This is a genomic window from Nostoc flagelliforme FACHB-838 (assembly GCF_014698065.1).
Lineage (GTDB): Bacteria > Cyanobacteriota > Cyanobacteriia > Cyanobacteriales > Nostocaceae > Nostoc > Nostoc flagelliforme_B.
The window spans coordinates 57,672-100,195 of the sequence record NZ_JACJSI010000019.1 but is presented as its reverse complement, the minus strand read 5'-3'; the positions used below and the strand labels follow the sequence as shown (position 1 = coordinate 100,195).

The window sequence follows — 42,524 nt, the reverse complement described above, 5'->3', positions numbered from 1 at the left end:
TTGTAAATTCTCTTTCTGTAATTTACTTAAGTATCCTTTGGCTGGCATAGCAGTAAGTCCACGAGTTTATTTAATTTACATTTTATGCAAATTAGATGTGGAACAGCTTATTTCCGTCCCAGAAGTTTATCTCCTTGAGAGAGAAACCGGCATTAATGCCTTTGCTGCCGGATTTACGCCCAATGATGCTGTAATTGGAGTTACCCGTGGAACATTGCAACACCTGAACAGAGATGAACTACAAGGAGTCATCGGCCACGAATTCAGTCATATTCTCAATGGAGATATGCGGCTGAATCTACGTTTGGTGGGACTACTCCACGGCATTTTGTTCATTTACTTAACCGGGGAATTGCTCTGGCGGATTCGTGGTAGCTTCCGTTTAGGAAAGGAAGACAAGGGTTTACCTATTTGGGCTTTTGGTTTGGCACTGATGGCAATTGGCGGTATCGGATTACTTTGCGGACGCCTGATTAAAGCCGCCGTCTCTCGCCAACGGGAATTTCTCGCCGATGCTTCAGCTGTACAGTTCACTCGCAACCCCAACGGGCTTACCGGAGTCTTCCAAAAACTCCAACAGATGGATTCACGTTTGATTGCGCCGGGTGCAGAAGCCGCTAGCCACATGTTTTTTGGCAATGCTCTCAACCCCTCTTTCTGGGAAAATATGTTTTCTACCCACCCACCCTTAGCAGAACGTATCCGCCGTGTTGGAGGTTTAAACGTCAGCAATTTAGCAGCAATGCCATCTCGCAATCAAGTGCGTTCCCCCTCCCAAGAATTTCTAAGAATGAGCTTTGCTGGTGGTTCCAGCCCCACGCCAGAACAGGTTGTAAACCAGGTGGGAAGCGTCACGCCAGAGCATTTTGCCCATGCTGAAGCGCTGTTATCGCAATTACCAGAATCCCTGCGTTTGGGTGCGCGGGAGCAGGAAAGTGCAATGGCGATCGCTTTTGCGCTAACGTTAGATACAGAAAATCTCCAGATCCAAGAACGTCAAATTGCTTGGTTACGCGAGGTGCAGCCTGCTGATTTGGTAGACAAAACCCTGGAATTGAGCAGCGAAATTAGCCAGTTAGATCCCAAAATTCGCTTGCCACTTGTGGATTTAGCAGTACCCGTATTGCGTCAAAATTCTGCCAAGGAATGCCAAAGGCTGTGCAAATGCGTCCACGGTTTAGTTGTAGCTACCGGAAGTTTATCACTATGGCATTTTGTGTTGCAGTTAATACTGTGGCATCGCCTCCAACCTAGTATAAATCCCACCTCGGTTACAACGGTAGAATTCACCTCTATCGAAGAGATTTGGCCAGATAGTCTATTAGTACTGTCCGTCATTGCCCGCGTCGGACACTACCAACCAGATGCGTCCACCGAAGACATCGCCTATGCTTTTCGTTCTGGAGTTTTTCGACTTCCCAAAGCCGGAGAGCAAGAAAAACCAGACACGCCACTTACTTGTAATTTCACTGAGCTTAAGAAGAGTATTGATCGCCTCCGTCTTGCCAGTCCCAAACTCAAGCAGGCTATTGTTGATGCTTGCGCCCACACGGTACTATTAGATAACAAAGTTACTGCATCAGAAGCAGATTTACTCAGAGCGATCGCTATGACGCTAGACTGTCCCATTCCTCCATTTCTAAATTCTCAGTGTGGTGTTTCAAAACAGAAACAATCTTCTCCCAAGCGAAGTTAATTTAACGAGTGAGGCGCAATTATTTATAACTAAACAAATCAAGTCCGTTTTAGCGGACTTTTCCATTATTCTTCCTTATATTTACAAATGGCTGTTTGCCAGGACTATAATCCGTTGAATTTTTATTACATTTACAGGCAACAAATATTTTTTTAGAAAGGTATCATATTGTACAAAAAATATTTATACTGCCTAGAAGTATTAACTTGCTTAAAAAAGTTTAGACAAAATCCCAACATTTCAGAAATTTGATTGCTATATTAGATTAAATAACTATTCTGGCAAGGGTTGAAAAGTTGTGCGGAATGATTTACAGGGCTTGGAAATTAGTCATGATGAGCTGCAAAAGCTGACTAATTTGCCTGTCAATGAGGAACTTTTAATCATTACAAATCCTCTGAATAGATTAGCAAAAACATATATACAAAAACTTAAAAGCTCTGAAGGAGCAACTGTTGTATTTATGGGTTTATCTACATTTGTTTTTGTTTACATCTTCTTTGAGATAACTATTAAGTTTTTTATGACATGGATAACAATCCCATCTTGGATATTATTAATTTTATTAAGTCTTTGGGTTGGTGGACTTACGCAAACTATCTTATATTTTATTTGGAAAAGTAGAAGTAAACTTGTCAAAAAAAATATGACAAAATCTCTGCAAATTTTGTTAAATGAGGTAAATAGATATAATACTGTTATTAAAGTAATAAATATTAATGATCAAATAGAAGAAGCTGGTAATCCAGAAGTAGTTATAAAGAAAAGAGAGGGTGTTATCAAAGCCCTGAAACTTACCAAATCTGATTTAGTTCGCGCTTTAAAAACAGAAAGGATTTTGAGGGAAAATAAGAACTTTATTCTTAGTAATACAGAATTATTTGTCAATAATTTAGCAACTTTAACAGCCATGCAAGTAAATGAACAGGCTACTGAGCATGGAAGGTTACTCAATGAAGCATTACAAATTGCATTAGACGTACAACACGAAATGAAAAAATTGCAGACTCAGCGTTAAGATAGTTCGTAATTCGTAATTCGTAATTTGTAATTAAGTTTTGTAATGTAAATTTAGAAAGCACTCCTGAATTTACTCAGCACTCAGTAAGAGTTGGGGAAGGCGTAAATGCTCCTGATAAATGCATAGGCGGTTCTGGGTGGATTGGTTTCTAGCCTACTCGTTAGATATTAATGGCTTTTTCCATAATCTTTCCCACGGTTGCAATCCCCGGTCTAACATAAAGAATATTCGTAAAGCGATCGCTTATCCACATGGACTGGAAAGAAATTAGAGGGAACTGGGTAATCATTCCCCGAAATCCCATAGGTATCGTTCATTTTTTAGGAGGTGCATTTGTCGCCACTGCACCGCACATTACCTATCGCTGGTTACTTGAACAACTGGCAAGTAAAGGTTATGTTGTAATTGCTACGCCTTTTGTCAATACACTGGATCATACTGCGATCGCAAAATCTGTGCTGTTAAACTTTGACCGCACCCTCGAACGCCTACATGACTCTGGAGCATTACGCAAGCTTTACTTCCCCATCTACGGCATTGGTCACAGTATGGGCTGTAAACTTCACTTGTTGATTGGTAGCCTATTTGAAGTAGAACGCGCAGGTAATATTCTAATATCCTTTAACAACTATGCCGCTAAAGAAGCTATCCCTTTAGTAGAGCAGTTCAATTCTACTTTTGCCATCGAGTTTACTCCCTCACCGTTGGAAACTAACAAGCTTGTCCAAGAGCGTTACAATATCCGGCGCAATTTATTAATAAAATTCAGTAATGACACCATAGATCAATCGGCAGCTTTAACCAAAATCTTACAGGAACGTTTTGATGAGATGGTGACAACACAAACATTACCAGGAACTCATACAACACCTTTAGGTCAAGATATTAAATGGCAAACTGGAACATCTTTCACTCCCTTTGACGCTTTAGGGCAATGGTTCAAACAAGAAGCATACCGCGACTTGAATCAGCTAAAAAGCAATATCCTCTTGTGGCTAAATCCTCTGGCAGCACCATAATGTTTTATGACTATCAAACAGTTGTAAATTCGATAGGTAAATAGAAATGAGTTATAGCGCTTTTTAGTTGAGTCTAATAGACACCTAACGTCCAACCCCTTCCCGACAAAGGAAGGGGAGTAAGATTCCAAGCCTCTCTTCTAAAAGAAGAAAGGTTTGGAAAGAGGTTAAATTCTATTGCATACAAACAATAAGTGCTAAGTAGGTAGGCGAAAAAAGTTATAACTATGCCATTGCGAACGGAGCGAAGTAATCGCAAAGGTTTTGAGCGTTTTAGATTTGGTTACATAGTTAAGTTTATTTGTGCTTATCTACTTATAGTAGCATCCCTATATTGATACTACTAACTAATTAGCCCATATCTTATTTTTATTTTGTATTTTGACAGCAAATTATTAATGAGTCTTTGCAAAAACGTCCTATGTTTCAAATACTAATAATTGATGACGACTATTCAATAAAAATACTCCTCAAGAGGATGTTAGAAAAACAGGGTTATGAGGTAGTTACTGCCAGTAGCGGGGAGGAAGGAATAGAAAAAGCACTGGCTTACCATCCAGCACTAATTATTTGTGATTGGATCATGCCTGGTTTAACTGGCTTGGAAGTTTGCCACCGTATTAAGACAGATCCCCAATTTTTTACTACATTCTTTATTTTATTAACATCCTTAGATTCCGTTGCCGATTGCGTCAAAGGTCTAGATGCTGGTGCTGATGACTTTATTTCCAAACCTATTGAACACAATGAATTACAAGCACGGGTAAGAGCAGGATTACGTTTGCATCAGTTGAGTAGAGATTTGCAGGCTCAAAAGTTGCTTTTAGAAGCAGAAATGTCAGAAGCAGCAGAATATGTGCGATCGCTACTGCCTGTTTCTATGACTGAACCCTTCAATATAAATTTTCGATTTATTCCCTCACGACAACTCGGTGGTGACTGTTTCGATTATTATTGGCTCGATGATGATTATCTGGCAATTTACTTACTCGATACTGCCGGGCATGGACTCAAAGCAACCCTTCCCTCTGTTTCGGTGCTAAATTTGCTGCGTTCTCGTGCGCTAAAAAGTCTGAATTACTATCAACCTAGTGAAGTATTGAAGGCTTTGAATGATACCTTTCAAATGAATTATCAAAATGACAAATACTTTACAATTTGGTACGGAGTTTACAACCGAATTAACCGCCAGCTAATTTATGCCAGCGCCGGCCATCCACCAGCAGTTTTAATAACTGGCATATCTCCAAGGAAGTCTAAAGTTAAACTCTTAAAAACCCCCGGCATGCCAGTTGGGATGTTTACAGAGGCAAAATATGTTGATGAATTTTGCGATATTGAAAAATTCAGTACCCTTTATATTTTTAGTGATGGCGCTTATGAAATCACTAAATCAGATGGCACGCTTTGGAGTTTGGATGCTTTTATTCAGCTACTAGTTAGCTTACAAAATCCGCTTGATTGCCAACTGGATCATGTACTGAGTTATTTAATTGCCCTGAACTCCAAAGATGCTTTTGATGATGATTTATCTATTTTGCAAATGAAGTTTGATTAATTACGTTTTGGAGACTAAAACTTGATTAAATGCATCTTGACTGGGGAATATTTCAAATACTTTATCCATATTAGTCAATTCAAATAATATCCTGACCTGCTCATTAATTGAGCAGAGAACAAGCTTAGTGTCCGCAGCCCTCAAGGTTTTGAAAGCTAACACCAAAGCTCCCAAACCGGAACTATCCATAAAGGTTACATCTTTAAAATCAACTAACACAATTTTCGCACCATTTTCTAAAATATCAGTGATCTTTTGTCGAAAATCTTGTGAAGTTGTGGCATTTAAATTACCACTTAGCTTAATAACTTTTACTTGTTCTCTCATAATTATGTCACGCTGGTTTCTGTAAATGAGGCTCTGATTTCGCCATTATAGAACATTTAAAAATGCTTGTAAAATAAAATCTCTGATTAAATATTGAGTAATTATTGATAATTAAGATGATTATAAAGATGAATTATCAATATTTTAATCTGATTTTATAAAGTTAAAACCCCTTAACTTCATAAGTATTGTTTTACTATAAAGAACAAACCAGTTCAAGAGAAACAAGGTAAATCTCATTAATTAAACATATACTCTTATACAAGCTAAAGTTAGTGTTTTTCAGATTATTTACCAAATATTTTTGCCAAATTAAGATTCTCCAATAAATCTGATCGTGGTAGCCGTCATTAAACCATACAAAATTCCGAGGATCTCAGTGATGCCTAGGTTGGGCTACGCCTACGCGCAGCTAAACCGAGTATAGTAGGGGCGTTCCTCTGCCTCATTACTGAGTACTAAGTGGGTATAAATTGATTTTATATTTTAGCGGCAGGTCTGCATCACCCAGCAAATTTTCCCAATATCCAGCCCCCAATTCAGCACTACAAGCAAAAATACTATGAAAATTACTCAGCTATCAGGATTTAAGATCAAAATAATTATTTAGATATAATCATTTCTTAACTACTGAGTATTTATGATAGTAACTAGGAGCTACGTTTATTTATGTCCAATTACTTACATTATTGAAATAATTTACCTCTGAACTACCCCTCTAGAGCCAAAGATTTCGCTTTCAACAGCCCGAAGAAAGGCTGAACCTACACCAACGCTCTAAGAGAATTTCTCAGAAGCGATCTCGCCTCTGTCATTTTAGTATTCTCAACATCTGTCATTTCTCAGCAAACAACACAAAAAGTAAAGAGTTATGAATTTGTAACTCCTAATTCTCTCAAACAGGACTCACTTTAGCTCTGTAAAGCAGCTTCTCACCTTGAAAGTAGCCAATGTAGCGTACCTTAACTGTTTCTCCAGGTTGTGCTGCTCCCTCTATCAATTGGTGCAGTTGGGGATCATAAGGTAATTCTGCTCCCACGGGTGCGATCGCTTCCACTCCCCACGCCTGCAAAAGCTTTTCTAGGGGTTTCTGCACCAACGGTACTATTTTGACTGCTGCTAGCTGGGGATTCTCTTGCGCTTTCTGTGCTGCTGTTGGCCATTGCAATAATAAAGACTCCAGCAGTTGCAAACTCGACTGCTGGAGTTCTTGTAGTAATATCTCTCGCTGCTGTTCTAATTGAAGTTGCGAGCGATCGTACTCTTTTCTTAAATCTATAATTTCTTGTAACAGTTCCTGGGTAGGCGCTGTTTTCTCTTGAAACAACTCTACGCTTGAAAAAGTTGTGATTAATTCACTCAATGGCATCTGTAGCACTGGCGACAGCTTGAGCAGCACATCTACGCGCATCTGCTCTAGCTTTCCTTGGCGTAACCGCAAAAGTTGACGCTCTGAGACACCAGCCGCGCGACTCAGCGCTTTAAAACTAGAAATACCTACTTGTTGCATTAAGTTTTGCAACTTTTGGGTGAAATCAATATTGGGCATGGGACTTGGGGCATTGGGCATTGGGAATTAGGCATTGGCGATTAAGTTTTTTCTCTGTTCCCTATTCCCTATGCCCTATTCCCTATTCTTTATTCTTCCAGTAAACTTCTCAACATCCAAGCTGTCTTTTCGTGTACTTGCATCCGTTGAGTTAATAAATCGGCGGTAGGTTCGTCGTTAACTTCCTCTAGCAGAGGGAAAATAGATCGTGCAGTTCTGACTACAGCTTCTTGTCCTTCCACTAGCAAGCCGATCATCTCTACAGCTTTAGGAACTCCGGGAGTTTCTGGAATCGAACTTAGTTTGGCATATTCGCTGTAGGTTCCTGGTGCAGGATAACCAAGCGCTCTAATTCTCTCGGCTATTAAATCAACTGCTAAGGCTAACTCTGTATACTGGGTTTCAAACATCAGATGTAACGTTTGGAACATCGGCCCGGTAACATTCCAATGGAAGTTATGAGTTTTCAGATACAGTGTATAAGTGTCAGCCAACAGGTGAGATAAACCATCGGCAATTTTAGCCCTACTCGCGTCGTCAATGCCGATATTTAAATTTTTGACTGTTACTTTCGATGACATAATTTTCTCCTAATTAGGTTATATGTAATTGGGGATTGGGCATTGGCAAGAAAATCAAGTCCCCACTTCCCAGTCCTCAGCCTCTATTCCCATTCTCTATGCCAAGTGCATCTTTAAAACGCTGCGGGGTGCTTTACGGACTCTGGCTAAAACGGTTTCTTTGCCTAAACGCTGGCAAGCTTCATACCGATGGCAACCAGAAAAGCCATAATATTGTCCATCTACTTCTAGGACATCAATAGGTTCTTGTTGCCCAATTTCCGCAATCGATTCCATTAAAGCTTGCACTTTATTTGGATCGTTTACACGGGGCAATGGCCGTTTTATCTGATTTAATGGAATTTCTTGGACTCTAACCATAAAGAGTTTATCCAACTAGTTCTGTTTCGTACCTCTAAACAAATCATAGTCATTATGACTTCGTTTTGCAAGTAATATTTGGGGCAAAATTGGTAATGGTATCATTGGAGCACTCATGCGACAAAAAAACCGCGCTATAAAGCAGTTGGAAAATCAGCTCCAACGATGCATTAAGGGGCAGAAGACGCTCTCTACGTTCGCGGAGCGTGTCGTAGACAGACGCTGCGCGAACGATTATTCGCTATCGCTTCACTATCAGGTAGCCATGAAATTTTCTTTTTGGCGTTTTTCCCACACTGTGCTGACAACATTTTGTCTATTGGGACTGACTGCTGCATCAGGGCCCGAGAGCAATATCCAGGATATCGAACTGAAAATTGGGATTGTGCAGCGATTTGGCGCCGAGGCCGCAGCCAAGCTGCAACTGGAACCTCTAAAGGGCGATCGCTTAAGGTTAAAATTTCAAGCAGGTAACAAGCAGCAAATCCTGTTTACCAAGAACCCTGTAAAGCTGGAAACAGTCATGCAAGCTTTACCTCAGTCAGCAGTTGAAGAAGTGGTAGTTTTGGGCACATACCGCACTTTTGAAACTGCGGAAGACAGTGCTAATAAATGGCGTTCTCAGGGAATGGAAGTGGAAATAGCCCAGCCAGAACGCTGGCAGGTTTGGGCAAAACGAGATGTTTACAGCACTCCTTTACTGCGACGCTTATTATTACAGAACATCCAAGCTTCTATCAAAGAAAAGGTATATATTGATACTAAAATTTTAAAACAAGTACCGCGAGTTAGTTGGGTGGTGGATGGTAATCGCTATAGCCCAAATGATTTGGAAATTAGCACGGATAAAAATTTGATTCGGGTGAATAAAAGCGACAAACCAGATAATGCTCGTCTTTATGCGGGTCGATTGAATTTGCAGCCAAATGCTTATGGTACATACACTCTAGTTAACCAAGTACCCTTAGAAACTTATTTGCGTGGCGTTGTGCCTTATGAAATCGGCACGGATGCACCAAAAGCGGCGCTAGAAGCCCAGGCGATTCTTGCCCGGACTTATGCTTTAAGAAATTTACGTAGGTTTGCCGCCGATAACTATCAGTTATGTGCTGATACTCATTGCCAAGTCTATTATGGGCTGAAGGGAGCATCTGCCAAAACAGACCAAGCGATCGCCTCAACCAGAGGTAAAGTAGTAACTTATAAAAATGAACTGGTAGACGCTCTATATTCTTCTACCACTGGTGGCGTTACTGCCTCCTTTAGTGATGTCTGGAATGGCAGCGATCGTCCCTATCTGCGCCCTGTACTGGATGCTGCAACTAATTTTTGGGACTTGTCTAAGCAGAATTTAGCAGAGGAAAAGAACTTCCAAAAATTTATTAATACGAAACAAGGATTTAATGAAAGCAAGTGGGATATGTTTCGTTGGCATAAGGAAACCCCTTTAAAGGATATTATCAAAGACTTGCAGAAATTTTTGCAGGTGAAAAACAGTCCCCATGCCAAATTTAAGACAATTCAAGCTATGGCAGTAGTAAAGCGAAGCCAGAGTGGACGCATCCTTGAACTAGCAGTTAAAACTGATCTCAGCACCTTTATTCTGCACAAAGACGAAGTTCGCAGTGCTTTTGCAGCTCCCACAAGTACGCTTTTTTACATAGAACCTTTGAACAAAGGTGAACCGGATCTCTGGGGATACGCTTTTATTGGTGGTGGATTAGGACATGGAGTCGGCTTGAGTCAAACTGGCGCTCAAAATTTAGCTAAATTAGGTTGGTCAAGTCCCAAAATTCTCCAATTTTACTATCCTGGTACTCAGATTCAAATTCTTACTAAAGAGATTAAACTTTAAGCTAATTGGAAACTCCATACTTAAAGCAAGTCTGTCCTAGGAGCGCAAAGCCTTGCGCCCCTACCAGGTGGTCTATTTACCTGAAAATTGCTATAAAAAATTAAGCAGGAACACAATATCTACTGTGTTCCTGCTCTACACAAAATTAAGCTTTTTGTCAAAGTCTCTTTTAGAGGCACACAGGACACTAAAAGGGTATTGACCCTAGATGCCCTGCTTGTATTTTGTCAACATCAGTAACTCTTGCAAGAGGTTTATGGTTGAGTCGCTTAACTTTTAGTAAAGGTCTTCTTCTTTGTGAGTTTCGATTGTTACATCAGAGGTTGGGTAAGCAACACAAGTCAGTACATATCCCTTTTCTATTTGTTCATCATCTAAGAATGACTGATCGCCCTGATCGACAGTACCCTTGACAATTTTACCTGCACAGGTCGAGCAAGCACCAGCGCGGCAAGAGTAGGGCAGGTCAATACCAGCTTCTTCGGCAGCGTCTAGAATATAGGTATCATCATCAACGTCAAGTGTTGTGTTAAGTCCTTCGGCCTCGTTGAGTAGTGTCACTTTATAACTTGGCATTGAGTAATCCTCTCTTTTGCAAACGGCAGTATTAAGTTATCTTAAGGCAAAGGTAACGGCTGTTCTCTGGGATTAGCCGCTGGTTTAAATTTGCTTCAATTCTGATACTACGAGAAAAATTAAACGATGCAACTGGAAATTGAACCCGATTAGTAATGAAATTTAGTTGCTTAATCCCGATAAGTTTTCTTTATATTATTTCCTACCCTTTTGGGGTTGCAATTAGAAAAAATTATATTTAATTTAAAAAAACATGAGTGAAATTAATGTTACTTGGATTTTGTAGAACTTACGCAGAAGAGATCCCCCAACTCCTTTAAAAAGCAGGACTATTTCATTTCCTATAAGGCGCTGATTTGCAAGGGTTATTTAGTACGCAAAAAATCAGGTGATTAAAAAATTTGATTAGAAAATTATTACGGCGATCGCGCACTCCTACTCTTGAAGCAAGCTGTGGCGATCGCACTTAAATTTTCTGGTTGAAGGAAGCGGTAATTTTTCTCTTTCCAAAATTTTTTGCTCATAATCTTGACAAAGGTTTTATTTTATAAGGTTAGAAGCCCAGCTTTAAAAAAGAGGGCTTTTTTTTGAAGTTTGCCATTTTGAGCATACGTACTTCTGCCTACCTTCAAATGAAGTCTTGTTCGTCCTTGAGGAGGTAAGACGAATGTTGTAGAGTCTAGACTGGTGAATCCTATGAAGAGAGAATCTCACCATTAGAAGCGTGAGAAGATCAAAAATAGAACCAGTGAGGATCATGTATAATTTAGGAGCAGCTTTGGAAAAAGCAAGAGTGCGTGTAGGTTTGGTAGGTACTGGGTATGCGGCAAAATTTCGGGTTGAGGCATTGCTCCGTGATGAGCAATCGCGATCGCATTTAGTTGCAGTTGTTGGTCATAGCCCAGAAAAAACCGAATCCTTTGCCAAAGAGTATCAGATTGAAGTGTTGAGTTCTTGGCAACAGTTAGTAGAGCGTGAAGATATCGACCTAGTGGTGATATGTACTATTAATCGAGATCATGGTGCGATCGCTCGTGCAGCACTTACCAACGGCAAACATGTGATTGTAGAGTATCCTCTTTCGTTGGATGTAATCGAAGCAGAAGAACTGATTGCCTTAGCTAAAGCCCAACAAAAACTCCTGCACGTCGAACACCTGGAACTTTTGGGTGGTTTGCATCAAGCCTTGAAGAAAAACTTAGCCAAAATTGGTGAGGTGTTTTATGTTCGCTACAGCACCATCAATCCCCAGAATCCTGCACCCCGCAAATGGACTTATAACCACGAGTTGTTCGGTTTTCCCTTAATGGGGGCGCTGTCTCGCCTACATCGTCTCACCGATTTATTTGGTAAAGTATTTACAGTTAACTGTCACCAGCGATATTGGGAAATAGAACCGGAATATTACCAAACCTGTTTCTGCACTAGTGAGCTGTCATTTGACAGTGGACTTTTAGCCCAAGTAGTCTATGGCAAAGGCGAAAGTATTTGGCGATCAGAACGCAAGTTTGAAGTTCACGGTGAAAAAGGTGGTTTAATTTTTGATGGCGACACAGGAACTTTTATCCAGCCAGGGGAAACAACATCTATAGAGGTTGGCCCTCGTCGAGGTTTGTTCGCCAAAGACACAAGTATGGTGTTAGATCATCTTTTTGATGGTACTCCTTTGTATGTTACCCCAGAGGAGAGCTTGTATACCCTAAAGGTTGCTGATGCTGCACAAAGAGCTGCACAAACAGGGTTAACTATGTTTATGAAAGATATCTAGATAAAAGTTAATGAAAACTGAACTAATTGTTATTTTATCGCAACGAGAATTAGACAAAATGCGTCAAGCTGGGCGTTTAGCAGCTAAACTTCTCCAACATTTGGAACCGTTTGTGAAGCCAGGGGTGAGTACTCTTGAACTAAATGATGAAGCCGAACGTTGGACGCAAGCTCATGGAGCAAAAAGCGCACCTCTTGGCTATAAAGGTTATCCTAAATCGATTTGCACCAGTGTAAATGAGGTAATCTGTCATGGCATTCCCAACGCTAAACAAATCCTCAAGGATGGTGACATCATTAATATTGATGTAACGCCGATTGTTGAGGGTTATCATGGCGACACATCCAAAACATTCTTTGTCGGTACTCCTTCCCCAAAAACGAGGAAACTGGTAGAGGTGACAGAGGAGTGTTTGCGCCTGGGTATTGCTGAAGTTAAACCTGGGGCACGCATTGGCGACATTGGTGCAGCCATTCAAGAGTATGCTGAAGGACAAGGCTTTTCTGTGGTGCGAGATTTCGTGGGACATGGCATCAGTAACATTTTCCATACTGCACCGGATGTTCCCCACTATGGCACACGCGGTAAGGGCAAGCGCCTCAGACCAGGGATGGTTTTTACTATTGAGCCAATGATTAACGAAGGCACTTACGAAGTTGAGGTTCTGGGCGATAAGTGGACTGCGGTAACGCGCGATCGCAAGCTTTCTGCTCAATGTGAGCATACTTTAGCTGTAACTGAAGATGGTGTTGAAATTCTCACCCTCCCTGAAGGCGAGAATTACTGTGCATAAAAAGATACTAATCATTTTCAGCTAAAAAAATATCTTATCCCTGCGGTACGCTCCGCAAACGTAGGGGCGCAAATCCTTGCGCCCCTACAAATATAGAAATAATTTGGGATAATTTATTTTTTGCAAGTCCCTTACTTCTACAAATCTACTTTTTATCCTCAAACAGCAAAATTACTGCGACGGTAGTTTTGGGTGTGTAGTCGAATACTTTGCTACAATGCCAGAAATCTCAGGGTTGTAAAGCCTCAGATAATTCCAGTAGTTGCCAAATACTTGCCGCACATAATTTTTGGTTTCATCAAAAGGAATTTGTTCAACAAACTCATCTGGATCTTTTGTAGTGAGAGTTTGTAGCCATTTAGAGACATTGCCTGGGCCAGCATTGTAACTAGCGATCGCCAGCAAGGAGTTATTGTTATATTGCTCATGGGTATGATCCAAATACCATGTACCCAGCATGATATTCTCATTGGGGTTTTCTAGGTTTATTGTTTTGCTATCCACTTTGATTTGTGGGGCGATCCATTTAGCTGTACTCGGCAAAACCTGCATTAAGCCAGTAGCATCAGCGACGGATTTGATTTTTGGTTCAAACCGTGACTCTTGTCGCATCAAAGCAGTGACTAGCAAGGGATTGAGTTGACGCTCGGTAGACCACTTTTGAATTTCCCGGAAATAGGGAAATGGATAACGGGCTTGCCAGTAGGTGATTTGTTTGCTTAGAGCCTCATATTGGGCAAGTTCAGCTGGTGTTTCCCGGTCTTCCAATTTAGAAATTTTGTCAATTCCTATGAGATTTTCTCCCCTTGCCAAGTGCATCAACCCTTCAGTAAATTGCTCTGCTACCGTTGGCTGAAGTTTGTTCTGAAATTCTGTTTGCCATTGTAACCAAGCATCGCGGTCTTGACCCAGCAGATACAGTTCTTTGAAAGTTTCAGAACCAGCAGGAGGTACTGGACGCTGGGGTGTGATTATTTCCGGGTTCATGACGCGCACATTATCGAAGTTGCCCACATTCAGCCCCAACATTGTCGCGGCTCGCCATGCATAGTAAGAGTAAGGAAACTGAGTAATCACATACTCATAAGCAGTTTGAGATTCCTGTTGTTTCCCTAGTGAAGCTGCCCATTTTCCTACCCAAAAGCCTGCTCTCGGAGCCAAAATATGATTTGGGTTATTGGTGACAATTGGTTCTGCCCATTGCCAAGCACCGACGTAATCTTTGGCTTTGGCTTTATCTTGGGCGATTTTCCAGCGATACTCTGCGGCTTCATCAGAATTGCCGTATTTGGCTATGAGTAATTGCCACGCCGCGCTAGCTAAATTTTGATCCTTGAGAGTTTGGAGAGTTTTGGCTTTTTGTGCCAGTGCAGTACTAGCTTGTTTTGGAAATTTACTAATTACCTGCTCAAGATAGGGTAAGCCGTCTTTAGCTGTTTTTGCAGTTTCTGCTAACCGCAGTAGTGCAGTCCCAGTTTCTTCAGTATTTGGAAACTGCTGCACTAGTTGTTTATAGGTAGCGATCGCTTTTTCTCTATCTTTGCCTCCTACCTGTAATCCCCGTGCAGTACGGTAGAGGTTGCGCGACGTTTTGGGTGCTTTGGCATAAGCATTTGCCGCTTTGAGAAATTGACTATTTTCCCAATAGCTTGTACCAATCAGTTCCCAGTCTTCGGGTGTCAGGGTAGGCTGTTTTACTAGCTGATCCAAAACGCCCACTATACCTGGTTGATCGTAGGCATATTTAGCCAGTATCAACTGTAATTGTGGCTGATTGGGATTTTCTTGTAAGCGTTTGCGAATAATTTCCCAAGTCAGAGGATTGGCAGGAAATTGAGCGATCGCTATTTCTTGTTGCTTCGGTTGAGCAATCAGATATAGCGCTTTTACCGTAGCCGCTTCTTTGGGATACAGCTTCACCACGCTTTGCCTGAGATCCGAGGCTTTGCCGTCCTCACCCAGCATACCCTCTGCCTGGGCTTGTTTGAGCAAAATGTAGGGTGCGAGGACGGGATAGTCTTTCTCTAGTCCTTGGAGTAAAGCTAGGGCTTTTTGCGCTTGGGTTCTTTCAATATAATCACTCGCCAAAAGATAACGAGCGCGATTTCGGTCTGGCGATCGCGATTGCCCTGCGATCGCTGCTAGTTTTGCCGCCCGTTCTGGCAACGATTGCGAGATCAGGGGAAAGACGGCTGATTGGGCAATGCTACCCTGTGATGTTTGCTCTGCTTGATTCTGACTCAGTTTGAGCCATTTTCCCAGAGACTTGCCGATCTCAGGTGCTGATACCATTGCCCCAGCTAGAAAGGCAAACAGTGCCGCACCCGCCATTATCGAAATTTGCTTTTTCTGTAGTTTCTTCAGCATGAATACTCGCTGAAAAGTTCCGGTGAATTTCTTGAAACTTTAACACTCCTAACCATCAGTGTTACCAATTTTTTATTTTAGATTTTTAATTTTATGTAGAAAAATACTAATTTTCAATCCTACAGTTGGCAGTATTGAGTTCGTAGCACACATTAAATACTATTACATCTATCTTAGGTAGATTATAAATGCAATTAGTTGCCACACTGTGGTAGAAAAGTAGTGCCCAAGATTAGAGATAATATTTATATCATCAGTAATTCTCAAAAGCCATGACTCAAGCAATACCCAAGCTAGTAACCTTTGAGGAATTTGTCGATTGGCTACCCGAAAACTCAGGGGTGCGCTACGAACTACATAACGGAGACATTGTTGAGATGGCGCAACCAGTGGGGGAACATGAAGAAGTTAAAGGTTTTTTAGCAAGAAAAGTAACAGTTGAGTTTGACCGATTAGACCTCTCGTACTTCATGTCCAACCAAGTTATAGTTAGACCTCCTGAAAAAGATTCTGGTTACATTCCAGATGTGTTGGTGCTAAATCGTACATATCTAGAAAACGAAAAATTATGGAAAAAACAATCTATCGTTAGTTTAGGTGCATCAATACCTTTGGCAATTGAGGTTGTATCAACCAACTGGCGAGACGATTACTATTTAAAATATGCTGATTACGAAGAAATGGGTATCCCGGAATACTGGATTGTCGATTATGCTGCCTTGGGTGGACGTAATTTTATCGGTAATCCCAAAGAACCGACAATCTCTGTGTGTAACTTAGTTGATGGCGAATATCAGATAAGTAAGTTTCGATATAGCGATGCCATTATTTCCCAAACTTTCCCCGAATTAAATCTTACCCCAAACCAGATTTTTCAAGCTGGTATGATTTAGCGTTTTAATTCGTAATTCCCTCATGCGGATAGATATCTAGTTAATTCCCCCCATTTCTGGAGGGAATGTTTTGTAATTAAACTAACTAGATACTGAATTAGCCGCTTCCGAAGGCTTCTCGGCTGCCGGAAAACCACCCATGCGAATCTCAGAAGTAAACGAAGTGATACTAAATCCACCAAAACTCTTGAGGACATTTACCCGCATTCGCAAATTTGGGCTAGCAAACCACAGGCGCTCTTCTGACCAGATGGTTTCATCCTCTATAGTTAAGATCAAAGCACCATCACTGTCAAATTTATAGCGTCCGGCAACTGGAGTTTTCTTGGCATCAACTATTTCTCGCAGTAATTTTCCTTGGGCCGGATTATCCGCATCAGGTACCGAAACTAACATAGTTGAACCACTGTGTTTTGCTTGATCCTTGTCCATTGTGCCGTTCCAGCTAATTTTAGTAGCACAGGAAGCAGAACTAGGATTAATATTGTAATTTTGACACAGCTTGCTCACTTCTGGATGATCTACTGCCAGCGTCTCAATGATGATGTCTGACTTGCTATTTTCCGATTGATTAAAAGCCAAATGTTGACTAGTTCGATGAGAAAACCATTTACCGGCACTTAACTGAAAAAACTCTTCAATATTCATGAATGAAATTACCCTGCATCAAAATGCTAAGATTCTCACTTAATTATTTATTAAAAGGTAGCAGGAGGTTTTTATATTAAGCTTGATTGTCTATTTCTTCAAGCTTCTTGAGGCCAATCCTAGCTGCCTCAGCAACGTTGAAATGATTGTCTTTTTCCAAGTATTTTAAAGCTGAAACGCTTTTGGGAGTGGGAAGATTCCCTAAAGCTTCTGCCAAACGCTGCCTTACTAACCAATCATCTGATTGGGCGAAGCGGAGGATTTTATCTACAGACTCAATGTCTTTAATTTCTCCCAGTGCAGAGATTGCAGCTTGTTGCAATACTACTTCTTTGCTATCCAATGCCTGAAGAAGAATTTGACGGGCACGGGGGTCTTTAATATTACCAAGAGATACTGCTGCACTAAAGCGTACTAGCCAATCAGTATCTTCATAAAATGCCCGCGATAGTACCTCAAAGGCTCTGGCATCACCTAAATATCCTAATGCACCGGCGGCATCAGCCCTAATACCATAATCTGGGTCATTTTCGAGAATTCTGACCAAAATCGAATAACATTCTGCTGTCGGCTTGATTCCGAGGGCAAATATTGCCATTGATCGCAGTTGCAAAGATTCGTCGTCTAGTACCTTTTTAATCAAAGGGACTGCATCCTCAGGGGAAACATTACGCAGATTAGCAAGGGCTACCATGCGATCGCGCAAATTCGGACTTTCTAACTGAGTCGAAATTTCTTCTAAGCTTAGAGCTGCCATTTAGTTCAAAGCGTTTTCTTTACTTATCTTAATTTACCTGATCCGTTCATCAGGGTGGCACCATAGTGATGTAGGAGTTTGGCGACTTGACAAAATATCTTGATTATGATTAAAAATAAACAAATTTTACTTTATGTTTAATTGTGTATTGAATTTAGCATTTAGATTTAATGGCTAAGTAAAAAAGTATAAATCAATACTTAAGCAATAAAGAAGGGTGTGACTGTTAAGTACAGTGTCAAAACCTTAGGAGAATCAGAATGGCTTAAACTGCCCCAGAGAAAACTTAATCCGCTAAGCTAATTGTGGCTGCGATCGCAATAAAGTATTGCTAAATAATTGTAATAATATTTAACATAGTCTAGGTTGTGTAATTTAGATTAACTATTGCAGAGAAGTTCTCTGAGAGTTAGTAAAATGACAAATACGAGGACGCAACTATTTTATGGATTAGTTACCCTAGAACTGTAGACTATGTTTTCAGTCCTGAGTTACTTCTGTATTTTGCCTCCGAGGCATACCAAATTTAGACACACCAAATCCTTCATTAAGAGCTCCCACAAATCATAATGCCTGTGATTGAGAAGAAAAGAACTCGCGATCTGCCCCAAATTAACGAACGAATTCGCTTCCCGAAAATTCGGGTAATTGATACTGATGGTGCCCAACTGGGAATTATGCTCCCACAGGAAGCACTACAACTAGCAGAAGAGAAAGAGTTAGATTTGGTGCTAATAAGTGACAAAGCTGACCCGCCAGTTTGTCGGATTATGGACTACGGGAAATATAAGTTTGAGCAGGAGAAAAAGGCGCGGGAAGCCCGGAAAAAACAACACACAGCTGATGTCAAAGAAGTTAAGATGCGCTACAAAATAGAAGAACACGACTACAACGTGCGTGTCAAGCAAGCAGAGCGCTTTTTAAAAGATGGTGATAAAGTCAAAGCGACTGTGATGTTCCGGGGTCGAGAAATTCAGCACAGCGACCTAGCAGAAGATTTGCTCAAGCGAATGGCAACGGATTTGGAGCCTTATGGTGAGCTTCAACAAGCGCCTAAAAAAGAAGGGCGAAACATGATGATGCTCATCTCCCCCAAAAAATAATCCTCTAATTGTTTAATAGACCAAGTTTGAAAATCCCCTGACTAAAAGTCAGGGGATTTTTTGATGTTTCGATATGCGCCCAAGGCTCTGAGGTTATTTAAATTTATCTAAAATCGATAATCCTGAAGGCTAAGTGGGAAACATAATACTCAGTTGCTCAGGATTTTTGCTATTTCGAGGAGATTAAGGGGACAAGTAGGACAAGGAAGTATTTTCTTCCCCTGCTTCCCCTGCTTCCCCTGCTCCCCCTGCTTCCCCCTGCCCCGCTCCCATTACGCGGTGATACTACCAGAAAATAAAACTGCATGGAACTGAAAAATTACTGGTTGGCTGCAAATAAAGTTGCTTTACCACGACTATTACAGTGGGTGAATCTCCGACCAGAGGAGAGCGAACGAACTCAGATAATGTTTATTTTTTACACAACTGTATCTGTAGGATTGCGGTGGGCAGAGGACAGTACGGTGGCGCTGTTTTTGGATGAATATGGAACTAATCTGCTGCCGTGGATGTATATTGGCAGTGCTGTTATGAGTGCCGGGCTGGTGTTTTTATACTCCTGGCTGCAAAAGATTTTTCCCTTACGGCGGGTGATTGTGGCGATCGCACCTTGTATGTTGATGCCATTAGTCTTATTAGTTGCATTACGTTGGGGATCTCATTTTTCCTATCTGGCAGTTATTTCGGTATTTCTGCTCCGGCTGTGGGTAGATGCGCTTTATGTGGTCAATGACCTTAATATCTCCATTGTCGCTAACCAACTATTTAACATTCGGGAGATTAAACGCACTTACCCACTAGTGAGTAGTGGTCTTTTGGTTGCAGATGTAATCAGTGGCTTTAGTTTGCCTTGGCTAGTGCAATACATGACACTGAACAAGATCATCCTCATCGCTTGTGTGGTGATTTTACTAGGATCGGGGATTTTATTTTATTTGACGCATCATTATCGAGCAGCTTTTCCTGAAACCCCACAAAAACTAATTCCTGAAGAACAAGCTTCACGACAGCGTTTTATTAAAAGTCCGCTGAAACGGTATGTCTGGCAGTTGTTTGCCTTTGTCGGTCTGTTGCAAGTCATTGGGTTATTAATAGATTTTCAGTATCTGCGCGAACTCCAATCCAATTTGGGCGAACGAGAACTCGCCAGCTTCTTGGGTCTATTTGGTGGGATGTTAGGACTGTGCGAGTTATTGTTGCAGTGGTTTATTTCCAGCCGACTTATCGAACGAATGGGGGTATTTTTCACTGCCACGCTTTTACCAATCACCGTAGGCTTTTCACTACCAGGTGTGCTGATATTTCTGCATTTAATTCCAGCCATCCAATCGCAAAGCTTTTTCTGGGGTTTGATAATTGTCAAATTCTGCGATGAACTTCTGCGCTACACCTTTGTCATGAGTAGTGGCCCCATCCTGTACCAACCGATTCCAGAGGCAATTCGCAGCCGGATGCAGACTTTATCTGGTGGAACTGCTGAAGCGATCGCTACAGGTTTGACAGGAGCGCTCATTTTTGCAACTCTATTATTTTGTGGGCGGTTTATACCTGTACCATTGCAAAAGTGGGTGTTAGTAGCAGAAACAATGCTGATAGCTGGCACTTGTTTAACAGTAGTTTGGGAATTGCGATCGCGTTATGTTGAACTGTTAGTCTTGAGTGTGGCACGAGGTCAATTAAGTGCAGCCAACATGGGCTTACGATTCTTCAAACAGGGAGTAGTCAAAGCTTTGGCAGAAAAAGGCAGTGAGGCTGATAAACGCTCTTGCATTGAACTTTTAGCCCAAATGGATTCCCTTGGAGCCGCCGAAGTTTTAGCACCTCTACTAGTCAAGTTAACCCCAGATTTGCAGCGCCAAAGTTTGGAAGTAATGCTGATGGGAGGTGCAAATCCTGCTTATCTATCTGCCATCCGTCCTTTATTAGAAGAATCTCAAGAAACTAGCCCCGAAGTTTTTGCCTTAGCGCTGCGCTACGTTTGGCTGGCGGAACCAAATCCCAATTTAAGCCTCCTAGAAGAATACTTGAACCCCCGGCAAAACTCACTCATCCGCGCCACCGCCGCCGCTTTAGTCTTACGCCAGGGAACACCCATGCAAAAGGTCGCAGCGACCCAAACCATGCGCCGGATGCTGACTCATAAGCAAGAACGGGAACGGGTAAATGGAGTTAGAGCGCTTAGAGAAGCAGTTTATTTGCAGGCGTTGCGGATTCACATCCCAAATTTATTACAAGATGAGTCATTACGGGTGCGATGTGCCGTTTTGGAAATGATTGCAGCCACCCATTTAGAAGAGTACTATTCGGCACTGATTGCAGCACTTTATTACAAATCAACTCGCAGTACAGCCATGTCAGCTCTAATGCGACTGGAAAATGAAGCTTTAGAAATGCTGCTACAGTTGGCTACCAATATTTACAAACCAGAAGTAGTGCGGATGTACGCTTGGCGTACCATTGCTCAAGTCGGCACCCAGGAAGCATTGGAGACTTTATGGGAAAACTTGGAGACATCCTGGGGTACTAACAGAGATCATATTCTCCGCAGCTTACTAAAAATCCACAAAAAACCAGGAATTACAGGTTTAGTAGATCGGTTTTATGAAAATCGGGTAGAAAATTTAATCAAACAAGAATTAAAGTTTTTAGGTGAGATTTACGCTGCATACATAGACTTTAAAACATTAGACCTAAAAGAAAATCATCAATCAAACCAGAGGGTTGGGGTTGTGTCTGAGTTAATGCAACGCGCCCTTTTAGAATTGGAATTGGATGTCAAAGAGCGGCTGTTACTATTACTGAGACTGCTTTACTCACCAGAAAAGATGCAGGCAGCATCCTTCAATCTGCGATCGCTCTCAGTGGTAAACTTAGCGCGGGGGTTAGAAATTTTAGAGCATACTATAACTCTCTCTTCAAAGTCTATATTGCTGAATATTTTAGATAACCGACCGCAGTCAGAAAAACTGCAACATCTCGTAGAAGCCAAGATCGTAGAATATGAGAATATGTTAGTTAGCGATCGCCTGCACAAATTGCTGATGTTAGGTAACTTCCTTTCTGACTGGTGCCTAGCGTGCTGTTTTCATTATGCGGAAGTTACGCGTATCCGACTAACCAGTTCGGAGATTTTAGTGAGTTTGCGTCATCCAACAGGCTTTGTTAGAGAAGCTGCGATCGCATACTTGAATATGGTTTCACATCGCGTTCTCTTACAAATTTTACCCCAGTTGCAAAAAGATCCACATCCTTTGGTAGCTGCTCAAGTTAAAGAGTTACTCAAAAAATACCAAGTTACTTGCATCAGATAACTACACATATAGTCTATATCCCCATAGGAATAAAACAGCGATATTTCAAATACCAAATTCAGCAATATAGCACCATAATTTGGGTTCCAGATGCTTCATGCAGAATTGGTATAACTTAATTGAAAAAGCACTGGCAAAATTAAAACTTCATCTGATATCATGTTCGGCAAATCACTTATAATATGTCATTGCGAATGCAACGAAGTGGGATGAAGCAATTGCAAAGGTTTGGGATTGCCGCGCTACGTTCGCAATGACATAAGTATTAAATCGAACATGATATGACGATATGTAGTGACAGTTAATAGGGTGATTAACTGCCGCTACAATTGGACTAAATGATCTAAAAAAGAGAAACACTTAATCCTCAGATTTGGATGAATATACAGCAGTGCTACCATTTTATGACACAGCTTGTGCTGATATTTCTTGATGCCGATTTGGTTTGATAAATCGCTCTGTTGTCGTCTTAATTACAATGTACAAAATTGGCACTACAAACAAACTTAAAAAAGTAGCAATTAACATTCCACCAAATACTGTTGTTCCCAGAGATTGCCGACTTCCCGCACCAGCACCTGTAGCAATAGCTAACGGAAAAATCCCCAAGAGTGTAGAAAAGGCAGTCATCAAAATTGGACGTAACCGCTCTTGTGAAGCTTCAATTACTGCTTTGGTAATCGAAAGTCCTTGGTCTCGCAATTGGTTAGCAAATTCCACAATCAAAATTGCGTTTTTACTAGCCAAACCAATCAACATTACCAGTCCAATTTGACAGTAAACATCATTAGCAAAACCGCGCAATGATTGAGCTATCAACGCTCCAAAGATAGCTAAGGGAACTGATAACAAAATGATAAAGGGGTCAATGTAGTTTTCGTATTGAGCGGCTAATACCAAAAACACAAAGATTATTCCTAATCCAAAGATTAGGGGTGCTAAACCACCAGAATCTATTTCTTCTAATGCAGTCCCTGACCATTCGTAGCCATAACCTGCTGGTAAAACTTCTTTTGCAACTTGTTCCATTGCCTTAATTGCGTCTCCAGAACTAGAGCCAGGAGCGGCGGAACCATTAATTTCAATTGAGCGGAACAGATTGTAGTGATTGATAGTTTGCGCTCCCACAGTCGGAGTAACTGTGACTAAGTTACTCAAAGGAATCATTTGATTCGTTTGAGAACGAACGTATAGTTTACCAATATCTTTGGGGTTGGAACGAAACTGTTGATCTGCCTGGATATACACGCGATAATTGCGCTGCTGGAGATTGAAATCATTCACATATTGCGATCCCAAAGCAGTTTGTAAAGTACTGAAGACATCATCTATAGAAACTTGCAATGATTTGGCTTTATTGCGGTCTACTTCCACAAGCAATTGCGGTGTATCTGCGGCAAAAGTACTAAATACAGCTTGTAATCCTGGTGTTTGATTGGCGCGACCTAGCAACTTACCCATCGACTCTACTAAATTTTGTAAGCCAGCGTTACCTCTGCGGTCTTGCAGTTGAAAGACGAAGCCGCCAAAGTTGCCTAAACCTTGAATTGGTGGCGGGTTCATAGGAAAAACTCTGGCTTCTGGGATTGACAACAACTTCCCTTGCAATTTGCCAATAATCGCCTGCACTGATTGATCGGGTCTTGAACGTTCTGCCCAAGGTTTTAAAGTTGTAAAGATGATGCCGCTATTGGCGGTGCTACCACTAAAGCCAAATCCTCCTACAGCGAAAGTCCCTAGCACTTCTGGAAGTGGCAGGATTTCTTTTTCTACTTGTGCCATGACATCGCTGGTGTATTGCAGCGAAACCCCTTGCGGCCCTTGGATAATTGTGATGAAGTAACCTTCGTCTTCATCGGGGAGAAAGGCTGTCGGTACTGTGGTGTACAGCCAAGCAGTCATTCCCAAAGAAACGATAAACAGTCCAATGACGATGCTTTTGAATCGTACCATCCAGGTAAGCGATCGCTCATAGCTTGACCTTACCCATTCCAAGAACCGATTAATTAGGTCAAACAGCCAGCCAATCCACCTGGGCGGTCTTTGTCCTTGACGTAGCAACACCCCACATAAAGATGGCGTTAGGGTCAAAGCCAAAAAAGTTGAAATCGCAATAGAGAAAGCGATCGTCAGGGCAAATTGCCGATAAAGTGCGCCTGTTGTTCCCGGGAAAAATGCCACTGGCACAAACACCGCCATCAACACTAATGAAGTGGCAATAACCGCACTAAACAGTTCCGCCATTGATTCACTTGCGGCTCGGCGAGGACTAACTCCTTTATCCTGAATAAAACGGCTAATTTGCTCCACCACAACGATCGCATCGTCTACCACCATGCCTGATGCTAGAGTCAGACCAAACAAAGTCAAACTATTAATGGAAAAGTTAAAAATTTTGATGAAAACAAATGTCCCAATTAGTGCTAGGGGAATAGTCAGGGCTGGAATTAAAGTGGTTCGCCAATCTTGCAAAAACACAAAAATTACAATCACAACCAGCACTACCGCTTCAATCAGAGTCTTGACCACTTCTGCCATTGACTCTTCTACGAAGGATGTTGTGTCAAAAGCTACTTGATATTTCATTCCTGGTGGAAAGCTCGGTGCCAATCGGGCCAGTTCAGCTTTGACTCCCTTAGCTACATCTAAAGCATTACTACCAGGAACCTGATAAATCCCTAAACCTACAGCATCATTACCCCGAAATCGCAGAAATGTGTTGTAATTTTCTGCGCCCAGTTCGGCTTTACCGACATCTTTGAGCTTGACTAAAGTACCATCACCTTCAGTTTTGAGGACAATTTCTTCAAATTCTGATGGTTCTGATAATCGGCTAGCAGCACGCACATCAAGTTGATACCTCTGCCCTTCAGGAGCTGGTTCTTGTCCAATTCTCCCTGCACCAACTTGCAAGTTTTGTTCGGATAAGGCATTTCCTACATCCTTGGTTGTTAGCCCCCGACTAGCAAGGCGACTCGGATCTAGCCACAGGCGCATTGCGTAGCGACGTTCACCAAAAATTTGAGCGTTGCTCACCCCTTTGACTCTTTTTACAGCATCTGCTATGTAAAGGTCGGCATAATTGCTTAAGAATGTATTGTCGTATTGATTCTTCTCAGCGAATAAACCAATTGCTAAGAGAATGTTGCTAGATTCTTTAGATACCCGCACTCCCGTGCGTTGCACAGAGTCTGGTAGTTGTGGTTGGGCAATAGAAATACGATTTGATTTTGCACATCCACAGCCGCAATATCTTTATCCCGCGATGAATCAAAGGTGGCTGTAATAGTACTAGTACCATCGTTACTGCTACTAGAAGTGAGATATCTTAGTCCTTCAATCCCGTTGATTTGCCTTTCTAAGATATTTGTAACTCCGCTTTCTACGACTTCTGCACTAACTCCGCTATAGTTGGAAGTTACACTGATTTGAGTGGGACTAATTTCTGGAAACCTAGCGATCGGTAGTGAGGGAATACTAATTAATCCTATTAAAAGGATGATGATCGCACTGACTGACGCAAAGATTGGCCGCTTAATAAAGAAGTCAACAAACATAGCTTAACAAATTGGGCATTGGGTATTTGGCATTGGGCATTGAAAAGAGGCAGAGGGGCGAGGTGCAGCAGAGGGGAAAGAGCTAATTTTTTATTCTCCCCTCTGCCCCCCTACTTCCTCATTTCCCATCTTCAACTAAAGCTTCCGACTACCCACTTCTTGCGGTGCAGGGGTAATGGGAGCGCCATTAGTTAGGTTGAGAATACCAGAAACAACAATTTTGTCTCCAGCTTTTAGTCCTTCGATAACTTGATAATTATTCCCCTCAATAACTCCCAATTTCACAGGTTTTTGTTGAGCTACCAGTTTAGGTGCTTCAGCTTTAGGCTTTTCTGCTGGCGCTTCAGCTTTCTTTTCTGTTGGCGCTTCGGCTACAAATACAAAAGTCTCTCCACCTAGGCGAGATACTGCTGTAACTGGAATTAAAATTCCTGGGCGTTGGTTCCAAATCACTTTGGTTTGGACTGACTGGCGATTGAGCAGTTGACTTCTAGAATTACCAAAGTTGGCTTTAACCAAAACTGTTTGCGAATCTGAACTGGCATTTGGAGAGATGAAATTCACCTTACCCCTTGCTGTAGGTAGACCTTGGGCGTTGAGCATTTGCACTGGTAATCCCAAGCGCAGCTTTTTGGCTTCTTCTATAGGAACGGAAATATTCAGTTCTAAAGAGTCATTTCTAGTTAGTGTAGTGAGCTGATCTGCTCTTTCCACATAATCTCCCACCTTCGTAGGAATATCACCAACAATACCAGTGAAAGGTGCAATGACTTTTGTGTATTGTAGCTGGACTTGGGCAGCTTGGACTTGGGCAGCTGCTTGACTTACTTGCGATCGCGCTTGGGCAATTTCTTCTGGACGGGAACCATTTTCTAGTTGCCTTAAGTTCTGCTTCTGTTGTTCTAAGGCTCCAGCTAGCTCATTAACACTAGAAGTTCTGCTTTGGCGAAGTTGGTCTAGGCGTTTCTGGGCAACGACAAGGGCAGCTTCAGCACTTTGCTGTTCTTTGACATATCCTTCTAAGGTATCTTGAGAAACTGCGCCCTCTTTTCTCAATTGTGCGTAGCGCTTGGCTCGTGATTGTGCTAATTCCACATCAGATTTAGCTGATTCAATTTGAGCCTCAGCCTGAGCAATTTCTTGTGGTTGCGATCCTGATTGGGCATCTCGAAGACGAGCTTGAGCTTGGGTTAACTGCGCTCTAGCTTGGGCAATTTCTTCTTTTCGTGTACCAGCTTCCAATTCAGCAAGACGTGCTTGAGCTTGTGCTAGTCCAGCTTTTGCTTGTAATAATTGCGCTTGGACACTATCACTTTCTAGGCTAATAATAGCTTGCCCCTGTTGAACACGGTTGCCCTCTTGAATGAAAATATTGGTAATTCGTCCATCAACCTGTGGCCTGATGATTACCGAACGTGGAGCTTCTAAGGAGCCAATAAACTCAGAACTTTCCTGCACTGTTTCAGTTTGCACAGTCGCTAGCTTGACGGGAATTGCCATCGGTTGACCAGCAGCAGGCCCACCTGCTCCTGCATTACTAGCATTACTAGTTTGCCACCAGCGCCAACCAAAACCAATACCTGCAACTAGCAGAACAATTCCCAATATCATGGGCCAACGCCGTTTTTGAGGTGGCTTAGGCGATCGCTCTAACAATGGTTGTGACTCTTGACTAGAATCGTTAACAGAAGCCTGTTCTGTTTCAATGGGTAGGGGAGAATCAGGGAACTCAGAATGGGACATATTCGGTTTCTCGTCTTGGGGATTTAGACTTGGGCAATCTACTCTTCGCTAAAAAAGCGTTGTTTGAATAGTTTTTTAGCCCTTTGTTTTTGATGTTGGTGTCAAATATATATATTGGGTATTTGGGCGATCGCTCATGTTGTCTAGCACCTGAAATAAATATCGTTTAGCGCATTATGGTTATTTTGTACATTACTTAGCTAAAATCATTGTCAAAGTGTAATTTATAAAACTTTTTTTACTAGCATAAACCCAGTGCCTTAGTTCAAAGAGAAACAGAGTTCATATTGTTGCAGACCAATCAACTGAAACGCTTGCTTCCTGCAATGGCAAAGTGCTAATACCGCGCACAAATAAATTCACAAAATTTTTTATGTAGCATTTACTACTGTAGTCTTGTGTGCTAAGTATATGGCTAAAATGCAGCATACCGGGAAGCAACATAGCCGTGAAATTACCCAGAGATGCTTTCCAATCTATATCCGCAGACACTGCGCCCTGTTCTCGACTCTTGCGTAAGTAAACAACCACTTGTTCGCGCAGCGATTTGTCAGTTTCGTATAAGATTGCAAACACCTTAATTGCCGCCTTGATCAAGCGTCCAGCAGTTTGTGCCCTTCTTGATACTAAGTCTTCCATAAATGTTTGCAAGTGCTTGCTTGCATTATAACCAGATAAGTAGATGGGTGTAAATAATTATCATTGGGATAAAGGGGGAGGGAAAAAGCAGGGAGCAGGGGAAAAAGGGTTTAAGCTGTATTTACTTTTTTTCACATACTTTGCTTTTATTATGCCTACTTACTTGCTAAACGAGATTGTGTATAAGTTACAGATGAGTTTATCGCTCTTAAGTATTAGTGAATATTGATCTTAGGGAAGAGAAGGGTATGGAGCGATGCCAACTTTCGCAGAGGCTTGTCTGCGAAACACTGCGCGTAGCTTGCTTACACGTTCGGGGAGCGTGCGGTAGGCAAGTAGTACGCTGCTTAATTCAGCTTTATTAATCAAGCTTGCAAGTTTCATCAAGTTATCCTCACTAAGAACGACGTGCAATCAATCAGTGTTCTCTAGAGTCCTACTTTTGAGCAGTCTCAACTTCCTACAGTTAGTTCACCCGATCGGTTGGTTTATAATTCACCCAAATGGGTGATTTAATTTATCTCAATCAAGCCACTTATGCGGCTTGCATTGAGTAATAAAATGCGAGGTGCTAAAAATAGCACCTCGCCAACTGTACTGCTTCGCGATCGCAGAGCGCTAGTCAAGATTAAACAACCACAAAATTGTTTTCGGTTAGTGACAATCCCTTTGATAGTTGTGCAAATTGTACCTGAGCAAATGCACCCGCATTGCCATCTTGGTCAAAGTACAATGCACCTGTAATATTGTCATAGATAAATCGTTGATTACTTGTCGTTGCAGATGTTCCGATTATAAACTGGCTAGCTGAGAGCGAACCTATTGATAACCCATAATCAAAACCAGCAGATGATACTTGAATGAGTTCATTAGTAGCGTCGAAATCATAAATAGTATCAAGTCCTTCTGATAAGCCTAGATAGAAGGTATCATTGCCATCGCCACCAGAGAGTACATTATCGCCTGATGAACCGCTAGCATCCAAGGTATCATTACCAGCGCCACCGTTAAGGGTGTTATTGCCAGACGAACGACTCAAATAGGCGGTGTCAAGACCTATATAATCTATGCCAGAGACGGAGAGAGAATCATTGCCGTCGCCCCCAGAGAGTACATTATCGCCTGATGAACCGCTAGCATCCAAGGTATCATTACCAGCACCACCGTCGAGTGTATTATTGCCAAAGGATCGAGAGTCGAAGACGGAGGTGCCGCTATACGGGTCGCTACTTCCTTGCTGATAGCCAGAGACTGAGAGAGAATCATTGCCATCGCCCCCAGAGAGCAGGTTATCGCCTAATGAACCGCTAACATTCAAGGTATCGTTACCTGCATCACCGTTGAGCGTATTATTGCCTAAGTAGCGAAGGTCTTCTTCTTGTTCTTGTGGCCCGTAGCTTTGGTAGTACCGATAGCCAAAGGCAAAAAGAGAATCATTGCCATCGCCCCCAGAGAGCAAATTATTGCCTAGTAATGAGTCAACATTTAAGGTGTCGTTATCGGCACCACCATTGAGAGTATTATTGCCTGCACCACCCCTCAAAAAGTCGTTGCCACTTAAGCCGTCAATGATATCATCACCCCCCTGACCATTGATGACATCATCTGAGTTGTCAAAGCCGTTAACGTTATTGGAGAGGTCGTTAAGGAAGGTGACTGTGTTTTTGTTGAAGATAGTGCTTTGGGTGGAGTTGCCATTAAATACATCAAAGCTGTCAGTGATGCTAGTTTGCCCATCAAACAAGATGTTACCCAAGTCTACAGCAGCTCCTGTAGTTTTGCTGAGGTTATCCAGGTTTTCCAAGGCAAAGTTTTGCAGGATGACTTTGCTGTTATCTAACCCCTGAGAAAAACTGATTTCCAGATTGTTGGCATTCTGGGTCAGCAGGAGATTTTTGGCAGTGAAACCTGAACCTTGAAATGTTATGGTATCCACTTCCGCAATGATGCCTGCTGTCGGCTTTATTCCTTTACCTACGCCACCGAAATCAGTAATGATACTACCAAAAGGATTGTAAAATTTATCCTTGCCACCGCCACCTGTGAGGATATCATTGCCATTACCACCTGTGAGGATATCGTCACCTGCACCACCATTGAGGGTATTATTACCAAAGGCATCAGAGGCAGAGAGAGTATCATTGCCATCGTCTCCAGACAGCAGGTTATCACCTGATAAACCACTAGTACTCAAGGTATCGTCACCTGCACCACCGTTGAGGGTGTTTTTGTAAGATGGGCGTTCTTCCTGAGAGAAGAACGGCGGACTGGGAGAGAAGTTAAAGACAGAGAGATAATCATTGCCATCGCCCCCAGAGAGTACGTTATCACCTTCTGAATAGTCAGCATTCGAGGTATCCTCACCAGCACGATAGTCAACACTCAAGGTATCATTACCTGCACCACCGTTGAGAGTATCATTGCCTGCACCACCCCTGAGTATGTCGTTGCCACTTAAGCCGTCAATGACATCATCACCCCCCTGACCATTGATGACATCATCTGAGTTGTCAAAGCCGTTAACGTTATTGGAGAGGTCGTTAAGGAAGGTGACTGTGTTTTTGTTGAAGATAGTGCTTTGGGTGGAGTTGCCATTAAATACATCAAAGCTGTCAGTGATGCTAGTTTGCCCATCAAACAGGATGTTACCCAAGTCTACAGCAGCTCCTGTAGTTTTGCTGAGGTTATCCAGGTTTTCCAGGGCAAAGTTTTGCAGGATGACTTTGCCGTTATCTAACTGCCCTTCAAAGGTGATTTCCAGATCGTCGCCATTCTGAGCCAGTAGCAGATTTCGGGCAGTTAAAATATCGCCTTTGAGTTTTATCGTATCCACTTCGGCAATGACTTCTGCTGTCGGATTTGTTCCTTTACCTACGCCACTGAAATCAGTGATGGTATAGCGCTCATTGTATGAGTCGTTGTTTAAGCTGTAAACAAATTCATCTTTGCCGCCTCCACCAGTTACCGTGTCGCCGTTCCCGTTAGGTATGATGGTATCGTTGCCTGCTTTACCGTTAATCGTATCGTTGTAATCGTTGCTGCCCACTAAAGTATCATTACTGTTGGTTCCAATGATATTTGCCATAACTTTTGCCTACCTCAATCTATTTTTTCAGTAAATTCAGTTGTCAATTTGCAATTTGTGTTTGAAAACACAAAAATTCACCGGAATCTGCATATTTTATATGTCAACTTGAGGATAAGTAAATTATCGAAAATTCACCCTATTCCAAGGCTTTTACCTATCACTTGTTTAACTATCTCAAACTATCTAAGTCTTAAGCACTGTACAATTTCAGGAGCGCATTCACGAGAATCTGTGATTTCATGCTTTTTAATCATTTTTATTCAGTAGAAATCACTGAACAAAGATGATTAAAAAATCTGGCAATTGCATACCTAAAATATACCCTTGATATTTGTTTTTTTGCCAGCGCCTAAATCTTAAGTATAGAAAATATTTAACGGTTGACTCTTGATGGGTAAAGAGATTTTTATCACCTCTTTGTGAGCTATTTTCACTGGGTGTCTATTTTGAACATAGAGAACGTCTCAGAGGAGGTTTTAAAATTCTCTCTCTAAAGGGTATAATTTTGCCGTCTCTATTGGGTTAAGTATAACACCAAATCAAAGTTTTAACTATATACTGAGATGCTTCGCTATGCTAACTATAGAGAGCAAAAGTCTCTTTCAAAACGTCTTTTCATAATACTTATCGGTTTTTGCAGTTCAAAAGAGGAATTTGGTTTGGGGGAAAGGTGAAAGGTGAAAGGTTTTTTCTTTCCCTTTTCCCCTTAACCGAAAAGTATTGTGAACATCTCATCAGCTTCCAAATAACTGCATAGTCAAGTACAAGTGTCCTATGCCCTTCAACCATCCACAACTGATTTTTTAGAATCTAATTTTGGTAAAATTCCTACAGATGATTTTCGGTTAGTAACAACATAAGAAAGCAACCCTTCATAACGATCAAGTGCTTGCTCCAAAGAATAGTTTTCTTCGGCAAACTGTCTTCCTGTGTTACCTAGCCTCGCACTTAGAGCAGGATTAGCATATAAATTATGTACCGCAGCGGCCATTGCATCAGGTGATTCTGGCTCAACAATTATCCCACCACCACTAAGTTGGATTGCTTTAGCAGCTGTACCAGTGGCGGGAACTGAACCCACAATCGGACGACCACTCGCCAACAGCAGTGGTATTTTTGAAGGCATATTGAACGAAATCACATTGCGCTTTTGCACAATTAGCCCCACATCAGATGCTGCTAGCATTTCGGGTAGTTTTTCTCGCGGCTGTAACGGTAATAGCAAAACATTGTCTGCTCCATTTAAGAGACAATATTCCTGCAATCTTTGCAATGCTATTGACTCGCCAACGATGACAAAGACAATCTCCTTGATATGACGTAAGCAAACGGCCGCTTTTATTACTGTTTCTAAACCTTGCGTTAAAGCAATGTTTCCCGAATAAAGTACTACAAATTTGCCATCTAGTTGATGGCTAGATATCCACGAGTTATTCTCTTTCGGTAAAGGGTGGATGAAATTTACATTTACCCAATTGGGAATACAAACGATTTTATTAACAGGTACTCCTTTATTCACTAAATTCTCATGAAAAGCATCGGCAATGACACTAATAGTGTGTGCAGACTGATATGCAAATTTCTCCAGAGCTGCAAGAGTTCGGATCATCCACTTGTTTTTCAATAGCCCGATACGTACCGCAGCTTCTGGTAGAATATCTTGTACATTTAAAACTACTGGGCAGTTGTATAACCAACCAAATATTGTTGCTGGTAGTGTCCCTAGTAAGGGGGGAATTGTTAAGATAATTACATCGGGGCGTTCGCCTTTAAAGACTTGGGGTAAGCTCGTAAAAACAAAGCTCAACTCTAGTAATAGACGATCTACAAGGTTAGGTTTAGACTTAATTCTTAGATAACTTCGCTGAATAGTAACACCATTTTTTTGTTCATTACTATACCATTTCCCCCGATACCCATCGTAAATTTCGCGCTGAGGATAGTTGGGCATTCCCGTAATCACTCGCACTTCATGATCTCGCTTTACTAGTCCTTCTGCCAATTCAGTCATTAACGGAGCAATTCCAATTGGCTCTGGATGATAGTTGTAGGAATAAATCAGAATATGCATGAGCTATTTATAAATTTAATAAAGACAGTCTCAGATGATCGATTTACTCCTTAATAGCTAGTAGTTGCTACTACTGGCGATTACTTATTTTAACGTTGTAAGATTGCTTGATTAAAATTGCGTTAACTAAGTGGGCAAGAATAAATCAAACTATGTGTTTTGCAATGTGATTTTAATGAAATGGGCTCGTAGTAAGCGGCTCCAGCCCTATATTCAAGGCAAGAGCCGCTTACTACATACAAACATTTAATTATTTACGCCCACTTACTTAAACATTGGCTATAATTTATCATGATTTTTAAAAGGTAATTTTTACACTGTATAAAACAATTAAAAATCAAAACATCACCTTATGTAAATAGGTTAGCTTGTTATAAACATAGGCTTTAATTTCTAGTGATTATGACAATAGTTGGTCTAGTTGTTTCTGAACTAATGCCTAAATTTCCACTTGAGGGATTGTAGCATTAGATTCACGGTTGTGCATATAACCCTCATTCCGCCTTGTAAACTGGCACATGAAGTATTTTTAACTGGATCATCTGTATTGTCTTCATTGGACAGCATCCTAGTTTTTTGAGTATTTCAAAGGCACTGACTAAAACAGCGCTGAGTGAAAAGTAAAATTAATTGCATTCAAGACTGAACGTAAAAGTCTTGATGACGAACCAACGAGTTGGCAGATATCAATGCATCAAACAAAACTAAGCTTACAATAAAAATATGTATCCGTATATACTGCACAAAATCACGGTAGTAGATGTAATGAATTAATGAAGAAAAGCACTATTTTTGTGAAGTTTTGCATAAAATACTAAGTTTATAGCGATGTTTTACGACAAGCTGCTTTGCCTCTACGGTCGTTTGTATGCAATACACTCTGACCTAACTTTCATTCCTCATTTATGTATAGGGTTTTCCTTTTGTCTTCTGCAATGACCCATTCAGCTAAAAATCACGAGCGATCGCCTGAGAATACCTGATAAAGTTGAGCTACGCAAAGTTGAAAACAGTGTTATATGCCTGGGTTTCTATTAGAAGTTGGTACAGAAGAACTACCTGCAAGTTTTCTCAGTGATGCTTTAGTGCAATGGCAGGAACGCATTCCCCAAAGCTTGGAAGCAAACACCCTCAAGGGCGAAAGTGTCCAGGTATACGGTACTCCCCGGCGGCTGGCGGTACTAATTACAGGTTTACCATCTCAGCAACCAGACCGAGAAGAAGAAATTAAAGGGCCTCCCGCCCAAGCCGCCTTTAAAAATGGTCAGCCGACACCAGCAGCGGTAGGTTTTGCCAAAAAGCAAGGTGTGGAACTGGATGCGCTGTCTATTCGCCCCACTGACAAAGGCGAATTTGTATTTGTACAAAAAAGAATTTCTGGTCGTCCTGTGGCGGAAATTTTGACAGAACTTGTTTCCCAGTGGATTTGGGGATTAGAAGGTAAACGGTTAATGCGTTGGGGAAATGGAGATGCGAGGTTTTCCCGACCAATTCGTTGGTTGGTCGCTTTGTTAGATGAGACAGTGCTGCCTCTAGAATTAGTAAATGGTTCTAAAACGATTCAGAGCGATCGCATTTCTCAAGGTCATCGGGTCTTGCATCCTGAACCTGTGACAATTGCCCAAGCTACTGATTATGTTACCGCTCTCAAGTCTGTATTTGTCAACGTTGACCCAGAAGAACGGGCAAATATTATCAAAGAGCAAGTAAATGCAGTTGCAGATAATTTAGGCGGGTATACAGTAATTTACCCCGATTTATTAGCGGAAGTAACCAACCTTGTAGAATATCCTTCCGCAGTTGTCGGTAAATTTGAACCAGAATTTTTGGAATTACCAAGCGAGGTAATTACTGAAGTTATGGTTACTCATCAGCGTTATTTCCCTGTATTTAAACCAGATAGTTCTGAGCAAGAATTATTGCCCAACTTCATTACCATTTCTAATGCTGATCCCCAGAAATCAGATATTGTTTCCGTCGGCAATGAAAGGGTAATTCGTGCCAGATTAGCTGATGGCAGATTTTTCTACGAAGCTGATTTAACTAAGCCAATAGATAGCTTTTTACCGCAGTTAGAAAAAGTTACTTTCCAAGAAGAATTGGGTTCGGTGCGTACCAAGGTAGATAGAGTAGTTAAGATTGCCGAACGAATAACCACTCAATTAGAATTAACGGAAAATCAAAGCCAAAGAATTCAACGTGCTGCTTTATTATGTAAAGCAGATTTGGTTAGCCAAATGGTGTATGAATTTCCCGAATTGCAAGGCATCATGGGAGAAAAATATGCCTTAGCCAGTGGTGAAGATGCCGATGTAGCAAAGGCAATTTATCAACATTATTTGCCAATGGGAGCCAGTGATAATTTCCCCGAAACGCTCACGGGTCAAATTGTCGCTTTGGCAGATAGATTAGATACTTTAGTGAGTATCTTTGGTTTAGGTTTAATTCCCTCTGGTTCCTCTGATCCCTATGCTTTGCGCCGTGCTGCTAATGCCGTAGTTAAAATTACTTGGTTTTATAATTTGCCGATAAACTTAGATGATTTATTGGCACAAATAGCCACGGATTTTGCAGCGAAACATCACAAAGATCAAGCATCATTAACCGCAGCATTACAAGACTTTTTCTTACAACGCATCCGCACTTTACTACAAGAAGAAAAACAGATTGATTACGACTTGGTAAATGCAGTTTTGGGAGAAAATGACCCAGAATATACAGAACGGACATTAAAGGATTTATTGGATGTACGCGATCGCGCCTTATACTTACAACAAATCCGTAATGACAGTACCTTAGATAACATCTACGAAACAGTTAACCGTTCTACCCGATTAGCTGCACAAGGTGATTTGGATACAAAACAGCTAGAACCAACAACCGTAGTTCGTCAAGAACTATTCCAAAAGCCCTCTGAGACAGCTTTGTATAATGCCCTAATCGAATCAGTACCGCAAACTCAAGCAGCACAACAGACGCGAAATTATCAATTATTAGTAGCAGCACTCACAAAAATTGCTCCGACAGTTAGTAATTTCTTTGATGGGCCAGATAGCGTTTTAGTTATGGACTCCGATCCAGAAGTCAAGCGTAATCGATTACATTTGCTGGGACTAGTTCGCAATCATGCCCGTGTTTTAGCTGATTTTGGTGCGATCGTCAAAAATCTGTAGCGTAGGTCAACAAAAAGTTGTGTAATTTTTGCAAAGAAGCGCTACTATAGGGAGTGCTTAACCAGGGACTCTGCTGCAATCTATGCCTAGAGCTACTGTAATTGGATTGGGAAAGTCCGGTGTTGCTGCGGCGAGATTGTTGAAACAGGAAGGTTGGGAGGTAGAGCTGAGTGATAGCAACACCTCCGAAACCCTCCTGCAACAACAACAAGAACTCGCTGCCGAGCAAATAACCGTAAAACTAGGCCAATCCCTAGAATTGAATGGTGCTAATTTACCCCAATTAATAGTCGTTAGTCCTGGCGTGCCTTGGGATATTCCCGTATTAATCAAGGCACGCCAATTAGGTATTGAAACCATTGGGGAAATGGAACTCGCTTGGCGAAATTTGCAATCGCTACCTTGGGTAGGAATTACTGGCACTAACGGCAAAACTACTACCGCAGCTTTAATTGCTGCCATTTTTCAAGCAGCGGGTTTAAATGCACCTGCCTGCGGTAACATTGGCTACGCCGCTTGTGATGTTGTCCTATCTTGGAGGAAGCAGGGAGCAGGGGAGGCAGGGGAGGCAGAGGAAGCATTTGATAATTCCTCACTTTTAACTTCTCACTCCTCACTTTTAACTCCTAACTCTTCACTGGACTGGGTGATTGTGGAAATTAGCAGCTATCAAATAGAATCTTCGAGTTCTCTTGCACCACGCATCGGTGTATGGACGACTTTCACGCCGGATCATCTTAGTCGCCATCAGACTTTAGAGAATTATTACAACATCAAAGCCAAGCTGTTGCGTCAGTCCGAGTTGCAAGTGTTCAATGGCGATGATGCCTACTTGAGGCAGCAAGGTTTAAGTGCTTGGCCTAATGCCTACTGGACAAGTGTCAAAGGAAAAGACTTCCTGATTAGCGAAAAAGGCTTTTACATCGAAGACGACTGGGTTGTGGAAAAGTTGACTGCAACCTCTACACCAGAACCGATTGTGAAAGTATCTACTTTACGGATGGTGGGAGAACATAACCAGCAAAATCTTTTGATGGCAGTAGCAACGGCAAGATTAGCGGGAATTAATCGTGATGCGATCGCACTTGCAATTCGAGAATTTCCTGGCGTTGCTCATCGTTTGGAGCATATCTGCACTTGGGAAGGTATTGATTTCGTTAACGATAGCAAAGCCACTAACTACGATGCTGCCGAAGTTGGTTTAGCATCCGTTGACAGTCCAGCAATTTTAATTGCTGGTGGAGAAGCTAAAGCAGGAGATGATACTGGTTGGCTAGCACAAATTCAAACCAAAGCTGCTGCTGTGTTATTAATTGGCTCTGCTGCACCTGCATTTGCCAAACGTCTCCAAGAGGTGGGGTATCATACATACCATATTGTGGAAACTATAGAAAGGGCAGTTCCCAAATCGGCGGAATTAGCCAAGCAGTATCAAGCGCGGGTGGTGTTGCTGTCTCCGGCTTGCGCGAGTTTCGACCAGTACCCGAATTTTGAGGTGCGGGGCGATCGTTTCCGTCAGTTATGCCTCGCTTGGGTGGGAGGTTGGCAGCCTACCAGGGTAGAGCTTCCAGAGTTTGAAAACTCTAGTCAAGAGTCCATAGTTCAAAGTCGATAAGCATTGTTTGTCTACAAGTTCGTAGTAAGGACTAAAGTGCTTATAGCGGTTCTCGTTTAGGTGAGGTACACGCGTAGGGGCACGGCATGCCGTGCCCCTACACCTTGCGTATGCGTACTTTTATGCTACTACTTATCTGTACAGCTGAAATTTCTGTTACAGATAGCGTGCCTTATTAAGGAAGCAAAGTAAACGCAATTATGTCCGTCATTTTGTCGTGGGTTTCAGCATTGCCACCATACATATTCAATTAACCAATGGGGCGATTTCCGGGATTGACTGCATGAATATATTCACTACCCGATCGCGGCCTTCCTCGTTTATAATAAGCTTCTTCTGGTTTACCCCATCCTAGCTGCAAAATCATTTCCAAAAAGCTAGTATTTTCCCACTTACACAAACTTGCCCACTCTGTTCTTTGAACAATTCTCTCTACATCGGATGTGACAATTTGTTGGTATTGTTTACTATTATTGAAACTCAAGTACAAATCCATCCCGATAGAGACTTCATACCAAAATTCTACGATGGAATTTTTAGCGGCTTTTAATATCTCTAAGTCACCATTGAGGGCAATTAAGTCAGTATCTATTTCGGGATAGTGCAAGATTTTTCCTTTAACTGTCAATTCCCGCCAGATAATACCGGAAACTCGATTTTCTTTCTGATACTCGTGAATTGCAGTTTTGAAATCTTGATAAGCAGTGAACTGTTGCAGCCCATCAGTTCTGATAAACTGGTCAATTACAGGATTGCCAGAGGCTGTTATTTCTAATTTTAGGCGTTTTCCTTTGAGGCAAGCTTGGCGTTCGGCTGCCAAAATTTGAATTAGCTCCTGGGTGGTGTAAACTTTTGACATCAGAGTACACTCTATTTAGTCATGGGCATTGGGCATTGATTACGGACTATAGACTATGGATTAATTTCCTCAATTATGAACACAGATATTTCAATATTATGCTTTGACATTGACGGCAATGTAGTAACAGATATCACTAAAAATTAGGGCAGACCAATTTGGTCTACCCCATAAGTTACCTAGCTAACTCACTACTAAACTCATTGAAGGCTCGCCGTTTTAACTGTCCTGTTTCCGTGCTGGGTAACAAATCAAAGATTTTGCGAAATTGCTCGTCTATTTCTTCAAAAGGTACTTGACCCTTCTTATTCAAAACGACCTCACCTGATTTATTAAACACCACGACCTGAGGAACAGCCCCAGAATAGTAATATCCTGTTTCTGTAGGGTCGTAGGTCTGTTTAAGCGGGATAGCATCTACATTAATAGGCATAATTTCTGCTACCCGACCATAGAATTCCTGTACCCGTGAAATGGAAATGGCATACCTTTTGGAATCGCTGCTGTCATCCAAATAAAAGGCCAAAAATATGGGTTTATGTTCTGCTAAAGCCTGTGCCAGTGTCTGCCTGGGAGGAACCAATGAACCATTACCAGCATAAACGACAAAGATGTTGCCATCATATAAATCATTATTAAGACCAGCGTATGCAGGTTGCATACTTATAATGAAAAGACTTGCAAGCAACAACAGGCATTTGGACAACCACCTTTGCCAGCCAGTAATTTGTTTATGTAAAAAAAGAAACTTTGTGCTATTCATCAAAAAGAACCTTGCAAGCTACTACTTGTCGTGAGTTTGTGCTGAATTCGGCAAACTGGGCTGGATATGTAATTATGCCCGCGCACTACTTTTTAAGATAACGCCTACTGAGATTATCTCTTGTAAGTGGATGATGGAAATAAACGAGGTTCTGAGGTGGATGAATCCAGTTCTGAGGTGGATGAACGGAGTTCCGAGGTGGATGAACGGAGTTCTGAGGTGGATGAACGGAGTTCCGAGGTGGATGAACGGAGTTCTGAGGTGGATGAACGGAGTTCTGAGGTGGATGAACGGAGTTCCGAAGTGTATGAACGGAGTTCTGAGGTGGATGAACGGAGTTCCGAGGTGGATGAACGGAGTTCCGAGGTGGATGAACGGAGTTCTGAGGTGGATGAAGTATGATTCTAACTCTCCCCTGCTCCTTGCCCCCTTGTACTGAGCGACTTGCCCTGAGCGTAGTCGTACCCCTGCGAGGAAGCAAGCTACGCTGTCCCGTAGGGAAGGGAGTCGAAGTATGTCCCTTTGCCTCCACTCCCCTGATTTCCTGCAACTTGATTTTGAGGCTGGCTTTTTCAGCCAGGATTCGCTAAACTCACGCATATTAAATTTGCAATTAAATACTCTTAATTAGCAACTGCCAGAAGACTAGGATACCGATGTGGGCAACAAAATACAATTCATAGATAGGCTGCGATTGGGTTTCGCGGTATCAGTGGCAAAAAGTGTGACGTTTATAGTGCGATCGCTCCGTCTGGGTGCTGCTAGTGTATTACCAGGCTCGATTGCTCGTCGCATTGAACCCCGACTTTTACAATTATTGAGTCAGCAAGTTAAAAATGGAGTGATTTTAATTGCTGGTACTAACGGCAAAACCACTACAGCCCTGCTTTTATGCACAATACTAGAACGCAAAGGTTTTCGCGTCACTCATAATTCTACAGGTGCAAATCTGGAAAATGGCTTAATGACGGCGCTGTTAGAAAGCACCAACTTACTAGGTACGCTAAATACTGATTACGCCATTTTGGAAGTTGATGAAAATATTGTCCCAAGAGTATTAGCGCCACTCCAGCCGCGAATTATTCTCTGTTTAAACTTGTTCCGTGACCAACTTGATAGGTACGGGGAAGTAGACACAATTAGTAAGCGTTGGACAAAAGTTATTTCTACGCTACCAGCAGAAACAGTGGTAATTCCTAATGCTGACGACCCAACTTTATCTAACCTCGGTCAGCAGTTACCCCAACGGGTGTTATTCTTTGGCTTGAATGAACCAGAACATTATTTAGAAGCTATTCCTCACGCTGTTGATTCTATTTATTGTCCCAAATGTGGACATTCTTTAGATTACAAGGGTGTTTATTTGTCTCATTTGGGAGATTTTACTTGTCCTAAATGTGGTTTTAGTAAAAGCAAACCGATTCTAGAAAGTAATGAATGGTCGCAAATTCTGGTTGGTTTGTACAACAAATATAATACTTTAGCTGCTGCTACTGCGGCTATTGAGTTGGGGGTTGATGAAGTAACAATCAGAGATACTATTAATACCTTTCAAGCTGCCTTTGGTCGTGCGGAAGATTTAGTAATTAACGGTAAACGCGTGCGGATATTGTTATCAAAAAATCCTGTGGGAACGAATGAAACTATTCGCGTAGTTACTCAAAGCACAGATAAAACCACGCTGCTAGTCTTGAACGATCGCACACCCGATGGCACTGATGTATCCTGGATTTGGGACGTAGATACCGAGAAATTAGTCGAACGCGGCGGGACTTTAGTAGTGAGTGGCGATCGCGTCTATGATATGGCACTACGTCTACGTTACAGCCAAAAGTCTCATCAAAGTAATTTAAATTTAATTGTCGAAGAAGATTTGCGACAAGCGATCGCTACTGCATTAGAGCATACACCAGAGAATGAAACTTTGCATATTCTGCCTACCTACTCAGCCATGCTAGAAGTGCGAGAAGTTCTGACTGGTCGTAAAATTCTTTAAATTGGACAGTGGGAATTAGAAAAATTTTTCCCATTCCCCAGTTCCCACGATCCAATCCAATTACGAATTACGTTAGCGTAGCGGTAGCGAGTCATCGAGCGTCATTACGAATTACGAATTACGAATTATGAATATGAGTTCTCAAAATTTGGAATTAACAATTGGTTGGTTGTACCCGACGCTGATGAGTACCTATGGCGATCGCGGTAATGTAATTACTATAGAACGTCGCGCCGAGTGGCGGGGATACGATGTTAAAGTGTTACCCCTGGATCAAAATTCCACAGCCGCAGATATTAAAACTGTAGATGTAATCGTTGGTGGTGGCGCACAAGATCGTCAGCAAGAAATTGTCATGCGTGATTTGCAGGGTGCAAAAGCTGACGCGATGCGTGAGAAAATCGAAAATGGAACACCAGGAGTTTTTACTTGCGGTTCCCCCCAATTACTCGGACATTATTATGAACCAGGTTTGGGACAACGGATTGATGGTTTGGGAATACTCGATTTAGTTTCCGTGCATCCTGGTGAAAATACTAAGCGGTGTATTGGTAACTTGGTAATTGAAGTGACAGCATCACGCCTGGCGCGAGATTTAAAAGAGATGACGGGTAGCATACCATATTTGGTAGGCTTTGAAAATCACGGCGGACGTACCAAACTAGGAAAAGTGGAAGCTTTGGGGCGCGTGGTGTACGGTTTGGGAAATAATGGTGAAGATGGTACAGAAGGAGCATTTTATCAGAATGCGATCGCTACTTATTCTCACGGCCCTTTATTGCCGAAAAATCCTTTTGTCGCCGATTGGTTAATTCAAACAGCGCTGCGGCTAAAGTAT

Annotated in this window: 30 protein-coding genes and 2 pseudogenes (1 of these 32 only partly in view); 16 read left to right on the top strand and 16 right to left on the bottom strand. The window is 41.8% G+C overall.

The window, feature by feature from the left end; all coding sequences use genetic code 11:
• From H6G97_RS12595 to H6G97_RS12580, 5 genes are all read left to right on the top strand, one after another.
• On the top strand, window positions 1–1,696 hold a 1,696-nt coding region (locus H6G97_RS12595; protein WP_242054909.1), incomplete at its 5' end, for a M48 family metallopeptidase.
• A 298-nt stretch (window positions 1,697–1,994) separates the two neighbouring features.
• Window positions 1,995–2,714, top strand: coding sequence for a hypothetical protein (locus H6G97_RS12590; RefSeq protein WP_190940938.1), 720 nt, complete (start codon window positions 1,995–1,997; stop codon window positions 2,712–2,714).
• A 139-nt stretch (window positions 2,715–2,853) separates the two neighbouring features.
• The gene (locus H6G97_RS54740) at window positions 2,854–2,988 is read left to right on the top strand and encodes a hypothetical protein (RefSeq protein WP_277883292.1); all 135 of its coding nucleotides are present in this window, start codon (window positions 2,854–2,856) and stop codon (window positions 2,986–2,988) included.
• Window positions 2,969–3,736 carry a DUF1350 family protein gene (locus tag H6G97_RS12585; RefSeq protein ID WP_190940937.1) on the top strand — a complete coding sequence of 256 codons (768 nt, stop codon included), beginning with the start codon at window positions 2,969–2,971 and terminating at the stop codon, window positions 3,734–3,736. The genes H6G97_RS54740 and H6G97_RS12585 overlap by 20 nt, the downstream gene beginning before the upstream one ends.
• Window positions 3,737–4,157: 421 nt before the next feature.
• Window positions 4,158–5,294, top strand: a complete 1,137-nt coding sequence (locus H6G97_RS12580; protein ID WP_190940936.1) for a PP2C family protein-serine/threonine phosphatase — start codon at window positions 4,158–4,160, stop codon at window positions 5,292–5,294.
• Here the strand turns inward: H6G97_RS12580 and H6G97_RS12575 are convergent, their stop codons facing one another.
• The 4 genes from H6G97_RS12575 to H6G97_RS12560 form a co-directional block, all read right to left on the bottom strand.
• On the bottom strand, window positions 5,295–5,621 hold the full coding sequence (locus H6G97_RS12575) for an STAS domain-containing protein (protein WP_190940935.1): 327 nt from the start codon (window positions 5,619–5,621) through the stop codon (window positions 5,295–5,297). It lies immediately after the preceding gene.
• Window positions 5,622–6,516: 895 nt separating this feature from the next.
• A complete protein-coding gene (gene grpE, locus H6G97_RS12570; RefSeq protein ID WP_190940942.1) occupies window positions 6,517–7,170 on the bottom strand; it encodes a nucleotide exchange factor GrpE in 654 nt (217 codons plus the stop codon).
• A gap of 89 nt (window positions 7,171–7,259) precedes the next feature.
• Complete coding sequence (locus H6G97_RS12565) at window positions 7,260–7,751, bottom strand: Dps family protein (protein ID WP_190940934.1); 492 nt, start codon at window positions 7,749–7,751, stop codon at window positions 7,260–7,262.
• A 96-nt stretch (window positions 7,752–7,847) separates the two neighbouring features.
• A complete protein-coding gene (locus H6G97_RS12560) occupies window positions 7,848–8,111 on the bottom strand; it encodes a ParB N-terminal domain-containing protein (RefSeq protein WP_094329374.1) in 264 nt (87 codons plus the stop codon).
• Window positions 8,112–8,376: 265 nt separating this feature from the next.
• Between H6G97_RS12560 and H6G97_RS12555 the strand changes: the two genes are divergently transcribed.
• On the top strand, window positions 8,377–9,966 hold the full coding sequence (locus tag H6G97_RS12555) for a SpoIID/LytB domain-containing protein (protein ID WP_242054908.1): 1,590 nt from the start codon (window positions 8,377–8,379) through the stop codon (window positions 9,964–9,966).
• A gap of 276 nt (window positions 9,967–10,242) precedes the next feature.
• On the opposite strand, the gene H6G97_RS12550 is transcribed toward H6G97_RS12555, so the two are convergent.
• Complete coding sequence (locus tag H6G97_RS12550) at window positions 10,243–10,542, bottom strand: ferredoxin (protein ID WP_190940932.1); 300 nt, start codon at window positions 10,540–10,542, stop codon at window positions 10,243–10,245.
• A 757-nt stretch (window positions 10,543–11,299) separates the two neighbouring features.
• On the opposite strand from H6G97_RS12550, the gene H6G97_RS12545 reads away from it, so the two are divergent.
• Both H6G97_RS12545 and map read left to right on the top strand, forming a co-directional pair.
• Window positions 11,300–12,310, top strand: coding sequence for a Gfo/Idh/MocA family protein (locus H6G97_RS12545; protein ID WP_190940931.1), 1,011 nt, complete (start codon window positions 11,300–11,302; stop codon window positions 12,308–12,310).
• Between the two features lie 10 nt (window positions 12,311–12,320).
• The gene (gene map / locus H6G97_RS12540; RefSeq protein WP_190940930.1) at window positions 12,321–13,103 is read left to right on the top strand and encodes a type I methionyl aminopeptidase; all 783 of its coding nucleotides are present in this window, start codon (window positions 12,321–12,323) and stop codon (window positions 13,101–13,103) included.
• A 171-nt stretch (window positions 13,104–13,274) separates the two neighbouring features.
• On the opposite strand, the gene H6G97_RS12535 is transcribed toward map, so the two are convergent.
• On the bottom strand, window positions 13,275–15,470 hold the full coding sequence (locus tag H6G97_RS12535) for a lytic transglycosylase domain-containing protein (protein ID WP_190940929.1): 2,196 nt from the start codon (window positions 15,468–15,470) through the stop codon (window positions 13,275–13,277).
• 272 nt (window positions 15,471–15,742) lie between these two features.
• Here H6G97_RS12535 and H6G97_RS12530 point away from each other — a divergent pair, with 272 nt between their 5' ends.
• A complete protein-coding gene (locus tag H6G97_RS12530; protein WP_190940928.1) occupies window positions 15,743–16,363 on the top strand; it encodes a Uma2 family endonuclease in 621 nt (206 codons plus the stop codon).
• A gap of 81 nt (window positions 16,364–16,444) precedes the next feature.
• Here the strand turns inward: H6G97_RS12530 and H6G97_RS12525 are convergent, their stop codons facing one another.
• The gene (locus H6G97_RS12525) at window positions 16,445–17,011 is read right to left on the bottom strand and encodes a phycobiliprotein lyase (protein WP_190940927.1); all 567 of its coding nucleotides are present in this window, start codon (window positions 17,009–17,011) and stop codon (window positions 16,445–16,447) included.
• A gap of 76 nt (window positions 17,012–17,087) precedes the next feature.
• Window positions 17,088–17,768 (bottom strand): HEAT repeat domain-containing protein, encoded by a 681-nt coding sequence (locus tag H6G97_RS12520; RefSeq protein ID WP_190940926.1) that lies wholly within the window; start codon window positions 17,766–17,768, stop codon window positions 17,088–17,090.
• 569 nt (window positions 17,769–18,337) lie between these two features.
• Here H6G97_RS12520 and infC point away from each other — a divergent pair.
• Both infC and H6G97_RS12510 read left to right on the top strand, forming a co-directional pair.
• On the top strand, window positions 18,338–18,871 hold the full coding sequence (gene infC, locus H6G97_RS12515) for a translation initiation factor IF-3 (RefSeq protein WP_190940925.1): 534 nt from the start codon (window positions 18,338–18,340) through the stop codon (window positions 18,869–18,871).
• A gap of 305 nt (window positions 18,872–19,176) precedes the next feature.
• Entirely contained in the window at window positions 19,177–22,182 is a 3,006-nt protein-coding gene (locus H6G97_RS12510) for an MFS transporter (protein ID WP_190940924.1), read from the top strand.
• Window positions 22,183–22,584: 402 nt separating this feature from the next.
• Here the strand turns inward: H6G97_RS12510 and H6G97_RS12505 are convergent.
• The 6 genes and pseudogenes from H6G97_RS12505 to H6G97_RS12480 all read right to left on the bottom strand — a co-directional run bounded on the left by H6G97_RS12505 (window position 22,585) and on the right by H6G97_RS12480 (window position 33,280).
• Window positions 22,585–25,739: pseudogene (locus tag H6G97_RS12505) on the bottom strand (efflux RND transporter permease subunit).
• A gap of 135 nt (window positions 25,740–25,874) precedes the next feature.
• Window positions 25,875–27,482 (bottom strand): efflux RND transporter periplasmic adaptor subunit, encoded by a 1,608-nt coding sequence (locus H6G97_RS12500; protein ID WP_190940923.1) that lies wholly within the window; start codon window positions 27,480–27,482, stop codon window positions 25,875–25,877.
• A gap of 282 nt (window positions 27,483–27,764) precedes the next feature.
• Window positions 27,765–28,121, bottom strand: a complete 357-nt coding sequence (locus H6G97_RS12495) for a hypothetical protein (protein ID WP_190940922.1) — start codon at window positions 28,119–28,121, stop codon at window positions 27,765–27,767.
• Window positions 28,122–28,352: 231 nt separating this feature from the next.
• Window positions 28,353–28,505, bottom strand: a complete 153-nt coding sequence (locus H6G97_RS12490) for a hypothetical protein (RefSeq protein ID WP_190940921.1) — start codon at window positions 28,503–28,505, stop codon at window positions 28,353–28,355.
• Window positions 28,506–28,749: 244 nt separating this feature from the next.
• Window positions 28,750–31,206, bottom strand: a pseudogene (locus H6G97_RS12485) (beta strand repeat-containing protein); the annotation flags it as partial.
• Window positions 31,207–31,990: 784 nt separating this feature from the next.
• Window positions 31,991–33,280 (bottom strand): glycosyltransferase family 4 protein, encoded by a 1,290-nt coding sequence (locus H6G97_RS12480; RefSeq protein ID WP_190940919.1) that lies wholly within the window; start codon window positions 33,278–33,280, stop codon window positions 31,991–31,993.
• 1,019 nt (window positions 33,281–34,299) lie between these two features.
• On the opposite strand from H6G97_RS12480, the gene glyS reads away from it, so the two are divergent.
• Entirely contained in the window at window positions 34,300–36,453 is a 2,154-nt protein-coding gene (gene glyS / locus H6G97_RS12475; protein ID WP_190940918.1) for a glycine--tRNA ligase subunit beta, read from the top strand.
• A gap of 82 nt (window positions 36,454–36,535) precedes the next feature.
• Window positions 36,536–38,068 carry a UDP-N-acetylmuramoyl-L-alanine--D-glutamate ligase gene (gene murD / locus H6G97_RS12470; RefSeq protein ID WP_190940917.1) on the top strand — a complete coding sequence of 511 codons (1,533 nt, stop codon included), beginning with the start codon at window positions 36,536–36,538 and terminating at the stop codon, window positions 38,066–38,068.
• Window positions 38,069–38,318: 250 nt separating this feature from the next.
• Here the strand turns inward: murD and H6G97_RS12465 are convergent, their stop codons facing one another.
• On the bottom strand, window positions 38,319–38,927 hold the full coding sequence (locus H6G97_RS12465; protein ID WP_190940916.1) for a hypothetical protein: 609 nt from the start codon (window positions 38,925–38,927) through the stop codon (window positions 38,319–38,321).
• 175 nt (window positions 38,928–39,102) lie between these two features.
• Window positions 39,103–39,690: a thylakoid membrane photosystem I accumulation factor gene (locus H6G97_RS12460; protein ID WP_190940915.1), complete on the bottom strand. Its 588-nt coding sequence runs from the start codon at window positions 39,688–39,690 to the stop codon at window positions 39,103–39,105.
• 156 nt (window positions 39,691–39,846) lie between these two features.
• Between H6G97_RS12460 and H6G97_RS12455 the strand changes: the two genes are divergently transcribed.
• From H6G97_RS12455 to H6G97_RS12445, 3 genes are all read left to right on the top strand, one after another.
• Window positions 39,847–40,092 (top strand): hypothetical protein, encoded by a 246-nt coding sequence (locus H6G97_RS12455; RefSeq protein ID WP_190940914.1) that lies wholly within the window; start codon window positions 39,847–39,849, stop codon window positions 40,090–40,092.
• Between the two features lie 256 nt (window positions 40,093–40,348).
• Window positions 40,349–41,686, top strand: a complete 1,338-nt coding sequence (locus H6G97_RS12450; RefSeq protein ID WP_190940913.1) for a MurT ligase domain-containing protein — start codon at window positions 40,349–40,351, stop codon at window positions 41,684–41,686.
• Window positions 41,687–41,819: 133 nt separating this feature from the next.
• On the top strand, window positions 41,820–42,524 hold the 5' portion of the coding sequence (locus H6G97_RS12445; protein WP_190940912.1) for a type 1 glutamine amidotransferase. Its footprint extends 114 nt past the window's final position; the window shows 705 of its 819 coding nt (coding positions 1–705); it begins with the start codon at window positions 41,820–41,822; the stop codon falls past the right edge of the window.

Bases quoted from the DNA above. Each gene is read 5' to 3' on its own strand.
- glyS (WP_190940918.1), top strand. From the start codon at position 34,300: ATGCCTGGGTTTCTATTAGAAGTTGGTACAGAAGAACTACCTGCAAGT.
- H6G97_RS12555 (WP_242054908.1), top strand. From the start codon at position 8,377: ATGAAATTTTCTTTTTGGCGTTTTTCCCACACTGTGCTGACAACATTT.
- H6G97_RS12575 (WP_190940935.1), bottom strand. From the start codon at position 5,621: ATGAGAGAACAAGTAAAAGTTATTAAGCTAAGTGGTAATTTAAATGCC.
- H6G97_RS12580 (WP_190940936.1), top strand. From the start codon at position 4,158: ATGTTTCAAATACTAATAATTGATGACGACTATTCAATAAAAATACTC.
- H6G97_RS12535 (WP_190940929.1), bottom strand. From the start codon at position 15,470: ATGCTGAAGAAACTACAGAAAAAGCAAATTTCGATAATGGCGGGTGCG.
- H6G97_RS12495 (WP_190940922.1), bottom strand. From the start codon at position 28,121: ATGGAAGACTTAGTATCAAGAAGGGCACAAACTGCTGGACGCTTGATC.
- H6G97_RS12545 (WP_190940931.1), top strand. From the start codon at position 11,300: ATGTATAATTTAGGAGCAGCTTTGGAAAAAGCAAGAGTGCGTGTAGGT.
- infC (WP_190940925.1), top strand. From the start codon at position 18,338: ATGCCTGTGATTGAGAAGAAAAGAACTCGCGATCTGCCCCAAATTAAC.
- H6G97_RS12520 (WP_190940926.1), bottom strand. From the start codon at position 17,768: ATGGCAGCTCTAAGCTTAGAAGAAATTTCGACTCAGTTAGAAAGTCCG.
- H6G97_RS12550 (WP_190940932.1), bottom strand. From the start codon at position 10,542: ATGCCAAGTTATAAAGTGACACTACTCAACGAGGCCGAAGGACTTAAC.
- grpE (WP_190940942.1), bottom strand. From the start codon at position 7,170: ATGCCCAATATTGATTTCACCCAAAAGTTGCAAAACTTAATGCAACAA.
- H6G97_RS12525 (WP_190940927.1), bottom strand. From the start codon at position 17,011: ATGAATATTGAAGAGTTTTTTCAGTTAAGTGCCGGTAAATGGTTTTCT.
- H6G97_RS12560 (WP_094329374.1), bottom strand. From the start codon at position 8,111: ATGGTTAGAGTCCAAGAAATTCCATTAAATCAGATAAAACGGCCATTG.
- murD (WP_190940917.1), top strand. From the start codon at position 36,536: ATGCCTAGAGCTACTGTAATTGGATTGGGAAAGTCCGGTGTTGCTGCG.
- H6G97_RS12480 (WP_190940919.1), bottom strand. From the start codon at position 33,280: ATGCATATTCTGATTTATTCCTACAACTATCATCCAGAGCCAATTGGA.
- H6G97_RS12465 (WP_190940916.1), bottom strand. From the start codon at position 38,927: ATGTCAAAAGTTTACACCACCCAGGAGCTAATTCAAATTTTGGCAGCC.
- H6G97_RS12460 (WP_190940915.1), bottom strand. From the start codon at position 39,690: ATGAATAGCACAAAGTTTCTTTTTTTACATAAACAAATTACTGGCTGG.
- H6G97_RS12585 (WP_190940937.1), top strand. From the start codon at position 2,969: ATGGACTGGAAAGAAATTAGAGGGAACTGGGTAATCATTCCCCGAAAT.
- H6G97_RS12490 (WP_190940921.1), bottom strand. From the start codon at position 28,505: ATGAAACTTGCAAGCTTGATTAATAAAGCTGAATTAAGCAGCGTACTA.
- H6G97_RS12500 (WP_190940923.1), bottom strand. From the start codon at position 27,482: ATGTCCCATTCTGAGTTCCCTGATTCTCCCCTACCCATTGAAACAGAA.
- map (WP_190940930.1), top strand. From the start codon at position 12,321: ATGAAAACTGAACTAATTGTTATTTTATCGCAACGAGAATTAGACAAA.
- H6G97_RS12510 (WP_190940924.1), top strand. From the start codon at position 19,177: ATGGAACTGAAAAATTACTGGTTGGCTGCAAATAAAGTTGCTTTACCA.
- H6G97_RS12530 (WP_190940928.1), top strand. From the start codon at position 15,743: ATGACTCAAGCAATACCCAAGCTAGTAACCTTTGAGGAATTTGTCGAT.
- H6G97_RS12565 (WP_190940934.1), bottom strand. From the start codon at position 7,751: ATGTCATCGAAAGTAACAGTCAAAAATTTAAATATCGGCATTGACGAC.